This window comes from Mycobacterium sp. Soil_C_30 (assembly GCF_057656995.1).
In genome coordinates this window covers 1-56,462 of the sequence record NZ_JBDGJH010000022.1, presented here as the reverse complement: position 1 = coordinate 56,462, position 56,462 = coordinate 1, and the positions used below count along the sequence as shown (strand labels likewise).

The window sequence follows — 56,462 nt, the reverse complement described above, 5'->3', positions numbered from 1 at the left end:
CGCGGCGATGGTCACCCGGGCACACGGAGTGGCGGCGGGAATCGACATCGCGCTGCTGGTTCTCGATGAGGTACTCGGCGTCGACGGCTACCAGGTCCTGGGTCGGGCCGACGACGGGGACACCCTGGTTCCGGGTGACCCGCTGCTGACGGTCGAGTCCGAGACCCGCGGGCTGCTCACCGCCGAGCGCACCATGCTCAACCTGGTGTCCCACCTCTCGGGCATCGCCACCGCGACGGCGGAATGGGTTGCCGCCGTGGACGGTACGAACGCCCGGATCCGGGACACCCGCAAGACGCTGCCGGGTATGCGCGCGCTGCAGAAGTACGCCGTGCGCGTCGGTGGCGGTGTCAACCACCGGATGGGTCTGGGGGACGCCGCGCTGATCAAGGACAACCACGTCGCCGCAGCCGGATCGGTGGTCGCCGCGTTGCGCGCGGTCCGCACCGCCGCACCCGACCTGCCGTGCGAAGTCGAGGTCGACTCCCTCGACGAGCTCGACGCCGTGCTGGAGGAGGATGTGCAGCTGATCCTGCTCGACAACTTCGCGGTGTGGGAGACCCAGATCGCGGTGCAGCGCCGGGATTCCCGTGCTCCGCATGTCCAGTTGGAGTCCTCCGGCGGCCTGTCGCTGGACCGGGCGGCGGCCTATGCGAGCACCGGCGTCGACTACCTGGCGGTGGGCGCGCTCACACACTCGGTGCGGGTGCTCGACATCGGACTCGACTTCTAGGCAGCGGGCTCGAGCAGCACCGCGACACCGACGGGCTGGTTCGATTGTTCGGACCCGGATCAGCCCGCCTGGATGACGTCGAGGGCGGCATTCTGCTCCCGACGTGCCGCCTTCTTCCCCGCGCGTCCGCCACTTCTGCGGGCCTGTTTCTGGAATGCCCGCCGCGACCGCCGGGTCAACAGCGAGTCCAGCAGCGCCCGGTCGAACGGCAGATCGGGTCGCTGCTCGATCTGCGCGCGGACCCAGGCCCGTTCGGCGCGCAGCAGCAACAGCACCGGTACCAGGAAGATCACCAGGTTCAGCGCGACCTTGCCCAGCATCACCCCGACGGCCACGAGCCCCTCCTCGGGGCCCGGCGAATCCCAGATGAAGTGCATCAGCGAAGCGCAGAACATCAGCGCCACCGCGACCACCACCCGCCGGGGCAGGGACCAGCTGTCCCGGCCGGCGAACGTCGGCATCAGCAGCAGCACCCCCACCGTCGCCAACGCGGTGTACGCCCAGTGCGCGGGCACGGCGGTGAACACCCGCAGCACGAGGTTGCCGCCGGCGCCGGACAGGTCGGAGTCAAGGCTCGAGATCGCCTGCCGGGTCGCATAGACCAGGTCCTCGAAGATGTCGAAACCGAACCCGACGTACATGCCGAGCAGCAGCGCGTGGGAGATCCTGGTGAACACCGGCGCGGCCAGCACCAGGATCACCAACGCGCACAACGCCTTTGCCGCTTCCTCGATGATCGGTGCCGACAGCGCCGCCGACCATTGTGCGGCGACATCGGGGTCAAGCACCCGGGCCCAGACCCCGAACAGTGCGGTGTTGCCCGACATGGCCATGGTGACCGCCACCGTTGCGCCCATCGCGGCGCCGGCCACCAGCACCTGGGGGTAGGCGCGCACACTGCGGAACGGGTCGAACTTGTTCATCAGCCAGATCAGGAAGACGATGAAACCCAGCCACAGCGGGGCCAGGGCCACCTGCGCGTCGAGGGTGTCCTTGATGGCCGCACCGTTCTCGGCCAGTTGGATCACCGTGCCGACCACCAGCGCCACGATGAACAACCAGAAGACCGCCGATTCAGGCCGGTAGATCACCGGCACCCGCGCGCGGGCGGTGGTGGTGTGGCGTTCGACGGTCGCGGTCATGGGGTGCCTCCTGTCTCGGTCCGGGTCAGCGGGCCGACGAGGTCGGCGATGGGCGGTGCGGGATGGTCGCCGTCGCCGAGCGCGATCACCGAGATCACGACGTCGTCGTCGGTCAGATAGGCGCAGGTCCCGGTCAGTGTCTCGGTCACCACAACACAGGTGTCGCCGCTGAGGTCGCCGTCGGCGGATGTGATCTGCCCACCGTCGAGCGCCGACGGCATGCCCTGGACGCGGTTGGACCGCATCAGTCGCTGTGTCACCGCCTCGCGTTCGCGGTCGGCTCGGTCGTAGACCTCGACGATCACCACCGCGCCGTCGGTGCGCAGCACCGCCGAGTCGCCGTTGTCCTGCGTCTGCCACCCGTCCGGGGCGGTCACGACCACCCCGTGGCCTTCGGCGCTGACGATCTCGACGGTCTTGTCGCCGGAAGCGGCCTCGGCCCACTCGCGGTCCGGCAACGCCGCTTCGAGCAGCATGGGAATCAGCGGAACGGCCAGAAGGCCGGCAGCAAGCGCGAATGCCGCCGGCTTCTGTGTCATCTTCCGTTTACCGTGCGGTACATCGGTGTTGGTGATCAGCGACATCCGTACGTTCACTCCGATGCTCGAGGTCTGCGGTGCATAGCCGCAGCTAACCTTAAACGAGCAGAGTCATGCGGTCGCGGCGCGCCGGACGAAGGACAACACCACCGCAGCTGCGGCGAACAGTCCCGAGAACACCCGGTTGACGGCCCGTTGCTGGCGTGGCGTCGACAGGAACCCGAGGACCCGGGCGGCCAGCCCCGCGTACCCGCCCATCACCACCAGGTCGACCACCACCATGGTGGCGCCGATGACGAGGTATTGCGGCAGCAGCGGCGCCGACGGCACCACGAACTGGGGGAGCACTGCCAGCAGGAACACCAGTCCCTTCGGATTGGTGAGGTTCACCAGCGCGCCGCGGGTCATCAACGACAACGCTCCCGACGAACCCGCCGGGTTCATCTGCGCGCGCAGGTCGACACCGGCCGCCCGCCATTGCCGGACCGCCAGATAGATGAGATACGCCACACCGAGCCACTTGATGATGGTGAAGGCGAGCACGGAGTTGGCCAGCGCGGCGCCCAGACCGATGGCGACCAGCGCCAACTGCACCATGAGCCCGATCTCCAGCCCGATGATCGACCAGTAGCTGCGGCGCAGGCCATGGGTCAATCCGGTCGCCATCGACAGAATCGCCCCGGCGCCCGGCGACACGCTGATGGCGATCGCCGCGCCGAGAAACGCGAACCAGACTTCCCATTCCATGGCCGCAGTCTGGCAGCTGCCAACTCCGCAGCTCAATCAATTTTTAAACAGGAGCATCGATCAGGGACAATGACTGGTGATGGCCAGTTTCGAGATGTCCCGGATCGATTTGCGTAACCGCGCCCTGTCCGCGGCGCAATTGCGCGCGGCGTTACCCCGCGGCGGTGTCGACGTCGACGCAGTGGTGCCCAAGGTGCGCCCCATCGTCGACGAGGTGGCCGAGCACGGCGCCGACGCCGCGCTGCGATACGGCGAACAGTTCGACGGGGTCCGTCCCGACGCCGTCCGTGTCCCGGCGGACGCACTGCAGCAGGCGCTCAGCGAACTCGAACCGGACGTGCGCGTCGCCTTGCAGGTCGCCATCGACCGCACCCGGGCGGTGCATGCCGATCAGCGGCGCACCGACACCACCACCGAGCTCGCCCCGGGGGCCACCGTCACGGAGCGGTGGGTGCCCGTCGAGCGGGTCGGCCTCTACGTGCCCGGCGGCAATGCCGTCTACCCGTCCAGCGTGATCATGAACGTCGTGCCGGCCCAGACCGCCGGCGTCGACTCGCTGGTGATCGCCAGCCCGCCGCAGGCGCAGTTCGGAGGCCTGCCGCACCCGACCATCCTGGCGGCAGCCGCACTGCTCGGTGTCGACGAAGTCTGGGCGGTCGGGGGCGCTCAGGCGGTCGCGCTGCTGGCCTACGGCGGTACCGACACCGACGGGGCCGAACTGGCCCCGGTCGACATGATCACCGGTCCGGGCAACATCTACGTCACGGCCGCCAAGCGGATCTGCCGTTCACAGGTCGGTATCGACGCCGAGGCCGGCCCCACCGAGATCGCGATCCTGGCCGACCACACCGCCGACCCGGTGCACGTCGCCGCCGACCTGATCAGCCAGGCCGAACACGACGAGATGGCCGCCAGCGTGCTCGTCACCGACAGCAGCGACCTGGGCGTGGCTGTCGATGCCCAACTGGCCACCCAACTTCAGACCACCGTGCACCGGGACCGGGTGCTGGCCGCGCTCCTGGGTCGGCAGTCCGCGATCGTGCTGGTCGACGACATCGATACCGGTGTGCGGGTGGTCAACGCCTACGCCGCCGAGCACCTGGAGATCCAGACCGCCGATTCGCACGCGGTCGCCAATCAGATCCGTTCCGCCGGAGCGATTTTCGTGGGTGCCTGGTCGCCGGTCAGCCTGGGCGACTACTGCGCCGGCTCCAATCACGTGCTGCCCACCGCCGGCTGTGCCCGGCACTCGAGCGGGTTGTCGGTGCAGACCTTCCTGCGCGGTATCCACGTGGTCGACTACACCGAGGCCGCGCTGAAGGACGTGTCCGGGCACGTCATCACGCTCGCCGAAGCCGAGAATCTGCCCGCCCACGGAGAGGCCGTACGCCGGAGGTTCGAACGATGAGTGGACCCGGAGCGCAGATCAGTCTCGACGATCTGCCGCTGCGCGACGACCTGCGCGGAAAATCTCCGTACGGGGCCCCGCAATTGGTGGTGCCGGTGCGGCTGAACACGAACGAGAATCCGCACCCCCCGACGCAGGCGTTGATCGATGACGTGGCCCGGTCGGTGCGCGAGGCGGCCGCCGAGTTGCACCGCTATCCCGATCGGGACGCGGTAGCGCTGCGCGCCGACCTGGCGGCGTATCTGACCCAGCAGACCGGCGTCTCGCTGGGTGTCGAGAACCTCTGGGCCGCAAACGGATCCAACGAGATCCTGCAGCAGCTTCTGCAGGCTTTCGGCGGCCCGGGCCGCAAGGCCATCGGTTTCGTGCCGTCGTACTCGATGCACCCGATCATCTCCGACGGCACCCAGACCGAGTGGCTGCAGGCCGCCCGCTCCGAGGATTTCAGCCTCGATATCGACGTGGCGGTGGCTGCCGTCGAAAGCCGTTCGCCTGACGTGGTTTTCGTGGCCAGTCCGAACAACCCGTCCGGGCAGAGCGTGCCGCTGGAGGATCTGCGCCGCATCCTCGCCGTCATGAAAACCGGGGTGCTGATCGTCGACGAGGCGTACGGCGAGTTCTCCTCGCAGCCCAGCGCGGTGGCGCTGATCGACGAGTTCCCCACCAAGCTGGTGGTCAGCCGCACCATGAGCAAGGCGTTCGCCTTCGCCGGCGGCCGGCTGGGTTACCTGATCGCCGCCCCCGCGGTCATCGACGCGATGCTGCTGGTTCGGCTGCCGTATCACCTGTCGGTGGTCACCCAGGCCGCCGCACGCGCTGCGCTGCGCCATGCCGACGACACCCTGGGCAGCGTCGCGACGCTGATCGCCGAACGGCAGCGCGTCACAGAAGCGTTGACCAGCATGGGTTTCCGGGTCATCCCCAGCGACGCCAACTTCGTGCTGTTCGGTCAGTTCGCCGACGCGCCCGCCACCTGGAAGCGCTATCTGGACGCGGGAATCCTGATCCGCGACGTCGGCATCCCGGGCTACCTGCGCGCCACCACCGGACTCGCCGCAGAGAACGATGCGCTGCTGGCGGCCAGCGCCACCCTTGTCGCAGGAGAACTGACCCAGCCGCTAGGAGCATCATGACCCAGACCTTGACCGCCCGGCGCGCTCGTGTGCAGCGCACCACCCGCGAATCCGACATCGTGGTCGAACTCGACCTCGACGGCACCGGCCAGGTGCAGATCGACACCGGGGTGCCGTTCTTCGACCACATGCTGACCTCGCTCGGCAGTCACGCCAGCTTCGATCTCACCGTGCGGGCCACTGGTGACGTGCACATCGAGGCGCACCACGTCGTGGAGGACACCGCGATCGTGTTGGGGCAGGCGCTCGGTCAGGCGCTGGGGGAGAAGAAGGGCATCCGCCGCTTCGGTGACGCCTTCATCCCGATGGACGAGACGCTGGCGCATGCGGCCGTGGACGTCTCCGGGCGGCCGTACTGCGTGCACACCGGGGAACCGGAGTCCATGGTGGAGTTCACCATCGCCGGTTCGACCGTGCCGTACCACACGGTGATCAACCGTCACGTGTTCGAGTCGCTGGCGTTCAACGCGCGCATCGCCCTGCATGTGCGCACCATTTATGGCCGCGATCCCCACCACATCACCGAGGCGGAGTACAAGGCCGTCGCCCGTGCGCTTCGGGAAGCTGTCGAATACGACCCCCGGGTCACCGGCGTGCCCTCCACCAAAGGGACCCTGTGACCAAAAAAGTCGTGGTCCTCGACTACGGGTCGGGCAATCTGCGTTCGGCTCAGCGTGCGGCCGAACGTACCGGCGCTGACGTCGAGGTCACCGCTGACCCGGCCGCGGCCGCCGAGGCCGACGGCCTGCTGGTGCCCGGTGTCGGTGCCTTCGAAGCGTGCATGAGCGGTTTGCGTGCCATCGGCGGTGAGAAGATCATCGCCGACCGGTTGCAGCGGGGCCGCCCCGTGCTCGGGGTGTGTGTGGGAATGCAGATCCTGTTCGCCCGTGGCGTCGAGTTCGGGGTGGAGTCCGTGGGTTGCGGGCAATGGCCGGGTGCGGTGACGCACTTGGACGCACCTGTGGTCCCGCACATGGGCTGGAATGTCGTCGACGCGCCCGAGGACAGCGTGCTGTTCCGGGGAATCGACCCGCAGACCCGGTTCTACTTCGTCCATTCCTATGCCGCCCAGGAATGGACGGGTGATCCTGGCGCCAAGCTCACCTGGGCTCGGCATCACGTGCCGTTCCTGGCTGCCGTCGAGGACGGTCCGTTGTCGGCGACACAATTTCATCCGGAGAAAAGCGGTGACGCCGGTGCGGCACTGCTCACCAATTGGGTTGAGGGACTGTGACTTGTAAGTTGATTCTGCTGCCTGCCGTCGACGTGGTGGAAGGCAAGGCGGTCCGCCTGGTCCAGGGCCAGGCCGGCAGCGAGACCGAGTACGGCTCGGCGCTCGATGCCGCTCTGGGCTGGCAGCGCGACGGTGCCGAGTGGATCCACCTGGTGGACCTCGACGCCGCTTTCGGCCGCGGCTCCAACCGCGAACTGCTCGCAGAGGTGGTCGGCAAACTCGATGTCGACGTCGAACTCTCCGGCGGTATCCGCGACGACGACTCGTTGAAGGCGGCGCTGGCCACCGGCTGCCGGCGGGTCAACCTCGGCACCGCCGCACTGGAGAACCCGCAATGGTGCGCCAAGGTGATCGCCGAGCACGGCGACAAGGTGGCCGTGGGCCTCGACGTCAAGATCGACTCCGCTGCGGCCGGGGGCGACTACCGGCTGCGCGGACGCGGCTGGGAGACCGACGGCGGCGACCTGTGGCCGGTGTTGGAACGCCTTGACGCCGAGGGGTGTTCGCGGTTCGTGGTCACCGATGTCACCAAGGACGGCACGCTCAACGGACCCAACCTCGAGCTGCTGTCGGCGGTGGCCGCCAAGACCGACGCACCCGTGATCGCGTCGGGCGGAGTGTCCAGCCTGGACGACCTGCGCGCCATCGCCACCCTCACCGGTGAAGGTGTGGAGGGCGCGATCGTCGGAAAAGCGCTCTACGCGGGCCGCTTCACGCTGCCGGAGGCGCTGTCCGCGGTCAGCCGATGACCGGCTCGGTGGATTACGACGACCTGATCGCGACGGCCTCGAGCATCCTCGATGACGTCGTGGAGCCGTTCCTGGCGGGCCATCGTGCCGACTCGGCCGTCCGCAAGAAGGGCAACGACTTCGCCACCGAGGTCGATCTCGCCATCGAACGTCAGGTGGTCGAGGCGCTGACCACCCGTACCGGGATCGGGGTGCACGGCGAGGAATTCGGGGGCGCTCCCATCGATTCGCCCCTGGTGTGGGTGCTCGACCCGATCGACGGCACCTTCAACTACGCCGCCGGGTCGCCCATGGCCGCGGTCCTGCTGGGCCTGATGCGCGACGGTGAACCCGTCGCCGGGCTGACCTGGCTGCCGTTCACCGATCAGCGTTACACCGCGGTGGTGGGTGGACCGCTGTACGCCAACGGGGTGCCCCGTGCGCCGTTGGATTCCCCGACGCTGAAGGATTCGATCGTCGGGATCGGCACGTTCAACGTCGACTGGCGTGGACGCTATCCGGGGCGCTACCGGCTCGGCGTCCTGGAGAACATGAGCCGCGAATGCCACCGGTTGCGGATGCACGGCGCCACCGGTGTCGACCTCGCGTATGTCGCCGACGGAATTCTGGGTGGCGCGGTGACGTTCGGTGACCATGTGTGGGACTACGCCGCCGGGGTGGCACTGGTGCGGGCCGCAGGCGGCATCGTCACCGATCTGGCGGGGCGGCCGTGGACGGTCTCGTCGAGTTCGGCGCTGGCCGCCGCGCCGGGTGTGCACGAGCACATCCTCGAGATCGTGAAGTCGGTCGGCGACCCGGAGGACTATCGATGAACGTCCCGCAGAGCACGCTGGCGACCCGGGTCATCCCGTGCCTGGATGTCGATGCCGGCCGCGTCGTCAAAGGGGTCAACTTCGAAAACCTGCGTGACGCAGGCGATCCGGTGGAGCTGGCCGCGGTGTATGACGCCGAAGGCGCCGACGAGTTGACCTTCCTGGACGTCACCGCGTCGTCGTCGGGCCGGGCCACCATGCTCGAGGTCGTGCGGCGTACCGCCGAACAGGTCTTCATCCCGCTGACCGTGGGCGGCGGCGTGCGCTCGGTCGACGACGTCGACGTGCTGCTGCGCGCCGGTGCCGACAAGGTGTCGGTGAACACGGCGGCGATCGCCCGCCCCGAGCTGCTCGGCGAGCTGTCCCGCCAGTTCGGCTCCCAGTGCATCGTGCTGTCGGTGGACGCGCGAACTGCGCCTTCGGGCTCGGACGGCTCGGCGACCACACCGTCGGGGTGGGAGGTCACCACGCACGGCGGCCGGCGCGGCACCGGCATCGACGCGGTCGAATGGGCCAAACGCGGAGCCGAACTGGGTGTCGGCGAGATCCTGCTGAATTCGATGGACGCCGACGGCACCAAGGCCGGGTTCGACCTCGCGATGCTGCGGGCGGTGCGGGCCGCGGTGACGGTGCCGGTGATCGCCAGCGGCGGCGCGGGCGCGGTCGACCACTTCGCCCCCGCGGTGCACGCCGGCGCTGATGCGGTGTTGGCGGCCAGTGTTTTCCACTTCAAGGAACTCACCATCGGACAGGTGAAGGCGGCGATGGCCGCTGACGGGATATGCGTCAGATGAGCACACTGGATCCTGCGATCGCTGCCCGCTTGAAGCGCAACGCCGACGGGCTGTTCACCGCGGTGGTGCAGGAACGCGGTTCCGGCGACGTCCTGATGGTCGCGTGGATGGACGATGACGCCCTGGCGCGGACGCTGGCCACCCGCGAGGCCACCTACTTCTCCAGGTCCCGTGGGCAGCAGTGGATCAAGGGCGCCACGTCCGGTCACACGCAGCGGGTGGACTCGGTGCGGCTCGACTGCGACGGCGACTGCGTGCTGCTGGTGGTCGATCAGGTCGGGGGAGCCTGCCACACCGGTGATCACAGTTGTTTCGACGCCGACGTGCTGCTGCCCTCGGAGTAACCCGCATCGAGTGTCACTCAGGGGCGGAAAATCGGGCGAAAATCCGCCCTGGTGTGACACTCGGCCTAGACCCGATTCGCCCGTTCCCGCAGCACCTCCAACGCCTTGTCGGCGTGGGTGTCCATGCTGATCTCACTGGCGATCACCTCGAGCACCCGGCGGTCGGTGTCGATCACGAAGGTGGTCCGCTTCACCGGCATGAACTTGCCGAGTAGGCCTCGCTTCACCCCGAATGCGGTGGCCACGGCGCCGTCGGCATCCGAGAGCAGGGGATAGTCGAAGCGCTGCTGTTCAGCGAACTTCGCCTGCTTGTCCACCTCGTCGGTGCTGATGCCGACCCGTTGGGCTCCTACGGCGGCGAACTCGCCCGCGAGATCGCGGAAGTGGCAGGCCTCTTTGGTGCAGCCCGGTGTCATGGCCGCCGGGTAGAAGAACAGCACCACCGGGCCCTGGGCCAGGAAGTCGCTGAACCGGCGGTCGGCGCCGGTCTGATCAGGCAGAACGAAGTCGTCGATGAAGTCCCCGCGTTTCATGGAGGTCACGCTACGCCGCGGACGGGTCCGCGGGTCTGGGAGGATGACCCCGTGCCCACGAACGTCAATGTCACCGCCGTGACCACCACGCGGGAGGACTTCGCAGTCCTGGCCGCCGAGCACCGCGTCGTGCCGGTCACCCGTAAGGTGCTGGCCGACACCGAGACCCCGCTGTCGGCGTACCGGAAACTGTCCGCCAATCGTCCCGGCACCTTCCTGCTGGAGTCCGCGGAGAACGGCCGGTCGTGGTCGCGGTGGTCGTTCATCGGTGCGGGGGCGCCGTCGGCGCTCACGGTGCGCGACGGGGAGGCGGTCTGGCTGGGCGCGGTGCCCCAGGACGCACCCCGCGGCGGTGACCCGCTGACCGCGCTGAAGGAAACCCTCGAGCTGCTGGCGACCGCGACGTTGCCCGGGTTGCCGCCGCTCTCGGGCGGCATGGTGGGGTTCTTCGCCTACGACCTGGTGCGGCGGCTGGAGCGACTGCCCGAGCTGGCCGTCGACGACCTGCAGCTGCCCGACATGCTCATGCTGCTGGCCACCGATATCGCCGCGGTCGACCACCACGAAGGCACCATCACACTGATCGCCAACGCGGTGAACTGGAACGGCACCAACGAACGGGTGGACTGGGCCTACGACGACGCCGTTGCCCGGCTCGATGTGATGACCGAAGCGCTGAGCCAGCCGTTGCCGTCGACGGTGGCGACGTTCAGCCGGCCCGAGCCGGTGCACCGCGCTCAGCGCACCGTGCAGGAGTACACCGAGATCGTCGACAAACTCGTCGGTGACATCGAAGCCGGCGAAGCGTTCCAGGTGGTGCCGTCGCAGCGGTTCGAGATGGACACCGCCGTCGACCCGATCGACGTGTACCGGATGCTGCGGGTGTCCAACCCGAGTCCGTACATGTATCTGCTGCACGTTCCGAACGAGCAAGGTGAGACGGCGTTTTCGATCGTCGGCTCGAGCCCGGAAGCCCTCGTGACGGTCAAGGACGGGTGGGCGCAGACACATCCCATCGCGGGCACCCGCTGGCGCGGAGCCACCGAAGAGGAGGACGTGCTGCTGGAGAAGGAGCTGCTCTCCGACGAGAAGGAACGCGCCGAGCACCTGATGCTGGTCGACCTCGGCCGCAACGACCTGGGCCGCGTCTGCGTACCGGGGACCGTGCGCGTCGAGGACTACAGCCACATCGAGCGCTACAGCCACGTCATGCACCTGGTCTCCACCGTCACCGGCCTGCTGGCCGAGGGACGCACCGCACTCGACGCCGTCACCGCGTGTTTCCCGGCCGGCACGCTGTCGGGAGCGCCGAAAGTACGGGCCATGGAACTCATCGAAGAGGTCGAGAAGACGCGGCGCGGCCTCTACGGCGGGGTGCTCGGGTATCTGGACTTCGCCGGTAACGCTGATTTCGCCATCGCCATCAGGACAGCGCTGATGCGTGACGGCACGGCCTATGTCCAGGCCGGCGGCGGCGTCGTGGCCGACTCCAACGGCCCCTACGAGTACACCGAATCGGCCAACAAGGCCAAAGCCGTGCTCAACGCCGTGGCGGCCGCCGAAACGCTGAGGACTCCGTAGCGTGACCACCGACGAGGCACGCGAGCAGCGCGGGCGGCGGATGATCCGCATCGCCCAGCTGCTGTTGGTGCTGGCCGCGTTGGGGCTGTGGGTGGCCTCGCGGCTGCCCTGGGTGGAGGTCACCAGCTTCGACGGGCTGGGCCAGCCCAAGACCATCTCGTTGAACGGCGCCGCCTGGTCGACGGCGTTGCTGCCGCTGGCGTTGCTGCTGCTGGCTGCCGCGGTGGCGGTGCTGGCGGTACGCGGATGGCCGCTGCGCGCGCTCGCCATCCTGGTCGCCCTGGTCAGCGGGGTCACCGCGTATCTGGGCATCACTCAGTGGGTGGTGCGCGACGTCTCCGTACGCGGCGCCGACCTCGCGGAGGTGACGGTGGCGTCGCTGGTCGGCAGCCAGCGTCATCACTGGGGCGCTGTGCTGACGCTGATCGCGGCTGTGTGCACACTGCTGGCCGCCGTGCTCCTCATGCGCTCGGCCGGGGCAGGTAAGGGCACCACCACCAAGTACGTCGCTCCGGCCGCCCGCCGCGCCGCCGCCCGCGAAACCGCCGAGGACCAGCTGCCGGACCACTCCGACGGGGACGCCACCATGTCCGAGCGCATGATCTGGGATGCCCTGGACGAAGGTCGTGATCCGACAGCTGGCGCAGGCAGCTCCGCCGTGCCGCCGGATCCCGGTCCCGACAAGGAGGGCCGGTGAACATCCGAAGCCGTTCAGCGGCTACCCTTCAGGGACAACTTCGGGTCGTGGTCGGGTATCACCCGGTCCAGGTGGACAGCCACCTCACCACCCGGCGGGAGATCAGAAGGGACCGGCAGGGATGAGTTCGGCGACCGTCCTCGACTCAATCATCGAGGGAGTCCGCGCTGACGTTGCCGCCCGCGAGGCGATCATCAGCCTGGCTGAGGTCAAGGCCGCCGCCAACGCCGCGCCCCCGCCCCGCAATGTGATGGCAGCACTGCGTGAACCCGGTATCGGCGTGATCGCGGAGGTCAAGCGCGCCAGCCCGTCACGCGGTCCACTGGCCAACATCGCCGACCCGGCCGACCTGGCCCGCGCCTACCAGAGCGGCGGTGCCCGCGTCATCAGCGTGCTCACCGAGGAACGCCGGTTCCACGGATCGCTGGCGGACCTGGACGCGGTGCGCGCCGCCGTCACCATTCCGGTGCTGCGCAAGGACTTCGTGGTCGGGCCGTATCAGATTCATGAAGCCCGCGCGCACGGCGCCGACATGTTGCTGCTCATCGTGGCCGCACTGGAACAGCCGGCGCTGGAATCGATGCTCGAGCGCACCGAATCGCTGGGGATGACCGCCCTGGTGGAGGTGCACACCGAGGAAGAAGCCGACCGCGCACTGCAGGCCGGGGCCAAGGTCATCGGCGTCAACGCCCGCGACCTCAAGACCCTGGAAGTGGACCGGGACTGCTTCGCCCGTATCGCTCCCGGACTGCCCAGCGACGTGATCCGGGTTGCCGAATCCGGCGTGCGCGGTACCGCCGACCTGCTGGCCTACGCCGGTGCCGGAGCCGATGCAGTGCTTGTCGGCGAAGGCCTGGTCACCAGTGGGGACCCGCGTTCCGCGGTGGCCGATCTGGTGACCGCCGGAACACACCCGTCCTGCCCGAAACCCGCGCGCTAGCGTGCTGATGGCCCGCTCGCGCACCCACCGACTCTGATGGCTGACGTGTCCAATTCTGACTTGCCGCGCTCGAGCGCGGCCATCGCCGAGCCCACCATCCACGATCCCGATGCCCGCGGGCATTTCGGACGGTACGGCGGGCGACTGGTTCCCGAGGCGCTGATGGCGGTGATCGAAGAGGTCACCGCCGCCTACGAAAAGGCGCGCAGCGACCAGGAATTCCTCGACACCCTGGATCGGCTGCAGACGCACTACAGCGGACGTCCTTCGCCGCTGTACGAAGCGAAGCGACTGTCCGAGCATGCCGGTGGCGCTCGCCTGTTCCTCAAGCGAGAAGACCTGAACCACACGGGTTCTCACAAGATCAACAATGTGCTGGGTCAGGCGTTGCTGGCCAAGCAGATGGGCAAGACCCGGGTGATCGCCGAGACCGGCGCCGGCCAGCACGGGGTGGCCACCGCCACGGCGTGTGCGCTGTTGGATCTGGAATGCGTCATCTACATGGGAGCCGTCGACACGGCGCGGCAGGCGCTCAACGTCGCCCGCATGCGGTTGCTCGGCGCCGAAGTGGTGTCGGTGGAGTCAGGTTCACGAACCCTCAAAGACGCCATCAACGAGACCTTCCGGGACTGGGTGGCCCACGCCGACAACACCTATTACTGCTTCGGCACCGCCGCGGGGCCGCATCCGTTCCCGACGATGGTGCGCGACTTCCAACGGATCATCGGGCTCGAGGCGCGCGTGCAGATCCAGGCGCAGGCGGGCCGACTGCCCGATGCTGTCACCGCGTGCATCGGTGGGGGATCCAACGCCATCGGTGTCTTCCATGCGTTCATCGACGACCCCGGTGTGCGCCTGGTGGGCTATGAAGCCGCCGGCGATGGCGTCGAAACCGGAAGGCACGCAGCCACATTCACCGGCGGTTCACCCGGCGCGTTCCAGGGCTCGTTCTCCTACCTCCTGCAGGACGAAGACGGTCAGACCATCGAATCCCATTCCATTTCCGCAGGTTTGGACTATCCCGGGGTGGGACCCGAGCACGCGCTGCTCAAGGACCTCGGGCGCGCCGAGTACCGGCCGATCACCGACACCGAAGCCATGGATGCGTTCGGGCTGTTGTGCCGCACCGAGGGCATCATCCCCGCGATCGAATCCGCGCATGCGGTTGCGGGAGCGCTCAAGCTGGGTGTCGAGATGGGACCGGGTGCGGTGATCATCGTCAACCTGTCCGGGCGCGGGGACAAGGACGTCGCGACCGCGGCGAAGTGGTTCGGGTTGCTCGACGACGAGGCTGTGCAGTCATGAGCAAGTTGGGTCCGCTGTTCGAAGCCTGCCGCAAGGAAAACCGGGCCGCACTGATCGGATATCTGCCCACCGGTTATCCGGACGTCCAGACGTCGATCGACGCGATGACCGCGCTGGTGGACGCCGGCTGCGACCTCATCGAGGTGGGGATCGCGTACTCCGATCCCGGCATGGACGGCACGACCATCGCCGCCGCCACCAATGTCGCGCTGCAGCGCGGCGTGCGGGTGCGTGATGCGCTGCGCGCCGTCGAAGCCATCAGCAACCGGGGTGGCAGCGCGGTGGTGATGTCGTACTGGAACCCCGTGCTGCGCTACGGCGTCGACGCGTGGGCCCGCGACCTGGCCGCGGCCGGCGGCGCCGGCATGATCACCCCTGATCTGATCCCCGACGAGGCAGACGACTGGTTTGCCGCCTCGGATGCTCATCAGTTGGACCGCATCTTCCTGGTGGCGCCGTCGTCGACGCCGGAACGCCTGGCCGCCACCGTCGAGGCCTCCCGCGGATTCGTTTATGCCGCCTCCACCATGGGGGTCACCGGCGCGCGTGACGCGGTGTCCAACGCCGCGCCGGAACTGGTGGCCCGGGTCAAGGCGGTGTCGGACATCCCTGTCGGCGTCGGACTCGGTGTGCGCTCGCGGGAGCAGGCCGCCGAGATCGGTTCGTATGCGGACGGTGTCATCGTCGGTTCGGCGTTGGTGGCGGCGCTCGGTGAGGGCCCCGGCGGAGTGGCGTCGATGACCGCGCTGGCCAAAGAACTCGCAGCCGGTGTCCGGCAGAAAGTGACCGAGGTTCCTGGGTGAGCACGACGCTTCTGGCCGCCTTCCCCAGCCCGTCGCAGGGGGTGTGGCATCTGGGCCCGTTCCCACTTCGTGCTTATGCCCTGTTCATCATCATCGGCATCATCGCTGCGCTCGTCATCGGCGATCGCCGGTGGGAGGCCCGCGGCGGTGAGCGCGGAGTCATCTACGACATCGCCCTGTGGGCGGTGCCGTTCGGCCTGATCGGCGGCCGGCTCTATCACGTGCTCACCGACTGGCAGACCTATTTCGGCGCCGACGGGGCCGGTCCTGCTGCTGCCCTGCGGATCTGGGATGGCGGCCTGGGAATCTGGGGTGCGGTGGCACTCGGTGCGGTCGGCGCATGGATCGGCTGTAGGCGCCATGGCATTCCGCTGCCCGCCTTCGGTGACGCGATCGCCCCGGGCATCGTGCTGGCGCAGGCCATCGGACGCCTGGGTAACTACTTCAACCAGGAGCTCTACGGGCGCCCGACCGATGTGCCGTGGGGTCTGGAGATCTTCTACCGCCGCGACCCGTCCGGAATCATCGACGTGCACTCGCTCAACGGAGTGTCCACCGGTGACGTCGCCTATGTGGTTCATCCGACGTTCCTCTACGAGTTGTTGTGGAACCTGTTGGTTTTCGCGGCGCTGCTCTATGTGGATCGCCGGTTCAAGCTCGGGCACGGACGGCTGTTCGCGCTCTACGTGGCCGGCTATTGCATAGGTCGTTTCGGCGTCGAACTGCTGCGCGACGACTTCGCGACTCTCATCGCGGGTATCCGCATCAACTCGTTCACCGCGACCTTCGTGTTCATCGGCGCGATCGTCTACTTCATCCTGGCGCCCAAGGGACGGGAAGCGCCGGAGACGCTGCGCGGCACCGGTACTGATGCTGCGCCGCCGCGCGACGGCGAGGACCGCGAGCCGGCGGTCGGTGTCGAGAAGGAACTCGTCAAGGCCGCCGCCACCACAGGTGTCGTCGCTGCGGCCACTGTCGCGGTCAAGGAAGAAGCCCAGCCGGAGGCCACGAGCGCCGAAGGTCACCGAGACGATGACCCGGATGCCGTCGCGACCGATGCGGACGATGTCGAGTCCGACCCGGAGGACCAGGCCATCGTCGAAGCCGAGGCCACCGCGGACGGCGACCTGGTGATCGCGTCCGCGGCCCTGGCCGAGGATGCGCAACTGATCGACGAGGACCATGATCCCGTCGACGAAGAGGACCTGGACAGTCTCTGGGGCGAGGCCGATGACGAGGCCGAGGGACCGGTGTCGGAGCAGCAGGAGGAACTCGACGAGCCGGATGCGAAGGTTGCGGTCGATCAGCAGGCCGCTGCCGAGGAAGAGGCCGCCGAAGGCGAGGCGCTGATCGACGAGGCCGAGGTGGAGTCCGAAGCGGAACCCACCGCAGACGCCGAGCTGATCGACGAGGATCACGATCCCGTCAGCGCAGACGAGCTCGACGACATCACGGCCGAGGTGTCCGGCGCGCCGGTCTCCGAGCAGCAGGAGGAGCTCGACCAGCCGGACGGCAAGGCCGATGTTGATGAGCAGGCCGCTGCCGAGGAAGAGGCTGCCGAGGGTGAGGGCGCTGGGTCGTCATCAAATGATGACGACGCTGAGCTGATCATCGAGGAGGGCTTGGCGGATCTGTCGGAGGGTGACGCTGCGGTCGTGGAGCCGGTCTCTGAGCAGCAGGAGGAGCTCGACCCGTCGGACGCCAAGGCCGATGTTGATGAGCAGGCCGCCGTGGAGGAAGAGGCTGCCGAGGGCGAGCCCGCTGGGTCGTCATCAGATGATGACGACGCTGAGGGTGAGGTCGCGGAGCCGGTCTCTGAGCAGCAGGATGCACTCGATCAGCCGGACGCCAAGGCCGATGTCGATGAACAGGTCGAGGTCGATGACCAAGTCGGCGAGGAGCAGCCCGCTGAAAGCGAAGCGTCGGCCAGCGACTACACCGTTGTCACCACGCCCCCGGCCCCCGGGCAGGGACCGGTATCCCGGCTGGGTCGGCTGATCCGGCGCCGCCGCGGCTGACGGGGGCTACCAGCCCATCGACCCGGGGACTCCCTTGAAGGGCCCCACCACCGAGCGCGTGATCCAGCCTCCGTAGAAGCCGCCGGGCTGCGGTGTCACCGCCTCACCGTCGACCGTGCACCGGTCCACCGCGGCGGCCATCACCGCTACGGCCCCGGCGATCGCCTCGAATCCCGGGGTGGGCCGCAGGTACGTCCACGCCGCCCGTAACGCGGTCCGCGCGGGCGTCACCACGTCGAAGTAGCTGGCCTGCCCTTTCCATTCGCACCAGGACGAGCCCGCGGCGCCGCGCAGCACCCCGTCGTTGAACGCACTGGCCGGCAGGTAGAACGTCGGCGGATGGCTGGTTTCGAGCACCCGCCACGCGTGCTTGGTCGACGCGACGGTCTGGCCACCCAGTTCGATGGTGATGGTGGATTCGACGGCCTCGACTCGCGGTGGCCGCGGGTAGTCCCACACCGACTCCTGCCCGGGGCCGGGTACGTCGGGAACAGGTCGCATGCCTCCAGGTTAGGGAAAGCCAGAAAAGTGGTGGAGGAAAGCCCGAAAGGTGCGCGCGGACCGGCATTCGGGTGCGCATGATCTGGCATCCTTGGCGGTATGACGGACCCCCAGTTCGGTTCCAATCCCGGCTCCAACGCGTGGGAGGGCTCCACCCCGCCGCCGCAGTCCAGTTACCCGCCACCGCCGGCGGACTACGGGCAACCCGCTGGCCAGTACCCACCCCCGGGCGGCTACCCGGGTTCTTACTACGACCCCGCCGCCCCCTATGGCCGTCACCCGGTCACCGGTGAACCGTTCTCCGAGAAGTCCAAGATCGTCGCCGGGCTGCTGCAGTTGCTCGGCCTGTTCGGCCTGGTCGGCGTCGGCCGCATGTACATGGGCTATATCGGCCTGGGCGTGGCGCAGCTGATCGTGGGTCTGGTCACCTGCGGTATCGGCGCCGTCATCTGGGGCATCATCGACGCCATCCTGATCCTCACCGACAAGGTGCGCGACCCGCAGGGCCGTCCACTGCGTGATGGAACCTGACGCGCAGGCAGCAGCTTCTCGCCGCGCCCGTCTCGCCACGACGCTCGGCACGGGGGCGGTGCTGGCCGGAGGTCTGGCGTACATCGGTCTCCGCGACCCGCACCAGCCCGGGGCGCTGTTCCCGCCGTGCCCGTTCCATGCGCTGACGGGGTGGTACTGCCCGGGCTGTGGTGGCCTGCGGATGACCCACGATCTCCTGCACGGCGATCTCGGTGCCGCGGTGATCGATAACGTGTTCCTGTTGGTGGCCGTGCCCCTCGTCGCGTTGTGGGTGATGGTGCGACGGCGCCGTCGCCTGCGGGTCTGGCCCGTTCCGGCGGTCGCCGTTCTGGTCGCGGCGGCCGTGGTCTGGACCGTGGTGCGCAATGTCCCTGGCTTTCCGCTGGTCCCGACGCTTCTCGGCGGGTAGCTCGGCAACAGCGCTGTTACACTCGACAGTCGGTGGAGCAACCCCTGCGAGTGGGTGCGCCACCAGTGTCGGGCCGGTGCAGTCCCGGGTTTCACACATCAGACTGCGGCCAGTACTGAGATCTGAATGTCCCTCGTGGACGGAGGCGCTCACCTTCCCGCAGTTCCGACTGCGGAGGTGCATGGATGCTTTTCTCGGCAGTGCCGCAAGCACAGGGACTCTACGACCCCGAGCAGGAGCGCGACTCCTGTGGTGTCGCGATGGTCGCCGACATCAAGGGCCGACGGTCGCACTCGATCGTCGCCGACGGGTTGATCGCGCTGGAACACCTCGAACACCGGGGGGCGGCCGGCGCGGAACCCAACAGCGGTGACGGCGCCGGAATTCTGCTGCAGTTGCCGGTGGACTTGCTGCGCGAAATGGTCGATTTCGAACTGCCCGCCCCGGCCGCCGACGGAAGCAACACATTCGCCGCCGGCATCTGCTTCCTGCCGCAGGATCCGGTGGCGCGCACAGCGGCCCGGGCCCGTGTCGAGGAGATCGCGGCCGAGGAAGGCATCGAGGTTCTCGGCTGGCGCACTGTGCCCGTCGATCCCGCCGGCGCCGAGGTGGGGGATACCGCTTTGGGCTGTATGCCGCACATGGCACAACTGTTCGTCGCCGCTCCCGCCGACGCTGAGGGCCAACGGCTCTGCGGCCTCGATCTGGACCGGCGCGTCTACCCGCTGCGCAAGCGGGCCGGCCACATGACCTCGGAGATCAAGTCGACCGGCAGCGGCGTCTACTTCGTCTCACTGTCCAGCCGCACCATCACCTACAAAGGCATGCTCACCACGATGCAGCTGCCGAAGTACTTTCCGGATCTGCGCGACGAACGCTGTCGCAGTGCCATCGCGATCGTGCACAGCCGCTTCTCCACCAACACATTTCCGTCGTGGCCGCTGGCCCACCCGTTCCGCTTCGTGGCCCATAACGGTGAGATCAACACCGTCCGCGGCAACCGCAACCGTATGCACGCCCGCGAAGCCATGCTGGCCAGCTCGCTGATCGGCGGCGACCTCGCGCGGTTGTCACCGATCTGCACCCCGGAGTCCTCGGACTCGGCGTCGTTCGACCAGACGTTGGAACTGCTTCACCTGGGTGGGCGCAGCCTGCCGCACGCGGTGATGATGATGATTCCCGAGGCGTGGGAGAACAACGCCGACCTGAGCCCGCAGCGCCGCGCGTTCTGCCAGTTCCACGCCTCGATCATGGAGCCGTGGGACGGCCCGGCCTGCGTCACCTTCACCGACGGCACCGTTGTCGGTGCCGTGCTGGACCGCAACGGCCTTCGTCCGGGCCGGTGGTGGCGCACCATCGACGACCGCATCATCCTGGCCAGCGAAAGCGGTGTCCTGGACGTGCCGTCGGCCGAGGTGGTGGCCAAGGGCCGGCTCGAGCCGGGCAAGATGTTCCTGGTCGACACCGCGCAGGGCCGGATCATCTCCGATCAGGAGATCAAGGACGAACTGGCCGCGGCGCAACCGTATTCGGAGTGGCTGCATGCCGGGCTGCTCGATCTCAAGACGCTGCCCGACCGCAACCGCGTCCAACCCAATCACGAGTCGGTGGTGCGCCGGCAGATCGCCTTCGGTTACACCGAAGAAGACCTGCGGCTCATGCTCACTCCCATGGCGGCATCCGGCGGTGAGCCCCTGGGCTCCATGGGTACCGACACCCCGGCCGCTGTCCTCTCACAACGCTCGCGGCTGTTCTACGACTATTTCGTGGAACTCTTCGCGCAGGTGACCAATCCACCCCTGGATGCGATCCGCGAGGAGATCGTCACCTCGATGGCCCGGGTGATGGGACCCGAGCAGAACTTGCTGGAGCCGTCGGCGGCGTCGTGCCGGCAGATTCTGCTGTCGTGGCCGGTGCTCGACAACGACGAGCTCAACAAGGTCGTCCACATCAACGACGACAACGAGCATCCCGGGCTGAAGACCACGGTGTTGCGCGCCCTCTACGAGGTCGAGCGTGGTGGGGAAGGGCTGGCCGACGCGATCGAGGACCTGCGGCTGCGCGCCTGCGAAGCCATCACCAAAGGCGCCCGCACCCTTGTCATCTCCGACCGCGACTCCGACCACACCCGGGCGCCCATCCCGTCGCTGCTGGCGGTCTCGGCCGTGCACCACCACCTGGTGCGCACCAAGGAGCGCACCAAGGTGGCGCTGGTGGTCGAAAGCGGTGACGCCCGCGAGGTGCACCACATCGCGCTGCTGATCGGTTTCGGCGCCGCGGCGGTGAACCCGTATCTGGCCTTCGAGTCGATCGAGGACCTGATCCGCGAGGGTGAGCTCACCGGCATCGAGACAGCGGCCGCGGTACGCAACTACCTCAAGGCGCTCGGCAAGGGCGTCATGAAGGTGATGAGCAAGATGGGCATCTCGACTGTCGGCTCCTACACCGGCGCACAGGCTTTCGAGGCCATCGGCCTGGACCGCGGTGTCGTCGACGAGTACCTCACCGGCACCGTGAGCCAGCTCGGGGGTGTCGGCCTGGACGTTCTCGCCGAGGAGGTCAGGTTCCGCCACCGGCGGGCGTACCCGGAGAACCCGACCGAACGGGCGCACCGGCGCTTGTCGGTGGGTGGCGAGTACCAGTTCCGCCGCGACGGTGAGCTGCATCTGTTCACCCCGGAAACGGTCTTCCTGCTTCAGCATTCGACCCGCACCGGGCGCTATGAGGTGTTCGAGAAGTACTCCGAGGAGGTCGATCGGCTGGCTCGTGAAGGCGGCGCGCTGCGTGGATTGTTCACCTTCAAGAAGGGTCTACGCCCACCGGTTCCGCTGCACGAGGTCGAATCGGCCGACGAGATCTGTAAGCGGTTCAACACCGGGGCGATGAGTTACGGGTCCATCTCGGCCGAAGCCCACGAGACCATGGCCATCGCCATGAACAACCTGGGCGGGCGCTCGAACAGCGGCGAGGGCGGTGAAGATGTGGACCGGCTCTACGATCCGCGCCGGCGCAGTGCCGTCAAGCAGGTGGCCTCCGGGCGTTTCGGCGTCACCAGTGACTATCTGGTCAACGCCAGCGATATCCAGATCAAGATGGCTCAGGGCGCCAAACCGGGTGAGGGCGGCCAGCTTCCGGGCTACAAGGTGTACCCGAACATCGCCAAGACCCGGCACTCGACGCCGGGAGTCGGACTGATCTCCCCGCCGCCGCACCATGACATCTACTCCATCGAGGATCTGGCGCAGCTGATCCACGATCTCAAGAACGCCAATGACAAGGCCAGGATCCACGTGAAGCTGGTCAGTTCGGTGGGCGTCGGCACCGTCGCCACCGGGGTGTCGAAGGCGCACGCAGACGTGGTGCTGATCTCCGGGTACGACGGCGGTACCGGTGCGGCGCCTCTGACCTCACTCAAGCACGCCGGCGCGCCGTGGGAGATCGGCCTGGCCGACACCCAGCAGACCTTGGTGCTCAACGGCCTGCGTGACCGCATCACCGTGCAGTGCGACGGCGGTATGCGCACCGCCCGTGACGTCATCGTGGCGATGCTGCTGGGCGCCGAGGAGTTCGGTTTCGCCACGGCACCGCTGATCGTGTCGGGCTGCATCATGATGCGGGTCTGCCACCTCGACACCTGCCCGGTGGGTGTCGCCACGCAGAACCCCGAACTGCGGGCCCGGTTCAACGGCAAGCCGGAGTTCGTCGAGAACTACTTCCGCTTCATCGCCGAGGACATCCGGAAGTACCTCGCGGAGTTGGGTTTCCGCAGCATCGACGAAGCCGTGGGCCATGCCGAGGTGCTCGACACCGACGCCGGCGTGGCGCACTGGAAGAGCAAGGGGCTGGACCTGAGCCCCATCTTCGCGGTGCCCACCGACGCCCACGGTGCCACGTTGCCGCAGCGCCGACGCCTCCGCGATCAGGACCACGGCCTGGAGCATGCACTCGACCAGACGTTGGTGGCACTCGCCGAGGGCGCACTCGAAGACGCGCATCCGGTGACCCTCGAGCTGCCCGTGCGCAATGTCAACCGCACGGTCGGCACCCTGCTGGGTTCGGAGGTCACCCGCCGCTACGGTGCGGCCGGGCTACCGGAGGACACCATCACGGTCAAGCTGGCGGGTTCGGCCGGTCAGTCGCTGGGGGCGTTCCTGCCGCCAGGCGTCACCATCGATCTGGTCGGGGACGCCAACGACTATGTGGGCAAGGGACTCTCGGGCGGCAAGATCGTCGTCCGCCCGCCCGAGGACGTGTTGTTCCTGCCCGAGGACAACGTGATCGCCGGTAATACCCTGCTGTACGGGGCCACCTCCGGTGAGGTGTACCTGCGCGGGCGCGTCGGTGAGCGGTTCGCCGCCCGCAACTCCGGGGCGCTGGCCGTCACCGAAGGTGTGGGTGATCACGCGTGCGAGTACATGACCGGCGGTCGTGTGGTGGTGCTCGGCGCATGCGGCCGCAACATGGCGGCCGGGATGTCGGGTGGCATCGCCTATGTCCTGGGGCTGGATCCGGCCAAGGTCAACACCGCGATGGTGGAGTTGCAGGCGATGGACCCCGAAGATCTGCTCTGGCTGCGCGGTGTCATCGCCAAGCACGCCCAGTACACCGGAAGCACCGTGGCCACCTCGATACTGGCCGACTGGCCAAGGCGCAGTGCTCAATTCACCAAGATCATGCCCACCGACTACCAGCGGGTGCTGCAAGCCACCCGGATGGCCAAGGCCGAGGGGCGTGACGTCGATACCGCGATCATGGAGGCGACACGTGGCTGACCCACAGGGATTTCTTCAGGTGCCCAAGGTCGAGGCCACCAAACGGCCGGTCGACGAACGCGTGGGCGACTGGCGTGAGGTCTACGAGGCCCAGGATCCCCACCAGCGCGCTGCCGAGGTGAGTCAGCAGGCCCGCCGGTGCATGGACTGCGGCATCCCGTTCTGCCATTCGGGGACCGCCGGTTGCCCGCTGGGCAATCTGATCCCCGAATGGAACGACCTGGTGCGGCGGGGCCGCTGGGAAGCCGCCTCGGAACGGCTGCACGCCACCAACAACTTCCCGGAGTTCACCGGCCGGCTGTGCCCGGCGCCCTGTGAATCGGCGTGTGTGCTGTCGATATCCGAGCAGGACACCGGCGGCAGCGTGACCATCAAGCGCATCGAGCAGTCCATCGCCGACCAGGCCTGGATGGACGGCACCGTCGAACCGCAACCCGCGGCGATCGCCACCGGCCGCAGCGTCGCCGTCGTGGGGTCGGGCCCGGCGGGACTGGCTGCGGCACAACAACTCACCCGCGCCGGTCACAACGTCACGGTCTACGAGCGTGACGACCGTCTGGGTGGGCTGCTGCGGTACGGGATCCCGGAATACAAGCTGGAGAAGGCGACGCTGAACCAACGGCTGGCGCAGATGCGCGCCGAGGGCACCCGCTTCGTCACCGACTGTGAGGTCGGCGTCGATCTGTCCGTGGAGGAACTGCGGTCCCGGTTCGACGCGGTGGTGCTGGCCGTCGGCGCACTGCGCGGCCGGGACAACGACGTCGAAGGTCGTCATCTCGCGGGTGTGCACCTGGCGATGGAGCACCTGGTGCCGGCCAACCGGGAATGCGAAGGCGACGGGCCCTCGCCGATCTCAGCGGCCGGTAAACACGTCGTCATCATCGGCGGCGGCGACACCGGGGCCGACTGCCTCGGCACGGCCCACCGCCAGGGCGCGGCGTCGGTCACCCAGCTCGACTACAACCCCGAACCTCCGGAGTTGCGGGACGAGGAGCTGACACCGTGGCCGACGTGGCCGCTGATGCTGCGCACCAAGACCTCGCCGGCCCACGCCGAAGGCGGTCTGCGCCGCTACGAAGTGGCGGTGCAGCGTTTCGTCGGCGATGACGACGGCAACCTCCGGGCCATCGAGATCGCCGAGGTCCGGGTGACCCGCGACGCCGACGGTCGGCGCATCATCTCACCCGTCGGTGAGCCGTTGACGCTGCCCTGTGATCTGGCGTTGCTGGCGATCGGCTTCGACGGTGTCGAGCACATGCCGCTGCTCGACGGCCTCGGTCTGGAGCTCAACCGGCGTGGCGCGCTGCCGTGCGGGTCGGACTGGCAGACCACCGCACCCGGTGTGTTCGTCTGCGGTGACGCGCACCGGGGCGCGTCCCTGGTGGTCTGGGCGATCGCGGAGGGCCGCGCGGCCGCGCATGCGGTCGACGTGTTCCTGATGGGGGAGTCGGATCTGCCGGCGCCGGTCCGGCCGTCCGCGCTGCCGTTGGCGGTTGTGTAGCTACTGCCACGAGCCGGCGAATTCCGCGTTATCTGACTTCGGGAGGATGTCAGCAAAGTGACGAATGCGCCAACACATCTGTATCGGTCGAGATGGTTCCGGACTGCGACTATGCTGAGTCGTCGTGACTAGACGCGGCAAGATCGTTTGTACTCTCGGACCAGCTGTTGGAACAGACGAACAAGTCAGAGCTCTCGTCGAAGCGGGCATGGATGTCGCCCGGCTGAACTTCAGCCATGGCGAGCACAGCGACCACGAGGCCAACTACAAGCGGGTGCGCAACGCCTCCGATCTGTCCGGCCGGGCGGTGGGCATCCTCGCCGACCTCCAGGGCCCGAAGATCCGCCTCGGCCGGTTCAACACCGGCGCCACCCTGTGGGCCACCGGGGAGACGGTCCGGATCACCGTCGAGGACGTCCTCGGCGTGCACGACCGGGTGTCCACGACCTACAAACAGCTTGCCCACGACGCCTCACCGGGGGACCGGTTGCTGGTCGACGACGGCAACGTCGGCCTGACGGTCGAGAGCGTCGAAGGCGACGATGTCATCTGCAAGGTGACCGAGGGTGGTCGCGTCAGCAACAACAAGGGCCTGTCGCTGCCCGGTATGAACGTGTCGGTGCCCGCGCTGTCGGAGAAGGACATCGCGGACCTGGAATTCGCCCTCAAGCTGGGCGTCGACTTCATCGCGCTGTCCTTCGTGCGCTCACCCGCCGATATCGAGCTGGTGCACGAGGTGATGGACCGGGTGGGCCGCCGGGTGCCCGTCATCGCCAAGCTGGAGAAGCCGGAGGCCATCGACAACCTCGAGGCCATCGTGCTCGCCTTCGACGCCATCATGGTCGCCCGTGGTGACCTCGGTGTGGAGCTGCCGCTCGAAGAGGTCCCGCTGGTGCAGAAGCGCGCCATCCAGATGGCCCGCGAGAATGCCAAGCCGGTGATCGTGGCCACCCAGATGCTCGAGTCGATGATCGAGCACTCCCGGCCCACCCGTGCCGAGGCGTCCGACGTCGCCAACGCGGTGCTCGACGGCGCTGACGCGGTGATGTTGTCCGGTGAGACGTCAGTGGGCAAGTACCCGCTGGAAGCGGTGCGGACCATGGCCCGCATCGTCTCGGCGGTCGAAGAGAACTCGACCGCCGCCCCGCCGCTGACGCACGTTCCGCGTACCAAGCGCGGTGTGATCTCCTACGCCGCCCGCGATATCGGCGAGCGGCTCGACGCCAAGGCACTGGTGGCGTTCACCCAGTCCGGCGACACCGTGCGCCGCCTGGCCCGGCTGCACACGCCGCTGCCGTTGCTGGCGTTCACGGCGCTGCCGGAGATCCGCAGCCAGTTGGCGCTGACCTGGGGTACCGAGACGTTCATCGTGCCGCACATCCAGACCACGGACGGCATGATCCGTCAGGTGGACCAGTCGCTGCTGGCGCTCGGCCGGTACAAGCGGGGTGACCTGGTGGTCATCGTCGCCGGTGCTCCTCCGGGCACAGTAGGCTCGACCAACCTGATCCATGTGCACCGGATCGGCGAGGACGACCACGCGTAGCGATCAACAGGAGGTTCACGTGCCAGCCGGCTCCGACTTCGACGAGCTCCTGGCCGTGCTGGATCTCCGCGCCGCCGGCGACGACGCGTTCACCGGGCGGCACCCCAGCAAGAACCCGATCCGCACGTTCGGGGGCCAGATGATGGCGCAGGCATTCGTGGCGGCCAGCCGCACGGTGCCTCATCAGCTGCCCCCGAACGCGCTGTCGGCGCATTTCATCTCCGGAGGAGACCCGGAGAAAGATCTGGAATTCACCGTCGTGCGGCTGCGTGACGAACGGCGGTTCGCCAACCGGCGCGTCGACGTCACGCAGGACGGCCAGCTGCTGACGACTGCGTTCGTCTCGTTCCTGGCCGGGGGTCGCAGTCTGGAGCACAGCGCGGAGATGCCCGACGTGGCGCCGCCGCACGACCTCCCGAAGATCACCGAGCTACTGAAGGGCTACGAGGAAACGGTGCCGCTGTTCGTGGCGGCGCTCAAGCCCATCGAGTGGCGCTACACCAACGACCCGGCCTGGGTGATGCGTGACAAGGGCGGCCGGCTGCCCCACAACCGGGTGTGGATGAAGACCGAGAGGCCGATGCCCGAAGACCCGGTGCTGCACCACGCCGCACTCGTATATTCCTCGGACACAACGGTTCTCGACTCCATCATCACCACTCACGGGCTGTCGTGGGGTTTCGACCGGATCTTCGCCGTCACCATCAACCACTCGGTGTGGTTCCACCGCCCGGTGATGTTCGACGACTGGGTGCTGTACTCGACCACCTCGCCGGTGGCGTCGGATTCGCGCGGCCTGGGCACCGGGCACTTCTTCGATACCGACGGCAACATCGTCGCCACCGTGGTGCAGGAAGGCATCGTCAAGCATTTCCCCGGGAAGAACTGAACCCGGATCCGGCGACGGTGGCTAGGTGATGGGTTCGTCGCCCAGCACCGTGGTGCGCAGCATCTCGCGCGGTGAGTTCGGGTCATAGGGCGCGGCGCGGTGCAGCACGCCCTGGTTGTCCCACATGACGGTATCGCCCACCGACCAGCGATGGCTGTACACCTTGTCGTCGGAGGTGGCATGGTCCAGCAGCGCGCTCAGCAGTGCCCGGCCTTCGTCGACATCCATGCCCACCACGTAGTCCGCCGAGGCGCCCAGCACCAGCGATTTGCGGCCACTGCGGTGCGTCCACACCAGGGGATGTTCGTGGGTGCGCCGGGAACGCCACCGCGCCAACTGTTCCGGTGAGGGATCAGGGTGCACCCTGCGCTGCGAGGCCTCCAGAGAGTGCACCACCCGCAGGGCCGAGTAGCGCGCCTTGTCCTCGGCGGGCAGCGTGTCGTAGGCGGCGTAGGAGTTCGCGAACTCCGTCTCGCCGCCGTGTTGGGCCACCTGCAGCGCCGAGAGCACCGTGGCCTTCTGCGGGCACTCGTCACCCAACGGCGTGCAGCCGTCGATGTGCCAGTCGAAGGTTGCTTTCAAGTAGGCTGCCGAGGCGTTCTTGGACTTGTCGAGCGTGATGGGGTAGATGCCGGCCACCGGATGGTGACCGTCCGACGAGTGGTCGATCTGACCGAGGCGGCGGCAGAAGGCCACCTGCGCTTCGGGTTTCAGATGCAGCCCGCGGAACACCAGGACGCCGTTGTCCTCCAGCGCCGCGAGGATCGCGTCGGCGACCGAGTCGTCGTCGGTCAGCCGCGCGGGGTCGATGTCGGCCACTTCGGCGCCGACGGAGTGGGTGAGTTTGGTGAGGGTGAGCACACTCATGGTGGGCCTTTCAGGGAGTGGGTTCGCCGGTGCGGATCATCACGGCGTCGGCAGCGTCGACCGGAGCCGGCTGGTGCATGATCTCCACCGCCATCGCGACCATGATCAGCGAATAGATCAGCCGCAGCAGGTTGATCGCGTCGTCGGGCATGGTGTCCAGGTCGTACTTATCGCAGTAGTCGATGGCTTCCTCCAGGCGGGGGAAGAAGTCGTCGTAGAAGCGCTCCATCTCGGCCATGTTGCTGGCCAGCCGGGTGTTCCACCGCTCGGTCTCGGTGGCCAGGCACCAGGTTGTGGCGTGCCCCTCCAGTTCTGCGAATGCACTGGGCAGCAGGGTGTTCGGCATCAGAGTTCCGCCTGCTCGCGCCGGTAGGCGTCCACCCAGTCCACCGCCACCTTGTGCAGATGGCGGACCAGGATCTCCTGGTCGTTGAGCGGATAGTCGTCGACTATCCCGTACTCCAGCGCGGCCTGGGTGCCGCCGAGCATGCCGGCGTCCTGCAGTGCGAACTCCTTCAGCACCACCGCCGCAACCTCGTGTTCGATGCGTTCGCGCACGGTGCGGGCGGGGTGGAAGTATGTGTAGGCCTCGAAACGGTGGGTGTTGTGTGAGGTGGGCCAGTAGCGGTACAGCAGATACCAGCCGCCGTAGATCAGGATCTCGGTATTAGGGAAGATCTGGAAGTTGCTGATGCCCCAGGGTTCGATGCCGCCGGGGTTGAGCCCGCGGGGGAGTTCACCGATGTCCGGTGTCCGCCACGGCCCCACCAGACCGCTTCTGGTGGCGCGTTCGATCGGGTACATGTATTCCGGTGCCAGCAGCCACCGTCGGGTCCCCGCCGTCGAGACCAGGCGGTGAGGTCCGTCGAGCTGGAAGTGGCCGCAGGTGAAACCCGCTCCGGGCTTGCGGACTTCGGGCGGCACCTGCTGAGTGTGCAATGACGGTACGTGGTAGTACTCCTGGAAGGCGTCGGCGAAGATCTTCCAGTTGCTGTTGTTGTGCGCCATCCAGTCGTAGCGCTCGGTCAGCTTGCCGAAAGGGTAGCCGTCGAGTCCGGTGATCATGGGCCCCAGGAAATCCCGCAGCGTCTGCCGTGGCCGCGGGTCGAAGTTGAGGAACACGAAGCCGTTCCAGATGTCGCACTGCACCGTGGCCAGACCGTATGCGGCGTGGTCGAGGTCGAAGAAACTGCCCTCCGCAGGCACGTGGATCAGCGAACCGTCGAGTGCCCACCGCCAGCGGCAACGCCGGCACACCAGTTCTGCGCATTTGCCGGAGGTCTCGCGGTCGGGGAAGTCGTCCCACAGGAGCTTGTCGCCGCGGTGTCGGCAGATGTTGTAGAACGCCCGGACCGCGCCGTCCGCACCACGAATGAGGATCACCGACGACTCGGTGACCTCGATCTCCTTGGTGACGTAGTCACCGGGTGCCGGGATCTCCTCCACCCGGGCGACGTTCAGCCACGCGCGTTTGAAGACCGCCTCACGCTCCAGGGCGTAGAACTCCGGTGAGGTGGAGTCGGCGAACGAGACCGGGCCGGTGCCCAGTTCGGGATAGTGCTCGGTCCACGAGCCCTCGGGGGTTCTCAGGGAACGGGTCATGGGTACCTCCATGGTGAAATCGCAGACGCTGTCACATCACCGCACCTCCGTTGACGCCCAGCACCTGACCGGTGATGAAGCCTGCTTCGGGAGAGCAGAGAAAGCCGACGGCCGCGGCGATGTCCGCCCCGCTGCCCAACCGGCCGAGTGGGATGTTGGCCGCGATCTCCTCGTTGGACTTCAGGAATCCGGCGGCCTGCCCCTGGTGCTGCATGGGTGTCTCGATGCCCGACGGGGGGATGTTGTTCACGGTGATGCCGTGCCCGGCGAATTCGCGGGCCAGAGACTTCGTCAGCGTGATCACCGCGCCCTTGGACGCGGCGTAGTGTGCGGCGAACGGTGACCCGCGCTGGGCGCTCGACGACGAGATCATCACGATGCGGCCCCACTGCGCGGCCACCATGTCGGGTAGGGCCGTCTGGCAGCAGTGGAAGGTGCCGGTCAGGTTGACGTCGATCATGCGGGCCCAGGCGACGTCGCTGATCTCGAGGAACGGTGCGAAGCCGAATTGGCCTGCGCTGGTGACCAACACCGTCACCGGGCCGAGTTCGCTGCGGATCTTGGCGAAGGCGTGCTCCACGCTACCGCGGTCGGTGACGTCGGCCCCGACGCCCAGAGCAGTCCCACCGGCGGCCCGCACGTCGCTGGTCACCCGTTGCGCTGCCTGCTCGTCGAGGTCCAGTACGGCCACCTGCAGTCCGCGACGGGCGAGTTCGTGGCAGGTGGCCTCGCCCATCCCGGAGCCGCCGCCGGTCACCACCGCGACGGTGTTCCCCGTCATTCGTAGACCACCTTCACGGTGCGGCTGGTGGGCATGGCCTGGCAGGTGACCACCCAGCCGTCGGCCACTTCGTCGTCGTCGAGTGCGTCGTTGTTCAACATCCGTGCGCTGCCCTCGGTCACCTGCGCCATACACGTTCCGCAGGAACCTGTTTCGCACGAGGCGGGTGCGCGCAGTCCGGCCAATCGCGCCGTCTGCAACAGCGTGTTTCCGGCTCGGTAGTCGATGGTGACCGACGTGCGGTCCAGTTCGATGGTCACCTTTTCGGTGACCGAGTCGACGGTGCCGGAAGGGGTCACGGTGAAGCGTTCCAGCTTCACCCGGTCGGCTGGGACGCCCGCCGACCGCAGGGAGGTCTCCACAATGTCCATGAAGGGGCCGGGTCCGCAGACGTAGATGTCGGCGTCGGTCTCGCCGGCAAACGAGACCACGGTGTCGACGGTCAGGACGCCTCGTTCGTCGTCGAGGTGGTGCGTCAGATCGAAACGGCCGCCGTGCTTTTCGCACAGTTCGGTCAGGGCGTCAGCGAAGATGATCGAGTCCCGGCTGCGATTGGCGTAGAGCAACCGGCACGTGCGCGACGTGGTGGCCAGCGCACATCGCAGCAGCGAGAACACCGGCGTGATGCCGCTGCCGCCCGCGAAGGCCACGATGTCTCGCCCGGAGTCCTGCAGGACGAACCGGCCCTGCGGGGGTGCGGCTGGAATCAGGTCACCGGCGGTGGTGGTGTCGTTGATCCAGTTGGACACCACACCGTCGCGGTCGCGTTTGACGGTGATGCGCAGGTCCTCGCCCAGTCTGGGGGAGGACGACATGGAGTAGCACCGGCGGTGCTCCTGCCCGGCGATCCGAACCGACAGGGTGAGATATTGGCCCGCCTCATAGGCGAATTCACCGCTCTGGTCGAAGACCAGAGACACCGTGTCGGCGGTTTCGCGCACCACCTGCTTGACCCGCAACGGCACGAAACCATCATCGACCGCGTACGGGGCACTTCCGGAAGCTGGCATCCCAGCGAGAGTATCAACTACTTGTCATTGGTATCAAGTACTAGAGATACATCGCCTCAGGTTTCGATGTGGTCGTCGAAAAGCTCGTGTCCGGTTCCCTTTTCGACCACGCGGCCCAGCAGATCGCGCAGTGTCTGCTGCTCCTCGGCGGTCAGCACGCCGAACACCTGCTCGTGCGCGGCGATCGCATCGTTGACCACCGCGGCGGCCAGGTCGCGGCCGTCGTCGGTCAGGAAGGCCTGCAGGATGCGTGCGTGCTGCGGATCCTGTTTACGCTCGATCAGTCCACGTCGCTCCAGCGCAGTGAGGGCGGTCTGGACGCCCTGGGGGCTGACCAGCAACCGCCGGGCGAGTTCGGCGCCGGACAGACCCGGTTCATTGGCCAGCTGACGCAGCACCCCGATCTGGGCGGTGCTCACGCCGTACTCGGCGACCGCTTCGTTCACCGTGGTCAGTGAGAAGTAGAACGCCTGCTTGAGCAGCCACAGGATGTTGTCGGTCAGTTCCATGCCCGCCTCCGTCGTCGGGCTCGACGTTAGCGCATGTCAGCGCCGACCTGAGCGCTCTGCCTGACCACCTCGCCGTCCTTCATCACGAACCGGACGTCGGAGGTGACGGTGATGTCGTGCGACGGGTCTCCGGGTACAGCGATGAGGTCGGCCAGATAGCCCGGGGCGATCCTGCCCAGCTCGTCGTCGGCGTCGATCAGCTCGGCGGCCACCACGGTGGCCGCGCGCAGGGCCTGCATGGGCGTCATACCGCGATCGACCAGCGCGGCGAGTTCTTTGGCGTTCTGGCCGTGCGGTATCGCGGGCGCGTCGGTTCCGCAGGCGATCCGGACCCCGGCGGCGATGGCCTTGGGCAGCATCGCCCTGGCGCGGGGAAACACCTCCTCGGCTTTGCGGCGCAGTTCGGGAGCGATCCGGTCCACGGCCATCGCGTCCGTGAGGTAGGTGGTCGACACCAGGAAGGTGCCGTGGTCGACCATCATCTGCAGGGTGTCGTCACTGGCCAGAAAGCCGTGCTCGATGCAGTCGATGCCGGCGCGGATACAGGCCTGGATGGCGGTGTCACCCACGGCGTGGGCGGCCACCCGCACCCCGGCCCGGTGTGCCTCGTCGGCGATGGCGGCGAACTCGGCGTCGGAATACTGTTGCGCACCAGGTGAAGTGCTGTGAGACATCACGCCCCCGGACGCCGACACCTTGATCAGCTTGGCCCCGTGCCTGATCTGATAACGCACGCAGGCGATCACGTCGGGAACACCGTTGGCGATCCCTTCGGCCACCGACAGGGGCATCACCCCGGGCGCCAGCCGCTGGAACACCGTCGGATCGAGGTGGCCGCCGTAGGGGGTGACGGCGTGGCCCGCCGGGTAGATGCGCGGACCGGTATGCCAGCCCTGGTCGATGGCACGCTGCAGGGCGACATCGAGCAGATAGCCACCCGTCTTCACCATCAGGCCCAGGTTGCGGACCGTCGTGAAGCCCGCCTCCAGCGTGGTGCGCGCATTGACCGCACCGCGCAGGGTGCGATAGGCGGGGTCATCCTGGACGCCGTGCAGGGGAGTGGGCAGGCCTTCCGGTCCGCCGGGCCCACCGATGAGCAGGTTGAGCTCCATGTCCATCAGCCCGGGCAGCAGCGTGACGTCGCCCAGGTCGAGTATCTCTGCCGAGTCGGGTTGCGGCTCAGTGGGATTGACCGCAGCGATGCGCCGGCCGTCGATCACCACCACCGCGGGTGTGTGCACGGCGCCGGTCACCACGTCGGCCCAGCGCGCGGCCCGCAGGACCAGCGTCACGGGCCCGGCTCGGACACACAGTCCAGACTGGTCGCACCGGAATCCGGGACGCGGGGCTGCTTCCAGCACTCGACCGGGAACGACACGGTGATCATCGAGTACAGCAGGTGCATGAGATTGACCGCATCGTCGGGCATGTCGTCGAGGGGGAACTTGTCGCAGTAGGCGATCGCATCCTCGGCGCGGGCGGTGATCGCATCGTAGAAGGCCTGCATATCGGTCATGGAACTGCGCAGGCGGCGCTCGTAGCGCAGTGCCTCACTGGCCAGGCACCAGTCGGCCCACGGTTCCAGATCGGCGAAGGCGGCCGGCAGCACGGCGGTCATCTCAGACTCCTTGCCGCTGGTAGTCCGCGATCCACGAGGCGGTTTCCCTGTGCAGGTGCCGCAGCAGGATCTCCTGGTCGTTGAGCACGAAGTCCTCCACCACGCGAGTGCCGATCATGGTCTGGGTGGCCTCGAGTGTGTTGGCGTCCTGCAGGCCGTACTCCTTGAACGACGCCGCGGCCAGTTCCTGCGCCACGCGTTCGCGTGCGGTGCGGGCCTTCGGGAAGTACAGGCTGCCCTCGAAGGTGTGTGTGGTGGGTGAGGTGGGCCAGTAGTGGTACGTCAGATACCAGCCCTGACCCCAGAACAGGATGACGAAGTTGGGGAACAGCTGGAACGAATCCAGGCCCCAGGGGTTGCATTTGGCGGGGTTCAGGCCCACCGGCATCGGTCCCAGGTCGGGGCTGTCCCAGGGGCCGAACAACCCGCTCTGGCAGATGTCCTCGATGGGTTTGCGCATCTCCTCGGCCATCTCCCAGGCGCGCACGCCGGAGGTGCTGACCAACCGGTGTGGGCCGTCCAACTGGTAGTGCGGTGCCTCGAACCCGGCCTCTGCGGCGGCCTTCGAGTAGGCGGTCGGCGACTGGTTCGCGTGCAGTACCGGGGCGTGGTAGAACTCCTGGAACGCGTCCATGTAGAGCTTCCAGTTGGCGTTCACCTCGGAGCGGTAGTGCCAGCGAGAGGTCAAGGTGGCGAACGGATAACCCTCCAGTGCCAACACCATCGGGCCGAGGAACTCGCGCAGTGTCTGCTCAGGCTGTGGGGCGAAGTTGACGAAGATGAATCCTTCCCATGTCTCGCAGTGCACCTGCACCAGCCCGTAGCGGCTCTTGTCCAGGTCGAAGAACTCCTCCTCCTGCTGCACGAAGGTCAGATTGCCGTCCAGGTCGTAGCGCCAGGCGTGGTACTTACAGGTGAATTGCCGGCACACGCCTTTGGTTTCTTCGTGCGGCATGTCGTTCCACACCAGTTTGTTGCCCCGGTGCCGGCAGATGTTGTGGTAGGCCTTGATCTCGCCGGCGGTGGTGCGGGTGACGATGATCGACGTGTTGGCGGCTTTCAGTTCCTTGGTGAAGTAGCTGCCTTTGCGCGGGAGTTGTTCTGCGCGGCCGACATTGAGCCAGGCCCGCTTGAAGATCGCGGCGCGCTCCAGCTCGTAGATCTCCGGGCTCACCGAATCCTCGTAGGACACCGGGCCGGTGCCGAGTTCGGGGTAGTGCTGTGTCCAGCTGCCTTCCGGCGGCTTGGGGAAGCGGGGCATCGGAACTCCTATCGCGGTGCGCCGACGGCACCGAGGGGGCTGATGAGCCGACCGTAACCGTTGCTCGACCTAATGACAAGTAGTTGATACTGTGGGGGCGGCCTAGGCGGAAGGATCCGCAGTGGATCAACATCTCGGTGTGCGTATCGGTCTCGGTGAGCAGTGGTCGCCCGACGGTGACGGCAGCGTAGAGATGGTGTCGCCGCACAGCGGCCGGGTCATCGGTCGTCTCACGGTGGCGCGGCCCGCCGACGTGGACACAGCTGTCAGAGCCGCACGGCTGCAGTTCGATTCGGGTCCCTGGCCGCGGATGACACCCGCCGAACGGATCACGGTGATCCGCCGGCTGGCGGAGATCTACCGCGAGCGCCAGGATGCGATGGCCGAGTTGATCTGCGCGCAGATCGGTGCGCCCATCACCTTCGCCCGCCGGGCCCAGGTGGGGCTGCCGGCCCTGATGATGCCGGCATTCTGTGACATCGCCGAGTCCTTCCCCTGGCAGGAGACCCGCCGCGGTTTCTTCGGCGCCGAGCTGACGGTCCGGCACGAACCGGTGGGTGTCGTCGCCGCGATCGTGCCGTGGAACATGCCGCAGTTCCTCATCGTCACCAAACTCGTCCCGGCCCTGCTGGCCGGTTGCACGGTGGTGCTCAAACCCGCCCCGGAGACCCCGCTGGATGCGCTGCTGCTCGCCGAGTTGCTCGGCGAGGCGGGCCTGCCGCCCGGAGTGCTCACCGTGGTGCCCGGTGACGCCGCCTGCGGCGCCGCCCTGGTGGGCCATCCTGGGATCGACAAGGTGTCTTTCACCGGCTCCACCGCAGCCGGGCGGGCCGTGGCCACGGCCTGTGCGACACGCCTGACCAGGGCCAGCCTGGAACTCGGCGGCAAGTCGGCGGCCGTCGTGCTCGACGACGCCGACCCTGCGGTGGTCGCGGCGGCGGTCCGCTCCGCCAGCCTGTCCAACAGCGGCCAGATCTGTAATGCGTTGACGCGCATCGTGGTACCGGCGCGTCGCGAAGCGGCCTTCGTCGACGCGCTGGTCGGTGAGATGTCCGCCATCGTCATCGGCGACCCCGAGGACCCGGCCACGCAGATGGGGCCGCTGGTGTCCGAACGCCAGCAGCAACGGGTGCGCGGCTACATCGAGCAGGGTCGGCAGGAGGGCGCCCGGCTGGTGGTGGGCGGCACCGGCCTGCCAGACGGTATCGACGCCGGCTTCTACGTGCAGCCCACGCTGTTCGCGGGCGCCGACAACTCGATGCGCATCGCGAGGGAGGAGATCTTCGGCCCGGTACTGACGGTCATCCCGTACCGCGACGAGGATGAGGCGGTCCGCATCGCCGACGACTCCGACTACGGGCTAGCGGGGTCGGTGTTCACCGCGGACGTCGAGCGCGGGCTGTCCGTCGCGGCCCGGGTACGCACCGGAACCTTCGGGGTGAACCAGGGGTACACCATGGATCCCTTCGCGCCGTTCGGCGGATTCAAACACAGCGGCTACGGCCGGGAACTGGGCCGAGAGGGCCTGCAAGGGTACCTCGAACCGAAATCCGTCGCCGTGAAGTCCCACAACTGATCTCGACGAAAGGAATGACGATGACAGCCACCATCGGTAACCGAACTCCTGCGCAGGAGCGTATCGCGGTCAGGTGTGTCGACTCCGACGTGCACCCCGTGCCCCGGCGCGGGGAGCTGGGGCAGTACATCCCGGAACCGTGGCGCAGCAGATACTTCGGCACCCACGACATCGGCGACCAGATCTATTACGATGCACCGGATTACGCGCATGCCTACGCCATGCGCACGGACACCTTCCCCGCCGACGGCGAATTCCCGGGTAGCGACCCCGATCTGGCCTTTCGGCAACTGATCATGGAGGCCGGTGCCGACCTCGCCATCCTGGAACCGGCGGCCTACCCGGCGCGAATGCCGGAACCCAACCACGCCATGAACTGCGCGCTCAACGACTGGCAGGCCAATCACTGGCTCGACGCCCACAACAACTGGCACCAGCGGTGGCGGGGCTCGATCTGCGTCGCCATCGAGGCGCCCGAGGCCGCCGCCGGCGAGATCGAGCGCTGGGCCGGTCACCCGTACATGGCGCAGATCCTGATCAAGGCCGAACCCCGCCCGTCCTGGGGTGACCCGAAATACGATCCGGTGTGGGCCGCGGCCACCAAGCACGACATCACCGTCAGCTGCCATCTGTCGCGCAGCCATCACGACGAGCTCCCGATGCCGCCGGTGGGAATGCCGAGCTACAACCACGATTTCATGGTCACGTATTCGCTGCTGGCCGCGAATCAGGTGATGAGCCTGGTCTTCGACGGCGTGTTCGACAGGTTCCCCACGCTGCGAATCGTGTTCGTGGAGCACGCTTTCACCTGGATCCTGCCGTTGATGTGGCGCATGGACGCCATCTACGAGAAGCGAAGGTCCCGGCTGGACATCAAACGCAAGCCCAGCGAGTACGTCAAAGACCACATCAAGTTCACCACGCAGCCGCTGGACTATCCGGAGGACAAGACCGAGCTCAGCCGGGCACTGCAGTGGATGGAGTGCGACAAGATCCTGATGTTCTCCTCCGATTACCCACACTGGACGTTCGACGACCCGCGGTGGCTGGTCAAGCACCTGCCGGAACACGCCCGCGAGAACGTGATGTTCCGCAACGCGCTGGCCACCTACAAGCTGCCCGACACCGTGCCGGTACTGGAGGGACAGGTGCGCGTCTTTTAACTCGGGTTGCGGCGGCCACGGTCGGCGGGGACGAACGGGAACGCCATGCCACGGTGTCCGCATCACGGCAGTGACGTTGAGCGGGGCCATCTGGCCAGCGCCGGGGTCGTGGAAGAGGGCTCGAGCCGATTCAGGATCAGCTTCAACGGCGGCCAGACCGCGCGCCCACGCCGGGTCACCGCGTACGCGGTCATGATCAGCGCGGGCTCGGGCAGCGGCAGTACCTGGATGCCGTGGCGGGCGGGCCGATCCACTGGCAACAGTGCGATCCCGTAACCGGCGGCGATCAGGTCCTCCACCAGATCCAGGGTGTCGATCTGGTGGGCGATCCGCGGGGTGAACCCGGCCAGTGCGGCCAGGGTTCGGACGGCGATCTCGTCAGCTGTGTTGCGGGAGTTGACGATCCACGGCCGGTCCGCATAGGCGTTGAGGTCGGCGGACGGATTCGGCTCGCCGGCGGGCAGGGCCAGACCCCATGGCGCCGACCAGAGCGGCATCGACTCGAGGATCGCGTTCGGTGTCGCGGGTGCCAGGTTGTAGTCGTAGGTGACGGCCAGGTCCAGTTCGTCGTCCATCAGCAGCCGGAAGGCCTCCAGAGGCTCGTACTCGTTGATCACCACCTCGACGTCGGGGTGGGTTGCGCTCAGGGCGCTGAGGACGGGCATCAGCGAAACGCGGATTCCGGTGGCGAAGCCGCCGACGCGCACGGTCCCCGCGGGTTCGGCGTCGGGATCGAGGTCCAGGCGCGCTGATTCGACGGCGGCCAGAATGGTGACGGCGTGCTCGGCCAGCCGCCGCCCGGCCGGGGTGAGCCGGACCCGGCGGCCGTCGGGTTCGGTGAGTTCGGTTCCGACCTCTTTGGCCAGTGCTGAGAGTTGTTGTGAGACCGACGAGGTGGTCAGGTTGTGGCTGTCGGCAACGGCCCGCATGGAGCCCTGCTGCGCCAATGCCAACAGGAGCGCGAGTCGCCGTGGGTCCATTCCGAGATTGTTCACGATCATTGAACGGTATGTCCACAAATATCACGTGGACGTGAACGGTTCGGTTGTTCTTGAATTGGCGGCGTGAACCACGGGCAGGCACGCGACGGCACCCTCATGGCGCTGGCCGCCATGCTTTTTGTGCAACTCGGCCTCGCGGTGTCGGTCATGTTGATCGACCGGGTGGGCACAGAAGGCGCGGCGTGGCTGCGCCTGGCCTGGGCGGGTGTCCTGATGGTGCTGATCGTGCGCCCACGCCGCAGCGCATTCACCCGCCGCTCGTTTTTCTACTGCGTGGTGCTCGGCATCGTGACGGCCCTGATGACGCTGCTGTTCATGGCCGCCATCTCGCGTATCCCGCTGGGGACCGCCAGCGCGCTGGAATTCCTCGGCCCGCTCGGGGTGGCGGTGGCCACCGCCGGCGGCGGCCGCCGGATGCTGTGGCCCGCCCTGGCGACGGTGGGGGTCCTCCTGCTGACGCAGCCGTGGTCAGGCAGTGTCGATCTTCTCGGTGTCGTGTTCGCGCTCAGTGCCGCCCTGTGCTGGGCGAGCTACATCCTGCTGACGCAGCGCGTCGGCGATGACGTCGCCGGCGCCAACGGGCTGGCGGTCTCCATGCCCACCGCGGGTCTGGTCGCGTCGCTGATCGCGGGACCGGTGGCCTTCGACCGAATCACCCCCGATCTGGTGCTCATCGGGCTCGGATTGGCGGTGCTGCTGCCCGTCATCCCGTTCACGCTCGAGTTCCTCGCGCTTCGCCGCCTCACCACATCGGCCTTCGGAACGCTGATGAGTCTGGAACCGGCGTTCGCGCTCGGCATCGGCTTCGTCATCCTGCACCAGGTGCCGGGACCGGCGGCGGTCATCGGAATCGCTTTTGTGGTCACCGCGGGAATCGGCGCCGCACGCGCGGGCGCGCGGCCCGCCGACGTCGCTGTCGATCTGACACGCTGACCGCCAGCACCGGCCTGACATCCGCTGTCATTGCTCGCGCATCGGCTCCCGCTCGTCGAAGCTCACTTCGACGCGTTGGAATCCCTTGGCCTGCTGCGCCTTCGCCTGACCCTCGTACATCTTGCGGTCGGCTTCGGTGAGGTCGACGTCATCGGTGAACGGGGTGAGCAGAGCGCGCGGATGCAGCTTGTCCACCCGCACCACATTGACCTCGGCGCAGACCAGCAGCACGGTCGAAACCAGGTAGAGAAACGCGATGAGCCCGAGCACCACGGCGAACACGCTGTTGGTGACGCTGGCCGAGGCCACGACGTGCTGTACGTAGGTCGCACCGAACCACTGCAACAGCTGCCAGATCACCGCGGCGCTGAGCGCGCCCGGTAGCACTTCCTTCACGGTCAGCGGCCGCGTCGTCGTGACCCGGAACGCCACCACACACACGGTGGTGTTCACCGCCAGACCCGCGACCACCACACCCGCTGCGCCCAGCGCGCCCAGGAACTGGCCCAGCGCCACCAGGCCGGTGGTGGCCACCAGCGCACTGCCGAGGACCAGGAGTAACAGCAGGCTGCGCAGCCGCGACCGCAGCGGGTCGGGGCGCAGGTTCTTCGGCACGGCCCAGATGGTCTCCATCGCGTTCTGCAGGGCCTGCCCCACGTTCAGGCCGCCGTACAGGGCCACGACGATGCCGATCACCACACCCGCGGTCCCGCCACTGAGCCGGCTCGGTTCAGTGAGCTGATCACCGATCAACGGAAACTGGGCCAACGCCGAGTCGTAGATGTCCTCGCGCCACTCCGGGCGGCCGGCCAGCACCACACCGAGGACCGTGGTCAGCAGCAAGAGCAGCGGGAACAGTGAGATGAATGCGTAGTAGGTCAGCAGGGCGGCCAGATATCCGGCCTGGTCGTCGACGTACTTATACACCACAGCGATCACGAAACCGGCAGCTGGGCTGCGTTGTTGCAGCCTGTCCAGCCAACCCAGCATGACGACCTCCGTGGTGCGCGCCCACCCTGGGCGCAGTGTGCTGCTGCATACCCGCTGCCTATGGGCCCGAACCGCCGCTGTGAGTGAGAGGTCAGCCCCACTCGTGGTTCATCGCGCGCGACTCGACGGTGCCGTACTCGGGGCGCTCGGCCGGGCGGCGGCTTCGCGACAGCGCGATCAACACGGTGGCCAGCGCCGCGGTCACCGCGCCCGCGACGAAGATCGTGATGTAGGCGCTCTCAGGTGGCTGGCCGGTGCTCGTCACGGTATGGCCGAGCAGAACCGCGACGATGGCGGCGGCCACCGAACTGCCGACGGTGCGGGCAATGGCGTTGAGCCCGGTCGCGATGCCGGTCTCGGCGGGGTCGGCTTCACTGACCACCAAGGCGGGCAGCGCCCCGTAGGCCAGGCTGATGTAGGCGTTGGTGAAGATGCCTGCCACGATCACCTGCCACGGCTGATCATGTGCGACCGCCAGGGCGGTGAACCCGACGATGCCCGTGGCGGCGCCGCAGACCAGAACCGGCCGGGCACCGAATCGGTCGATGAACCGTCCGCTGATCATCGCCGTCACCAGACCCGCGAACGCACCGGGCAGCAGGTAGACGATGCTGGAGTACAGCACGCTGGCGGAAAACCCGTAGCCGGCGGCCTCGCGGGGTGCCTGCACGAACGCGGTCAGCCCGAGGAAGCCGAAGTACAAGCCCATGCCCACGAACACGGTGGCGAGGTTGGTCAGCAGCATCGCCCGCCGCGTCAGCAGCGGTATCGACACCAGCGGGTAGGCGCGGCCACGCTCCCACCACCACCACAAGACCAGCACCACGACACCGCCGGCCGAGGTCGCGATCGTCGCCGGTGAGGCCCAGCCCCAGCTGTTGCCCTGGGTGATGGCCAGCAGCACCGCGCTCAGCCCGAGCGCCAGGCCGAGGGCGCCCAGCCAGTCGATCGAACCCTGCCCGTGTCGCCGGCGCGACGGGACCACCAACACCACGATGAGCATCACCAGCAGTGAGAACCCGGTGGTCAGCCAGAACACCCGGTGGTAGTTCGCGTCGCCGGCCACGAGTAGTCCGGTGGCCACCAGACCCATACCGCCGCCGAAGCCCAGGATGGCCGACAGCACGGCCAGCGCCCGGACCACCTGCTCCTCCACCAGTTCCTCACGCAGCACCGCCACGCAGATGGGATAGAGCGAGTAGGACACTCCTTGCAGCGCCCGGGCGGCGATCAGCACCGCTAGTGAGCTGGTGGTCGCGGCCAGCACCGATCCCGACAGCACCACCGCCAGCACGCACAGCAGTACGTATTTCTTGTTGTACAGATCGGCCAGCCGGCTCAGCAGCGGGGTGGCCGCGGCGGCGGCCAGCAGGTTGGCCGTGACCGTCCAGCTGACGGCCACAGTGGAGGCTTGCAGTTGATCGGCGATCAGCCCGAGCACCGGAACCACCGCGGTCTGCAGAACCGCGACGGTCAGAGCCACAATGCTCAAGGAGGCGATCAGGAGCCGGGGGGAGGGTCCGGCCTTGAGCAACATGTCTCCTCTGAGGTTTCGTTGGTCTGGACAATTCGACCTGAAAAATATATCGACTAACGAATCATCTCGGCTCGGTGGGCGAGCCGGCCTGTCACTGGCCGTAGGTGTACCTGAGGTTGGCGTTGATCAGCTCGCCCAGACGGTGCTGCATGTGGTCCGCGAACTCGACGTCAGGCTCCGGCTCCTCCACGAGGAGAATCCAACGCAGGTCGGTTCCGCCATCGGCTGCGGTGAGCTCGAAACGCACGGACGCATCGGGGCGCCGGCTCCACAGCGTCGACCAGACCACGTAGTCCGGTCGTCGTGCGTCCAGGACGGTCGGTTCGATCTCATCGTCGCGAAGCTGCAGCCACGGACGCGCAGGCTGGCGGTGAGGGTCACAGAGATCGTCGAAAACCGCCCACGGTGGTGCGGGTTGGTTGCGTCGACGGGACCTGAGTTCCACTTGTCATGCCTACCGCAGTCTTGCCAGCCCGTAGGGTATGCCCGTGGACTTGCTGCTCGGTATCGACATGGGCACCGGAAGCTCCAAGGGTGTTCTCGTCGACGCGGCCGGTACGGTGCTCGCATCCGAGACCATTGCGCATGCGATGGAGTTGCCGCGGCCCGGGTGGGCCGAAGTGGACGCCGAGGCGATGTGGTGGGGCGAGGTCTGCACCATCAGCCAGGCGCTGCTGGCCCGGGTACCTGCGGGTGCGCATGTCGCGGCGATGTGCGTCAGCGGGGTGGGGCCGTGCCTGGTGCTGTGCGACGCCGAGCTACGGCCGTTGCGGCGTGCCATCCTCTATGGTGTCGACTCGCGGGCCGAGGCCGAAATCGATTTACTGACAGACGAATTCGGCGCCGACGCGATTCTGGAGCGCGCCGGAACACTGCTGTCGAGCCAGGCGGTGGGGCCCAAGATCGAGTGGGTCCGGCGGAACGAGCCGGAGGTGTTCGAGCAGGCCACCGGGTGGTACGGCTCCAACTCCTACATCGCGGCGAAACTCACCGGCGAATACGTGATGGACCATCACACCGCCAGTCAGTGTGATCCGCTGTATTCGACGCGGACGTTCGAGTGGAATGCCGAATGGGCACAACGCATCTGCGGGCGACTTCCGTTACCGCGGCTGGTGTGGCCCAGCGAGGTGGTCGGCACGGTGCACGCGCACGCGGCTGCAGCCACCGGGGTGCCGGTCGGGACGCCGGTGGTGGCCGGCACCGTGGACGCCTTCGCCGAGGCCTTTTCCGTCGGGGTGCGCAACCCGGGCGATCAGATGCTGATGTACGGCTCGACGATGTTCCTGGTCCAGATCATCGACGACTACCACGCCGATCCGGCGCTGTGGACGACTGCGGGCATCGAACCCGGTACCCACGCCCTGGCGGCCGGAACCGCGACCGCGGGCAGTCTGGTGAACTGGTTGCAGACCACCACCGGGGGGGCGCCGTTCGACACGCTGATGGCCGAGGCGCAGGCTGTGCCGCCCGGCAGCGAAGGGCTGCTGGTATTGCCGTATTTGGCAGGGGAGCGGACACCCGTTTTCGACGCCCGCGCCCGCGGGGTATTCGCCGGTCTGACGCTGCGGCACGGACGCGGGCACCTGTTTCGTGCTGCCTATGAAGGCATATCGTTCGGGATCAGGCAGATCCTGGAGAAGTTCGACGACGCGCACACCGCCACCCGCGTCGTCGCTGTCGGCGGGGGACTGCGCAGTCCGATCTGGGCGCAGACGCTCACCGACGTCACCGGCCGCGCGCAGCTGATACCCGAACAGGCCATCGGTGCCAGTTACGGCGACGCACTGCTTGCGGCCATCGGCGCGGGAGTGGTTGCGCCGGATACCGATTGGGCGCGCATCGCGCACGAGATCACGCCGGACCCGGGCAATGTCGCACTCTATGACGACCTCTACGAAACCTGGCGCGAGTTGTACCCCGCGACCAAGAAGCAGGTGCACCGGTTGGCTGCCAACGGCCAGCCCTCGAGAGTCTGACACCCAGCCTCTCTCTCGCGCCCAAACGTCGGTTTGGGCCCGGAAGTGCGAAAGAGATCCGGCATTTCGTCGGTCTCGGCGGCGGTGGGGCCCTCGGCACCGTGATCATCGACGCCGGTTGAGTCACTTTGGGCGGTCGAAAAGGTTTGCTTTCAGCCCCAGTCCACAACTCTGGTTGCAATCTCGGCGGCCACGCGGTTGAGGCAGAAACCAGTCAACGATCCTGGCGAAATCCGTTGTCTGGATACCGCCCCAACTCGCAGTCCGGTATTGTGAAATCCCCTGCGCCACTTGAGTATCAGGTGTCACAAAACGCGGATTCTTGTCGGACCCTGGCTCCAGCTTCAATGGTATGGGTATTTCAGCGATCGCCGACAAGGAGGCGATGCTGGCTGCCCAAGCCCAGATCGAAGAACTGACCGCGCAGATGAACGGCTTGTCGATAGATGCGTTCACGCCAATGGAGTTGTTGGAGCTGCAGCAGCGCCGCGAAACCGTCGCCTGGATGCAGCCAGTGCTCGATCACACGGTGTATCAGCGCCTGACCTCGGAGTGCACGCCGAAGCAGTTGGGCTCCACCAGCTTCAAGAAGGCCCTCGCAGCGCGGTTGCGGATCAGTGAAGCCGACGCCGCCCGCCGCCTCAACAACGCTCAATTGCTCGGTCCGCGGACCGCACTGACTGGGGAACCGTTGGAGCCAGCGCTGCCGAACATCGCGGCCGCCCAAGTCAAAGGAACCATCGGGCCCGAGCATGTGGCCGCGGTGAAGAAGTTCTTCAAGAAACTGCCCGCGTGTGTGGACTTCTCCGGCCGCGAAGCCGCCGAAGCCGACCTGGCCCGCCACGCCTCGAACCTGAACGTCGACGGGTTCAATCAGGTCGCCGACCGGTTGAGGTACCTGCTCAGCCAGGACGGCGAGTACACCGACGTCGACCGTCAAGCCAGCCGATACTTCACCATCGGCAAGCAAGACGTCGACGGCAACGTCCCGGTACGCGGCAGGCTCACCCCGGAATGCGCCGCCACCCTGGAAGCGGTACAGGCCAAACTGGCTGCACCGGGCATGTGCAACCCCGCCGACGACACACCCCAGGTCGACGGCGAACCCGATGCCGACAAAGCCCGCACCGACACTCGCACTCAGGGTCAACGCAATCACGATGCCCTGGTGGCGATGGGCCGCGCCATCCTGGCCTCCGGGGAACTCGGCCAGCACAACGGCTTGCCCGTCATCGTCATCGTCAAAGCCAACCTCACCGATATCGAAAAGGGTGTTGGGCACGGCCTGACCGCCGGCGGCACCTTGATCCCAATGCCCGATGTCATCCGGATGGCCTCCCACGCCTTCCACTACCTGGCCCTGTTCGACGGCAATGGCATTCCCCTGCACCTTGGCCGCGCGCGGCGCACCGCCTCACGGGGGCAGCGGATCATGCTGCTCGCGCAACACGGGGGTTGCACCATGCCCGGCTGCACCGCGAGCGGCTACCGCTGCCAAGCCCATCACGCCAACCAGGACTGGAAAGACGGCGGCGACACGAACATCGAAGACCTCACCCTGGCGTGCGGGCAGGATAACCGGATGGTCGAAACCACCGGGTGGACCACCAGGAATCGCCCCGAAGATGGGGTCACGGAGTGGATTCCGCCTCCGGAGCTGGACTGCGGGCAATCCCGCGTGAATGTGTATCACCACCCAGACCGGATCCTCGCCCCCGACGATCCGTAACCCGAGGGTGACGCTAAAGCCGGCCGCAGTAACCACGAGCGGCCGGCTCTAAGCCGTCCTCAGGCCTCGTCGTGGCCGACGCGCTCCAGCACAGCTTCGGCGGTGGCCGGATCGGTGACCAGTTGATTGAAATACCCGCCGCGGGCGCCGGCGATGATCGATTCGACCTTGTCCGCGCCCACGGCCACACCGATGGTCACCGGGATGTGGCGTAAGGCTTCGAGTTCGACGGCGATCAGTCGGTCCCCGCCTTCGAACGGCACTTCCCGGCCTTCGCGGTCGTAGAACCGGGAGCACACGTCACCGACGGCGTCGCGCAGCGAGTTCGACCGGGTGGGAACGAATTGCGGGATGTCCGAGCGCAGCAGCGGCGGCGCGCCGATTCCCATCAGCGCGCAGCGGGCATGGGGCCACAGGTGCAGTACCCGCTGAATACTCGGGTCCTTCAGCAGCGACGGGTAGAGATCCGGGCCGGGCAGCGCCGGCGCGAAGAGGTAGTTGGCGCGTCCGCCGACACGGTTGGCCACCAGCCGGGTGATCTCGTTGGTCTGGTACCACTCGTCGGGCTGGTCGTTGCCGCCGACGGTGGGTGCCACCAGCACACCGGGTAGCGGCACGAGGTCGAACTGCGCCACCTCGTACACGGTCCGCCCCGAGGAGACCAACAGGATGTCGCCGGGCAACAGGCCCGCGGCGGTGAGCGCACGACCGACCGCCGGGGCGAGCACGCTGCCCATCACATCCAGAACGGTTCGCCCTGGCCCAGGGTTGGGCACGGGCAGGCTGAGGAACACCGTCGTCAGCGCGAGCGCCCTGGATAGCCGGTCGGCGAGGTCGCCCGAGGAGATCTCGGCGGGCGGCACCACCTCGATGCGCACGATCCCGCGCCGTTTGGCCTCGGCCAGAAGGCGACTCACCGTGGCGCGGCTACAGCCGAGCTGCGCGGCCACGTCGGCTTGGGTGGCGTCCTCGGTGTAGTAGAGCTTCGCTGCCGAGTAGAGCAACGCCGCCGGGAAGTGGCCGGATTCGCCGTCAGACACCGAGAGGTCGGCGTTTGGCGCGATACCGGCTGGGTTGGATGAGTGTGCAGGTCGGGGCACCAGAAGAGTATGACATTGAACACCTGTTCGCGATCTGCGTTCGGTGAACATCCGTTCTGGACAAATATGCAGCGGGTCGCATACTGTGACTCCACCCACACCGCACGAGGCGGTGTGAGCAGACAAGAACACCTCTCGCAGGCCGATACCTCGATGCGCTCAGGAGCTAGCTGATGACCGATCGAATCCCCGAAAAGATGCAGGCAGTCGTCTGTCACGGGCCCAACGACTATCGCCTCGAGGAGGTCGCGGTACCCCAGCGTCGACCGGGTGAGGCGCTGATCCGCGTCGAAGCCGTCGGCATCTGTGCCAGCGACCTGAAGTGCTACCACGGCGCCGCCAAGTTCTGGGGCGACGAGAACCGCCCCGCCTGGGCCGAGACCATGGTCATTCCGGGACACGAATTCGTCGGGCGCGTCGTCGAACTCGACGACGAAGCCGCCAAGCGCTGGAACATCGCCGTGGGCGACCGGGTGACGTCCGAGCAGATCGTGCCGTGCTGGGAGTGCCGGTTCTGCAAGCGCGGTCAGTACCACATGTGCCAACCGCACGATCTCTACGGTTTCAAGCGCCGCACGCCCGGGGCGATGGCCAGCTACATGACCTATCCCGTAGAAGCTCTGGTACACAAGATCTCCGGTGAGATTCCGCCCGCCCATGCGGCATTCGTCGAGCCGCTGTCGTGTGCGCTGCACGCGGTCGAGCGGGCCCAACTGACCTTCGAAGACACCGTCGTGGTGGCCGGCTGTGGGCCCATCGGACTCGGCATGATCGCCGGCGCGAAGGCCAAGAACGTGGCGCGGGTGATCGCCCTCGACATGGCGCCCGAGAAGTTGAAGCTGGCCAAGAAATGCGGCGCCGATCTGGCCATCAACATCGCCGAAGAGGACGCCGAGAAGATCGTCAAAGACCTCACCGAGGGTTACGGCGCCGACGTGTACCTCGAGGGCACCGGCCATCCCGCTGCGGTGGCACAAGGACTCAACCTGCTGCGTAAGTGCGGCCGCTACGTCGAATACAGCGTGTTCGGCAGTGACGTCACCGTCGACTGGAGCATCATCAGCGACGACAAGGAACTCGACGTGTTGGGCGCCCACCTCGGTGCGTACTGCTGGCCGGCCGCCATCAAGATGCTCGAGTCCGGCGTACTGCCGATGGACGAGATCTGCACGCATCAGCTGCCGTTGAGCGAATTCCAAAAGGGCCTCGATCTGGTGGGCAGCGGCAAGGAATCCGTCAAAGTCTCCCTGATCCCGGCCTGAGCGAAGGGCAATCGAGCATGCGTAAACAGTCCCGACCGGGCTTTCAGGGCCCGCAGATGTCGCGGCGAAACATGTTGGCGGCCATGGGCCTTGCCGGCGCCGCCGCAGCCAGCGTGCCGCTGCTGTCGGCGTGCGGTGTCGGCGGCAACCCGCCCGCACCCAACGGCGCCGCCGATGTCACTGGCGGCTTCGACTGGAAGAAGGCGTCGGGGCAGACCATCAACATCCTGCAGACCCCGCACCCGTACCAGCTGTCGTATCAGCCGCTGCTGGCCGAGTTCACCGAGCTCACCGGCATCAATGTCAACGTCGACCTGGTACCCGAGGCCGACTACTTCACCAAACTGAACACCGAGTTGGCCGGTGGCTCCGGTAAACACGACGCGTTCATGCTCGGCGCGTACTTCATCTGGCAGTACGGCCCGCCCGGGTGGGTCGAAGACCTCAAGCCGTGGCTGGAGAACTCGTCGGCCACCAGCGCCGAGTACGACTTCGAGGACATCTTCGAAGGTCTGCGCACCTCGACCCGCTGGGACTTCACCCTGGGTAACCCGCTGGGCACCGGCGGCCAGTGGGCGATCCCGTGGGGCTTCGAGAACAACGTCGTCGCCTACAACAAGCGCATCTTCGACGAGAAGGGCATCACCAAGCTGCCCGACAACTTCGATGACTTCATCCAGCTCGCCGTGGACCTGACCGACCGGTCGGCCAACCAGTACGGGTTGTCGACCCGAGGGTCGAAGTCCTGGGCCACCATTCACCCCGGCTTCATGACGCAGTACGTGCGCCAGGGTGCGGTGGACTACACCTGGAACGGCCGGGAACTGGTGGCCGAGATGGGCAGCGACGCGGCGGTCGAGTTCACCGAGAAGTGGATCGACCTCCAGCACCGGGCCGGGCCGACATCGTGGACCACCTACGACTATCCCAATGCCACCGGCGATCTCGGTGACGGCAAGGCCATGATGGTGTTCGACGCCGACAGCGCCACCTATCCGAAGAACAAGCCGGGCGCCAGCAAGGAAGCCGGCAACATCGCCTGGTACGCCGGACCGGCCGGGCCCGACGGCAACTACAAGACCAACCTGTGGACCTGGAGTTGGGCCATGAGCGCCAACTCCCGCAACAAGCTGCCCGCCTGGCTGTTCATCCAGTGGGCCACCGGTAAGGACGCGATGAACAAGGCCGTCGAGGGCGGCACCTACGCCGACCCGGTGCGCCAGTCGGTGTTCGACACCACCTTCAAGCGCGTCGCGGCCGACCAGTACGGCTACCTCGAAGCATTCGAGACCGTCATCGGGGAATCCAAGATCCAGTTCACGCCGCAGAAGAAGTTCTTCGACACCACCCAGAACTGGGCGGTGGCACTGCAGGACATCTACGGCGGCGATGACGCCAGGTCCCGCCTGGCCAGCCTGGCCAAGACCAACACCTCCAAGGTCAACCTCTAGGAGCCGTGGCATCCATGACAACTCAGACTCCCAAGGCACCGGCCAGTTCGCCGGAGCAGTCTGCCGCCGCCCGCGGTCACAAACTGCCCGAGGTACCGACCTGGCGGCGCAAGCTGCGGCCGTATCTGCTCTCGGTGCCGGCCGTGCTCATCGTGATCGGCATTCTGTATCCGTTCGTGGTCGGCGCCTACTACGCCTTCCTCAATTACGCCGCGGTCAACCCTGATCCGCACTTCATCTGGTTCGACAACTTCGCCTCCGTGCTGGGCGATCAGGTGTTCTGGAAGAGCGTCCAGGTCACCGCCACGTTCGCGGTGCTCGCCACCTTCATCGAGACGGTGCTGGGCGTAGGCCTGGCGCTGCTGCTCAACCGCTCGTCGATCATCGGCAAGATCTTCGAGAAGGTGTTGATCCTGCCGCTGATGATCGCCCCGGTGATCGCGGGTGTCATCTGGAAGCTGATGTTCAACCCTCAGTTCGGCATCCTCAATCACGTTCTGGCACTGGGCAACACCTTCGACTGGCTATCGGCCGGCAACGCGCTGTTCTCGGTGATCCTGGTCGACATCTGGATCTTCACCCCGTTCGTGGCGATCCTGGTCCTGGCCGGTATCCGCTCGCTGCCCCGGGAGCCGTTCGAGGCCTCCGAGGTCGACGGTGCCAACTGGTTCTACATGTTCCGCAAGCTGATGCTGCCGATGCTGTGGCCCTACATCCTGGTGGCCGTCATCTTCCGGTTCATGGACAACCTGAAGGTTTTCGACCACATCTACGTGCTGACGGCGGGCGGTCCGGGTGTGGCCACCCGCACGCTGCAGATCGGTGCCTTCGAGGACTCGATCATCAACCTCGATTACTCCCGGGGCAGCACCTACATGCTGCTGCTGTGGATCATCGTGTTCATCACGGCGCGCTACCTGGTGAGCGTGCTCGGCAAGGCGCAGCGTCGTGCTGCCGGAGCGGAGTCGTAAGTCATGGCACTGTCGAGAAGCGAGTTGCTGCCCGGGCAGAAGCGCTGGTCCATCGGGGCGGTGGCCGCAGACGTCGGGCTGGTGTTCTGGTTCATCTTCTCGCTGTTCCCGATCTTCTGGATGCTGATGCTGGCCCTGAAGAACGCCGAACAGCAGACCACCACCTATTTCTCCTTCAGCCCCACGTGGTCGAACTTCGCCACCGTCCTGTCTGACCGGGGCACCGAGATGACCAGCGTGGACTTCAAAGCCGCGCTGCTGACCAGCCTGCTGAACTGCGGTGGCGCAGTGATCGTCTCCCTCGTCATCGGCATTCCGGCCGCCTACGCCGCCGGCCGCTGGCAGTACAAGGGATCCAACGACCTGATGTTCCAGATGCTGTCGTTCCGGTTCGCCCCGGAACTGATGGTCATCGTGCCGTTGTTCGTCATCTACAACCAGATCGGGCTGTTCGACACCAAGGTCGGCATGATCTGGGTGCTGCAGCTGGTCACCATGCCGCTGGTGGTGTGGATCCTGCGGTCGTACTTCCAGGACCTGCCCGAAGACCTCGAGCAGGCGGCGCTCCTGGACGGCTACACGCGCACAAGGGCTTTCATCATGGTGGCGCTGCCGATCGTGCGACCGGGCATCGCTGCCGCGGCGTTGCTGGCGTTCATCTTCGCGTGGAACAACTACGTGTTCCCCCTGATTCTGGCCGACAGCAACGCCGGCACGGTCACCGTCGCCATCACCAAGTTCCTCGGCGGCGGCGGACAGGCGTACTACAACCTCACGGCCGCGGCAGCGCTCATCGCCGCATTGCCACCACTCATCCTCGCCCTGACCATCCAGCGATACCTGGTGCGGGGCCTGTCGTTCGGGGCGGTGAAAGCCTGATGGCAACCATATCTGTCAAGGACCTGCACAAGTCATACGGGAAAACCCGAGCTGTCGACGGGATCAGCGTCGACATCGCCGACGGCGAGTTCTTCGTCATCCTCGGGCCCAGCGGCGCCGGTAAGACCACCACGCTGAAGTCCATTGCCGGGCTGGTGGACGTCGACTCGGGGTCGGTGTCCATCGCCGGAGTGGACGTGACCATGGTGGAGCCGTACCACCGCAATGTGGCCATGGCGTTCGAGAGTTACGCGCTCTACCCGCAGAAGACGGTCAGCCAGAACCTGGCGTCGCCGCTGAAATCGGGCCGGACCGGAAAGTACACCGACGCACAGCAGACCGAGCGTATCGATCAGGTGACCAAGACCCTGGGCATCAACCATCTGCTGAAGCGCTTCCCGAGGGAGCTGTCCAACGGGCAACGGCAGCGGGTGGCACTGGGCCGGGTGCTGGTGCGCCCCGCTGATGTGTACCTGCTCGACGAACCGTTGAGCCACCTGGACGCCAAACTGCGCGCCCAGATGCGTGCTGAACTCAAACAGCTTGGTGCCATGAGTAATACAACGACGATCTACGTCACCCACGACTACCAGGAAGCGCTCGCGCTGGGCGACCGGATCGGGGTCATGCGTGCGGGGCAACTGGTCCAGATCGGCACGCCCGACGAGATCTGGCGCAGCCCGGCAGACACGTTCGTCGCCAAGGCCCTGGGCCAGCCGGAGATCAACATCCTCGACGGGGTGGTCGACGACGGCCGGATAAGGCTGGGAACCGGCTCGGGTAAGGATCTAGCTGTCGCCATCCCGGCCGATGCCGACGTCAATCGCGGAGACCGGGTGCGAGTCGGGTTGCGGCCCTCCGATATTCACGTCACCAGTGGTGAAGGCTCATTGCACGGCCGGGTGATCCTGGCCGAGCGGCTGGGCCGCAACATCGAGCTCACCGTCGACGTCGACGGCGCGCAGCTGATCGTGCTCACCTCGGGACGCCACGGCGTCGGGGAGGGCGACAACGTGACGATGAAGATCGCCGACAGCGACGTGCACGTCTTCGGTACCGGCGACGGTGACACCGCCCGGTTGACCCACACCCACCGATCGAGCCTGGAGGCCGCACAGTGACCGCCACCGCGGAGAGAACCAGCACGGCGCAGAGCCTCACCCTCAGTGACCTCGTGAAGACCTACGCCACCCGGGGCCGCGACAAGGTGACCGCGGTCAAGGGCATCAACCTCGACATCGAGCCGGGTGAACTCGTCGCCCTGTTGGGCCCGTCGGGCTGCGGCAAGACCACCACGCTGCGGATGATCGCGGGTCTTGAGACGGTGACCAGCGGCTCGATCAAGATCGGCGACCGCGAGATCTCACAACTGCCGGCCGCCAAACGCGGGATCGGGGTGGGGTTCGAGAGTTATGCGCTCTACCCGCCGATGTCCATCCGCGACAATCTGCTCTACGGCCTCAAAGCCCGCAAGGTCAAAGGCGCCGACCAGATGGTGGCCTCGATCTGCGACCGGCTGGAGATGAACGAGCTTCTCGAACTCCGTCCCGCGGGGCTCTCGAGTGGACAGAAGCAGCGCGTCGCCCTGGCGCGGGCACTGGTGCGCAACCCACCGGTGCTGCTGTTGGATGAGCCACTCAGTCACTTGGATGCCTCTGCGCGGCAACGGGTTCGCCGCGAACTCAAGGTGCTGCAACGCGAATTCGGTTACACCACCATCGTCGTGACCCACGATCAGGTGGAGGCGTTGTCGCTGGCCGACCGCCTCGCGGTGATGGACGCCGGCATCGTCCAGCAGTTCGGAACCCCCGATGAGGTGTTCGACGACCCGGCCAACCTGTTCGTCGCCACGTTCGTCGGCGAGCCCCAGATCAACGTGCTGCGGGGCACCGCGCACGTCGACGGCGGGCGGGTGCGGGTGCGCATCGGTGAGGCCGGGGGATACCTGGACACCGGCGTGAAGAATGTCGCCGACGGCACCCGCGTGACGGTGGGCATCCGGCCACAGGATTGTGCGCTGAACACCGCCGAGGAGCCCGGTGGGGCCGGCATCACAGCCACGGTGGCGTACTTCGAGCACCTTCTCGAGTTCGGACTGGCGACCAGTACGGTTGCGGGTATGGAAGAGGGAATCGTCGTTCAGACTCCCGCGCAGGAAAGCTATGAGCCTGAACAGCGCGTGAGCGTCACTGCACCGGCCGAGCGGGTGTACCTGTTCGACGCAGACAGTGGAGACCGGCTGCGATGACCAAACTCTTCAACGATCCCGCCCGGTTCACCGAGGACATGCTCGTCGGCTTCCTCGACGCCAACTCTCGATACGTCGCCGGGGTGCCCGGCGGTGTGGTGCGCGCCAACAAGACTGCGCCCGGCAAGGTCGCGGTGGTCATCGGCGGCGGCTCCGGGCACTACCCGGCATTCTGCGGCACCGTGGGACCCGGTTTCGCCGACGGCGCCGTGGTGGGCAACATCTTCACCTCACCGTCGGCCGAGGAGGCCGCCTCGGTGGCCCGCGCCGCGCACAGCGATGCCGGTGTGCTGTTGACCACCGGCAACTACGCCGGCGACGTGATGAACTTCGGGCTGGCCGTCACGCAGCTGCGCAATGAGGGCATCGAGGCCGAATACTTCGCCGTCACCGACGACGTGGCCAGCGCACCCAAGGGCGAGGAAGCCAAAAGGCGCGGTATCGCAGGCGATTTCACCGTGTTCAAGTGCGCCAGCGCCGCCGCCGAGGACGGTCTGGACCTGGTCGGTGTGGTGCGGGTCGCCAAGGCCGCCAACGACGCCACCCGCACCCTCGGCGTCGCGTTCGACGGCTGCACCATGCCCGGCGCCGACCACCCGCTGTTCACCGTGCCCGAAGGGCACATGGGCCTGGGTCTGGGCATCCACGGTGAGCCCGGCGTGGCCGACGAGCCCATGCCCACCGCGGCAGAGCTGGCCAAGACGCTGGTGGACGGCGTCATCGGCGACTACCCGGAGAACTCGTCCAAGCGCATCGCGGTGATCCTCAACGGCCTGGGCCGTACCAAGTACGAAGAGCTGTTCGTCGTGTGGGGTGCCGCCTCACAACTGTTGCGCGACAAGGGTTTCGAGATCGTCGAGCCCGAAGTCGGCGAGCTCGTCACCAGCCTGGACATGGCCGGATGCTCGCTGACGGTGATGTGGCTCGACGACGAACTCGAGAAGTACTGGACCGCGCCCGCCGACAGCCCGGCCTACCGTAAAGGTGCCGCGACGGCGCAGGTGGGGGAGCGGCGCACCGATGCCGCCGCCGACGCCGCCGCCGAGGCGCCGGTGCTCTCCGAGCTCTCCGACGAGGACGGCCGTCGCGGAGGTCAGCTCGTCGCCCGCGCCATCAACGACATCGCCGACATGTTGGCCGCTGCCGAGGACGAGTTGGGCCGTATCGACGCGGTGGCCGGCGACGGCGACCACGGCCGGGGCATGGTCAAGGGTTCGTCGGCGGCCCGCACCGCGGCGCAGCGCGCGGCGGCCGACGGCGGCGGCACCGGCTCGGTGCTGGCCGCCGCGGGCAAGGAGTGGGCCGCCAAGGCCGGTGGCACCTCGGGTGTGCTGTGGGGCGCCATGCTCTCGGCGCTCGGGGCCCGGCTGGGCGATACCGGTCGACCCGAATCGGCAACGGTGGCAGCCGGAATGCGCGACGGCTACGACGCGTTGATCACACTCGGTGGTGCACAGCCGGGCGACAAGACGATGCTCGATGCACTGCTTCCGTTCGTGGAGGAACTGGAGCGACGAGTCGGTGACGGCGAACAGTGGCAGGATGCGTGGCGCGCCGCCGCGCAGGTGGCCACCGATGCCGCCAAAGCCACCGCCGACCTGCGGCCCAAGGTCGGGCGCGCCCGACCCCTGGCCGAACGCAGTATCGGCACCCCCGACGCTGGCGCCACCTCACTGGCGATGTGCGCAAACACCGTCGCCGACACCCTGAAAGCAAGAGGAGACAAGTAATGCCGTCCAATCTGCGGATCGTCGTCGGATCCGACGACGCCGGTTACGAGTACAAGGAAGCTTTCAAGGGTGACCTTCGTAGCGACGAGCGGGTGGCCGAGGTGACGGACGTCGGTGTCGGCACCGATGAGGACACCGCCTACCCGCACATCGCGGTCGCGGCGGCCCGCCTGGTCGCCGAGGGCAAGGCTGATCGTGCACTTCTGGTGTGCGGCACCGGTCTTGGGGTGGCGATCAGCGCCAACAAGGTGCCCGGAATCCGCGCCGTGACCGCCCATGACAGCTTCTCGGTGGAGCGCTCGGTGCTGTCGAACAACGCGCAGGTGCTCTGCGTGGGCCAGCGCGTGATCGGCCTGGAGCTGGGCCGCCGGCTGGTCCGCGAGTGGCTCGACTACGAGTTCGACCCGAACAGCAAGTCCGCCGATAAGGTCGACGCGATCTGCGGCTACGAATCCGACACCGCTACCGCCACAAAGTAATACCGTCGCCACAAAGTAAATACCGTCGCCACAAAGTACTAGCGCGACCGAGCATTGCTCCTATGTCAAGCGGCGACTGCCTGGAGGGGTTTGTCGTGGGTGTGGTTGAGGTGTTTGTCGGCGTG

The 56,462-nt window shown here is 67.1% G+C and carries 53 protein-coding genes (1 of these 53 running past the window's edge); 34 read left to right on the top strand and 19 right to left on the bottom strand.

What is annotated here, in order from left to right:
* Positions 1–733, top strand: partial view of a carboxylating nicotinate-nucleotide diphosphorylase gene (nadC, locus tag AC3A6P_RS29325; RefSeq protein ID WP_487695882.1) — the 3' portion only. The gene continues 125 nt to the left of window position 1, outside the view; 733 of the gene's 858 nt are visible here — the last part of the coding sequence; the start codon falls outside the window, past its left edge; its stop codon occupies positions 731–733.
* Between the two features lie 59 nt (positions 734–792).
* Here nadC and AC3A6P_RS29320 read toward each other — a convergent pair whose 3' ends face one another.
* From AC3A6P_RS29320 to rhtB, 3 genes are all read right to left on the bottom strand, one after another.
* Positions 793–1,875, bottom strand: a complete 1,083-nt coding sequence (locus tag AC3A6P_RS29320; protein ID WP_487695881.1) for a PrsW family intramembrane metalloprotease — start codon at positions 1,873–1,875, stop codon at positions 793–795.
* Positions 1,872–2,459, bottom strand: coding sequence for a hypothetical protein (locus tag AC3A6P_RS29315; RefSeq protein WP_487695880.1), 588 nt, complete (start codon positions 2,457–2,459; stop codon positions 1,872–1,874). The genes AC3A6P_RS29320 and AC3A6P_RS29315 overlap by 4 nt, the downstream gene beginning before the upstream one ends.
* Positions 2,460–2,525: 66 nt before the next feature.
* On the bottom strand, positions 2,526–3,161 hold the full coding sequence (rhtB, locus tag AC3A6P_RS29310) for a homoserine/homoserine lactone efflux protein (protein WP_487695879.1): 636 nt from the start codon (positions 3,159–3,161) through the stop codon (positions 2,526–2,528).
* 79 nt (positions 3,162–3,240) lie between these two features.
* Between rhtB and hisD the strand changes: the two genes are divergently transcribed.
* Genes hisD through hisI form a run of 8 tightly spaced genes read left to right on the top strand, consistent with a single transcriptional unit; the run spans position 3,241 to position 9,635 of the window.
* A complete protein-coding gene (gene hisD, locus AC3A6P_RS29305) occupies positions 3,241–4,569 on the top strand; it encodes a histidinol dehydrogenase (RefSeq protein WP_487695878.1) in 1,329 nt (442 codons plus the stop codon).
* A complete protein-coding gene (locus AC3A6P_RS29300; RefSeq protein ID WP_487695877.1) occupies positions 4,566–5,702 on the top strand; it encodes a histidinol-phosphate transaminase in 1,137 nt (378 codons plus the stop codon). The genes hisD and AC3A6P_RS29300 overlap by 4 nt, the downstream gene beginning before the upstream one ends.
* Complete coding sequence (gene hisB, locus AC3A6P_RS29295; RefSeq protein WP_487695876.1) at positions 5,699–6,322, top strand: imidazoleglycerol-phosphate dehydratase HisB; 624 nt, start codon at positions 5,699–5,701, stop codon at positions 6,320–6,322. The genes AC3A6P_RS29300 and hisB overlap by 4 nt, the downstream gene beginning before the upstream one ends.
* Positions 6,319–6,936 (top strand): imidazole glycerol phosphate synthase subunit HisH, encoded by a 618-nt coding sequence (gene hisH, locus AC3A6P_RS29290; protein WP_487695874.1) that lies wholly within the window; start codon positions 6,319–6,321, stop codon positions 6,934–6,936. Before hisB ends, hisH begins: the two co-directional genes overlap by 4 nt.
* The gene (priA, locus tag AC3A6P_RS29285) at positions 6,933–7,685 is read left to right on the top strand and encodes a bifunctional 1-(5-phosphoribosyl)-5-((5-phosphoribosylamino)methylideneamino)imidazole-4-carboxamide isomerase/phosphoribosylanthranilate isomerase PriA (RefSeq protein WP_487695872.1); all 753 of its coding nucleotides are present in this window, start codon (positions 6,933–6,935) and stop codon (positions 7,683–7,685) included. Before hisH ends, priA begins: the two co-directional genes overlap by 4 nt.
* On the top strand, positions 7,682–8,497 hold the full coding sequence (locus AC3A6P_RS29280; protein ID WP_487695870.1) for an inositol monophosphatase family protein: 816 nt from the start codon (positions 7,682–7,684) through the stop codon (positions 8,495–8,497). The genes priA and AC3A6P_RS29280 overlap by 4 nt, the downstream gene beginning before the upstream one ends.
* Positions 8,494–9,291, top strand: a complete 798-nt coding sequence (gene hisF, locus AC3A6P_RS29275) for an imidazole glycerol phosphate synthase subunit HisF (RefSeq protein ID WP_487695868.1) — start codon at positions 8,494–8,496, stop codon at positions 9,289–9,291. Before AC3A6P_RS29280 ends, hisF begins: the two co-directional genes overlap by 4 nt.
* Complete coding sequence (gene hisI / locus AC3A6P_RS29270; protein WP_487695867.1) at positions 9,288–9,635, top strand: phosphoribosyl-AMP cyclohydrolase; 348 nt, start codon at positions 9,288–9,290, stop codon at positions 9,633–9,635. The genes hisF and hisI overlap by 4 nt, the downstream gene beginning before the upstream one ends.
* 65 nt (positions 9,636–9,700) lie before the next feature.
* On the opposite strand, the gene AC3A6P_RS29265 is transcribed toward hisI, so the two are convergent.
* Positions 9,701–10,168 (bottom strand): peroxiredoxin, encoded by a 468-nt coding sequence (locus AC3A6P_RS29265; protein ID WP_487695865.1) that lies wholly within the window; start codon positions 10,166–10,168, stop codon positions 9,701–9,703.
* Positions 10,169–10,219: 51 nt separating this feature from the next.
* On the opposite strand from AC3A6P_RS29265, the gene AC3A6P_RS29260 reads away from it, so the two are divergent.
* The 6 genes from AC3A6P_RS29260 to lgt all read left to right on the top strand — a co-directional run bounded on the left by AC3A6P_RS29260 (position 10,220) and on the right by lgt (position 17,512).
* Complete coding sequence (locus AC3A6P_RS29260) at positions 10,220–11,749, top strand: anthranilate synthase component I (protein ID WP_487695863.1); 1,530 nt, start codon at positions 10,220–10,222, stop codon at positions 11,747–11,749.
* A gap of 40 nt (positions 11,750–11,789) precedes the next feature.
* A complete protein-coding gene (locus tag AC3A6P_RS29255; protein ID WP_487695947.1) occupies positions 11,790–12,446 on the top strand; it encodes a TIGR02234 family membrane protein in 657 nt (218 codons plus the stop codon).
* Positions 12,447–12,567: 121 nt separating this feature from the next.
* Entirely contained in the window at positions 12,568–13,386 is an 819-nt protein-coding gene (trpC, locus tag AC3A6P_RS29250; protein ID WP_487695861.1) for an indole-3-glycerol phosphate synthase TrpC, read from the top strand.
* Between the two features lie 36 nt (positions 13,387–13,422).
* The gene (trpB, locus tag AC3A6P_RS29245) at positions 13,423–14,691 is read left to right on the top strand and encodes a tryptophan synthase subunit beta (RefSeq protein ID WP_487695859.1); all 1,269 of its coding nucleotides are present in this window, start codon (positions 13,423–13,425) and stop codon (positions 14,689–14,691) included.
* Complete coding sequence (trpA, locus tag AC3A6P_RS29240; RefSeq protein WP_487695857.1) at positions 14,688–15,494, top strand: tryptophan synthase subunit alpha; 807 nt, start codon at positions 14,688–14,690, stop codon at positions 15,492–15,494. Before trpB ends, trpA begins: the two co-directional genes overlap by 4 nt.
* Positions 15,491–17,512: a prolipoprotein diacylglyceryl transferase gene (gene lgt, locus AC3A6P_RS29235; protein ID WP_487695856.1), complete on the top strand. Its 2,022-nt coding sequence runs from the start codon at positions 15,491–15,493 to the stop codon at positions 17,510–17,512. The genes trpA and lgt overlap by 4 nt, the downstream gene beginning before the upstream one ends.
* A gap of 6 nt (positions 17,513–17,518) precedes the next feature.
* On the opposite strand, the gene AC3A6P_RS29230 is transcribed toward lgt, so the two are convergent.
* Complete coding sequence (locus AC3A6P_RS29230) at positions 17,519–18,013, bottom strand: DUF427 domain-containing protein (RefSeq protein ID WP_487695854.1); 495 nt, start codon at positions 18,011–18,013, stop codon at positions 17,519–17,521.
* 99 nt (positions 18,014–18,112) lie between these two features.
* Between AC3A6P_RS29230 and AC3A6P_RS29225 the strand changes: the two genes are divergently transcribed.
* From AC3A6P_RS29225 to AC3A6P_RS29200, 6 genes are all read left to right on the top strand, one after another.
* Complete coding sequence (locus AC3A6P_RS29225; RefSeq protein ID WP_487695852.1) at positions 18,113–18,544, top strand: NINE protein; 432 nt, start codon at positions 18,113–18,115, stop codon at positions 18,542–18,544.
* On the top strand, positions 18,534–18,953 hold the full coding sequence (locus AC3A6P_RS29220; protein WP_487695946.1) for a DUF2752 domain-containing protein: 420 nt from the start codon (positions 18,534–18,536) through the stop codon (positions 18,951–18,953). Before AC3A6P_RS29225 ends, AC3A6P_RS29220 begins: the two co-directional genes overlap by 11 nt.
* A 185-nt stretch (positions 18,954–19,138) precedes the next feature.
* Positions 19,139–23,725 (top strand): glutamate synthase large subunit, encoded by a 4,587-nt coding sequence (gltB, locus tag AC3A6P_RS29215; RefSeq protein ID WP_487695850.1) that lies wholly within the window; start codon positions 19,139–19,141, stop codon positions 23,723–23,725.
* Entirely contained in the window at positions 23,718–25,226 is a 1,509-nt protein-coding gene (locus tag AC3A6P_RS29210; protein ID WP_487695849.1) for a glutamate synthase subunit beta, read from the top strand. The genes gltB and AC3A6P_RS29210 overlap by 8 nt, the downstream gene beginning before the upstream one ends.
* A gap of 124 nt (positions 25,227–25,350) precedes the next feature.
* A complete protein-coding gene (gene pyk / locus AC3A6P_RS29205) occupies positions 25,351–26,772 on the top strand; it encodes a pyruvate kinase (protein ID WP_487695847.1) in 1,422 nt (473 codons plus the stop codon).
* 19 nt (positions 26,773–26,791) lie between these two features.
* Entirely contained in the window at positions 26,792–27,661 is an 870-nt protein-coding gene (locus AC3A6P_RS29200; protein ID WP_487695846.1) for an acyl-CoA thioesterase domain-containing protein, read from the top strand.
* 21 nt (positions 27,662–27,682) lie between these two features.
* On the opposite strand, the gene AC3A6P_RS29195 is transcribed toward AC3A6P_RS29200, so the two are convergent.
* The 9 genes from AC3A6P_RS29195 to AC3A6P_RS29155 are packed head-to-tail and all read right to left on the bottom strand — an operon-like array spanning position 27,683 to position 35,309.
* Positions 27,683–28,528 carry a TauD/TfdA dioxygenase family protein gene (locus tag AC3A6P_RS29195; RefSeq protein ID WP_487695844.1) on the bottom strand — a complete coding sequence of 282 codons (846 nt, stop codon included), beginning with the start codon at positions 28,526–28,528 and terminating at the stop codon, positions 27,683–27,685.
* A 10-nt stretch (positions 28,529–28,538) separates the two neighbouring features.
* Positions 28,539–28,874, bottom strand: coding sequence for a hypothetical protein (locus AC3A6P_RS29190; protein ID WP_487695842.1), 336 nt, complete (start codon positions 28,872–28,874; stop codon positions 28,539–28,541).
* Positions 28,874–30,130 carry an aromatic ring-hydroxylating oxygenase subunit alpha gene (locus tag AC3A6P_RS29185; protein WP_487695841.1) on the bottom strand — a complete coding sequence of 419 codons (1,257 nt, stop codon included), beginning with the start codon at positions 30,128–30,130 and terminating at the stop codon, positions 28,874–28,876. Before AC3A6P_RS29185 ends, AC3A6P_RS29190 begins: the two co-directional genes overlap by 1 nt.
* A gap of 31 nt (positions 30,131–30,161) precedes the next feature.
* A complete protein-coding gene (locus tag AC3A6P_RS29180; RefSeq protein ID WP_487695839.1) occupies positions 30,162–30,911 on the bottom strand; it encodes an SDR family NAD(P)-dependent oxidoreductase in 750 nt (249 codons plus the stop codon).
* The gene (locus AC3A6P_RS29175; protein WP_487695838.1) at positions 30,908–31,921 is read right to left on the bottom strand and encodes a 2Fe-2S iron-sulfur cluster-binding protein; all 1,014 of its coding nucleotides are present in this window, start codon (positions 31,919–31,921) and stop codon (positions 30,908–30,910) included. Before AC3A6P_RS29175 ends, AC3A6P_RS29180 begins: the two co-directional genes overlap by 4 nt.
* A gap of 56 nt (positions 31,922–31,977) precedes the next feature.
* Positions 31,978–32,430 (bottom strand): MarR family winged helix-turn-helix transcriptional regulator, encoded by a 453-nt coding sequence (locus AC3A6P_RS29170; RefSeq protein ID WP_487695836.1) that lies wholly within the window; start codon positions 32,428–32,430, stop codon positions 31,978–31,980.
* 26 nt (positions 32,431–32,456) lie between these two features.
* Positions 32,457–33,722: a metal-dependent hydrolase family protein gene (locus AC3A6P_RS29165; RefSeq protein ID WP_487695834.1), complete on the bottom strand. Its 1,266-nt coding sequence runs from the start codon at positions 33,720–33,722 to the stop codon at positions 32,457–32,459.
* The gene (locus tag AC3A6P_RS29160) at positions 33,719–34,048 is read right to left on the bottom strand and encodes a hypothetical protein (protein ID WP_487695832.1); all 330 of its coding nucleotides are present in this window, start codon (positions 34,046–34,048) and stop codon (positions 33,719–33,721) included. The genes AC3A6P_RS29165 and AC3A6P_RS29160 overlap by 4 nt, the downstream gene beginning before the upstream one ends.
* A gap of 1 nt (position 34,049) precedes the next feature.
* Positions 34,050–35,309, bottom strand: a complete 1,260-nt coding sequence (locus AC3A6P_RS29155; RefSeq protein WP_487695830.1) for an aromatic ring-hydroxylating oxygenase subunit alpha — start codon at positions 35,307–35,309, stop codon at positions 34,050–34,052.
* A gap of 121 nt (positions 35,310–35,430) precedes the next feature.
* Between AC3A6P_RS29155 and AC3A6P_RS29150 the strand changes: the two genes are divergently transcribed.
* Both AC3A6P_RS29150 and AC3A6P_RS29145 read left to right on the top strand, forming a co-directional pair.
* Complete coding sequence (locus tag AC3A6P_RS29150) at positions 35,431–36,885, top strand: aldehyde dehydrogenase (protein ID WP_487695828.1); 1,455 nt, start codon at positions 35,431–35,433, stop codon at positions 36,883–36,885.
* 20 nt (positions 36,886–36,905) lie between these two features.
* Complete coding sequence (locus tag AC3A6P_RS29145; RefSeq protein ID WP_487695827.1) at positions 36,906–38,048, top strand: amidohydrolase family protein; 1,143 nt, start codon at positions 36,906–36,908, stop codon at positions 38,046–38,048.
* A gap of 62 nt (positions 38,049–38,110) precedes the next feature.
* Here AC3A6P_RS29145 and AC3A6P_RS29140 read toward each other — a convergent pair whose 3' ends face one another.
* Positions 38,111–39,028: a LysR family transcriptional regulator gene (locus tag AC3A6P_RS29140; protein ID WP_487695945.1), complete on the bottom strand. Its 918-nt coding sequence runs from the start codon at positions 39,026–39,028 to the stop codon at positions 38,111–38,113.
* A gap of 117 nt (positions 39,029–39,145) precedes the next feature.
* Between AC3A6P_RS29140 and AC3A6P_RS29135 the strand changes: the two genes are divergently transcribed.
* Entirely contained in the window at positions 39,146–39,982 is an 837-nt protein-coding gene (locus AC3A6P_RS29135) for an EamA family transporter (protein ID WP_487695944.1), read from the top strand.
* Between the two features lie 27 nt (positions 39,983–40,009).
* Here AC3A6P_RS29135 and AC3A6P_RS29130 read toward each other — a convergent pair whose 3' ends face one another.
* From AC3A6P_RS29130 to AC3A6P_RS29120, 3 genes are all read right to left on the bottom strand, one after another.
* Positions 40,010–40,972 (bottom strand): YihY/virulence factor BrkB family protein, encoded by a 963-nt coding sequence (locus AC3A6P_RS29130; protein WP_487695825.1) that lies wholly within the window; start codon positions 40,970–40,972, stop codon positions 40,010–40,012.
* Between the two features lie 91 nt (positions 40,973–41,063).
* Entirely contained in the window at positions 41,064–42,509 is a 1,446-nt protein-coding gene (locus AC3A6P_RS29125; RefSeq protein ID WP_487695824.1) for an MFS transporter, read from the bottom strand.
* A gap of 91 nt (positions 42,510–42,600) precedes the next feature.
* Positions 42,601–42,954: a hypothetical protein gene (locus AC3A6P_RS29120; RefSeq protein ID WP_487695822.1), complete on the bottom strand. Its 354-nt coding sequence runs from the start codon at positions 42,952–42,954 to the stop codon at positions 42,601–42,603.
* A 43-nt stretch (positions 42,955–42,997) separates the two neighbouring features.
* Here AC3A6P_RS29120 and AC3A6P_RS29115 point away from each other — a divergent pair, with 43 nt between their 5' ends.
* Both AC3A6P_RS29115 and AC3A6P_RS29110 read left to right on the top strand, forming a co-directional pair.
* Positions 42,998–44,488 carry an FGGY-family carbohydrate kinase gene (locus tag AC3A6P_RS29115; protein WP_487695820.1) on the top strand — a complete coding sequence of 497 codons (1,491 nt, stop codon included), beginning with the start codon at positions 42,998–43,000 and terminating at the stop codon, positions 44,486–44,488.
* A gap of 352 nt (positions 44,489–44,840) precedes the next feature.
* Positions 44,841–46,217: an HNH endonuclease signature motif containing protein gene (locus tag AC3A6P_RS29110; RefSeq protein WP_487695818.1), complete on the top strand. Its 1,377-nt coding sequence runs from the start codon at positions 44,841–44,843 to the stop codon at positions 46,215–46,217.
* A gap of 59 nt (positions 46,218–46,276) precedes the next feature.
* On the opposite strand, the gene AC3A6P_RS29105 is transcribed toward AC3A6P_RS29110, so the two are convergent.
* Positions 46,277–47,317 (bottom strand): sugar-binding transcriptional regulator, encoded by a 1,041-nt coding sequence (locus AC3A6P_RS29105; protein ID WP_487695816.1) that lies wholly within the window; start codon positions 47,315–47,317, stop codon positions 46,277–46,279.
* A gap of 173 nt (positions 47,318–47,490) precedes the next feature.
* Here AC3A6P_RS29105 and eltD point away from each other — a divergent pair, with 173 nt between their 5' ends.
* The 8 genes from eltD (at position 47,491) to AC3A6P_RS29065 (ending at position 56,337) form a co-directional block, all read left to right on the top strand.
* Entirely contained in the window at positions 47,491–48,579 is a 1,089-nt protein-coding gene (gene eltD, locus AC3A6P_RS29100) for an erythritol/L-threitol dehyrogenase (protein WP_487695814.1), read from the top strand.
* Positions 48,580–48,650: 71 nt separating this feature from the next.
* Positions 48,651–50,030, top strand: a complete 1,380-nt coding sequence (locus AC3A6P_RS29095) for an extracellular solute-binding protein (protein WP_487695943.1) — start codon at positions 48,651–48,653, stop codon at positions 50,028–50,030.
* A 14-nt stretch (positions 50,031–50,044) separates the two neighbouring features.
* Complete coding sequence (locus AC3A6P_RS29090) at positions 50,045–51,001, top strand: carbohydrate ABC transporter permease (RefSeq protein WP_487695812.1); 957 nt, start codon at positions 50,045–50,047, stop codon at positions 50,999–51,001.
* A 3-nt stretch (positions 51,002–51,004) separates the two neighbouring features.
* Positions 51,005–51,880, top strand: a complete 876-nt coding sequence (locus AC3A6P_RS29085) for a carbohydrate ABC transporter permease (RefSeq protein ID WP_487695810.1) — start codon at positions 51,005–51,007, stop codon at positions 51,878–51,880.
* Positions 51,880–53,001, top strand: coding sequence for an ABC transporter ATP-binding protein (locus tag AC3A6P_RS29080; RefSeq protein ID WP_487695809.1), 1,122 nt, complete (start codon positions 51,880–51,882; stop codon positions 52,999–53,001). The genes AC3A6P_RS29085 and AC3A6P_RS29080 overlap by 1 nt, the downstream gene beginning before the upstream one ends.
* A complete protein-coding gene (locus AC3A6P_RS29075) occupies positions 52,998–54,128 on the top strand; it encodes an ABC transporter ATP-binding protein (RefSeq protein WP_487695807.1) in 1,131 nt (376 codons plus the stop codon). Before AC3A6P_RS29080 ends, AC3A6P_RS29075 begins: the two co-directional genes overlap by 4 nt.
* On the top strand, positions 54,125–55,858 hold the full coding sequence (gene derK / locus AC3A6P_RS29070; RefSeq protein ID WP_487695806.1) for a D-erythrulose 4-kinase: 1,734 nt from the start codon (positions 54,125–54,127) through the stop codon (positions 55,856–55,858). The genes AC3A6P_RS29075 and derK overlap by 4 nt, the downstream gene beginning before the upstream one ends.
* Positions 55,858–56,337: a ribose-5-phosphate isomerase gene (locus AC3A6P_RS29065; protein WP_487695805.1), complete on the top strand. Its 480-nt coding sequence runs from the start codon at positions 55,858–55,860 to the stop codon at positions 56,335–56,337. The genes derK and AC3A6P_RS29065 overlap by 1 nt, the downstream gene beginning before the upstream one ends.
* Positions 56,338–56,462: the final 125 nt, after the last annotated feature.

What these genes read in the sequence shown, in the direction of transcription:
- hisI (WP_487695867.1), top strand. Translation starts at nt 9,288, where the DNA reads ATGAGCACACTGGATCCTGCGATCGCTGCCCGCTTGAAGCGCAACGCC.
- AC3A6P_RS29160 (WP_487695832.1), bottom strand. Translation starts at nt 34,048, where the DNA reads ATGACCGCCGTGCTGCCGGCCGCCTTCGCCGATCTGGAACCGTGGGCC.
- AC3A6P_RS29265 (WP_487695865.1), bottom strand. Translation starts at nt 10,168, where the DNA reads ATGAAACGCGGGGACTTCATCGACGACTTCGTTCTGCCTGATCAGACC.
- AC3A6P_RS29320 (WP_487695881.1), bottom strand. Translation starts at nt 1,875, where the DNA reads ATGACCGCGACCGTCGAACGCCACACCACCACCGCCCGCGCGCGGGTG.
- AC3A6P_RS29190 (WP_487695842.1), bottom strand. Translation starts at nt 28,874, where the DNA reads ATGCCGAACACCCTGCTGCCCAGTGCATTCGCAGAACTGGAGGGGCAC.
- rhtB (WP_487695879.1), bottom strand. Translation starts at nt 3,161, where the DNA reads ATGGAATGGGAAGTCTGGTTCGCGTTTCTCGGCGCGGCGATCGCCATC.
- hisF (WP_487695868.1), top strand. Translation starts at nt 8,494, where the DNA reads ATGAACGTCCCGCAGAGCACGCTGGCGACCCGGGTCATCCCGTGCCTG.
- hisB (WP_487695876.1), top strand. Translation starts at nt 5,699, where the DNA reads ATGACCCAGACCTTGACCGCCCGGCGCGCTCGTGTGCAGCGCACCACC.
- AC3A6P_RS29170 (WP_487695836.1), bottom strand. Translation starts at nt 32,430, where the DNA reads ATGGAACTGACCGACAACATCCTGTGGCTGCTCAAGCAGGCGTTCTAC.
- eltD (WP_487695814.1), top strand. Translation starts at nt 47,491, where the DNA reads ATGACCGATCGAATCCCCGAAAAGATGCAGGCAGTCGTCTGTCACGGG.
- AC3A6P_RS29125 (WP_487695824.1), bottom strand. Translation starts at nt 42,509, where the DNA reads ATGTTGCTCAAGGCCGGACCCTCCCCCCGGCTCCTGATCGCCTCCTTG.
- AC3A6P_RS29090 (WP_487695812.1), top strand. Translation starts at nt 50,045, where the DNA reads ATGACAACTCAGACTCCCAAGGCACCGGCCAGTTCGCCGGAGCAGTCT.
- AC3A6P_RS29300 (WP_487695877.1), top strand. Translation starts at nt 4,566, where the DNA reads ATGAGTGGACCCGGAGCGCAGATCAGTCTCGACGATCTGCCGCTGCGC.
- AC3A6P_RS29095 (WP_487695943.1), top strand. Translation starts at nt 48,651, where the DNA reads ATGTTGGCGGCCATGGGCCTTGCCGGCGCCGCCGCAGCCAGCGTGCCG.
- AC3A6P_RS29220 (WP_487695946.1), top strand. Translation starts at nt 18,534, where the DNA reads ATGGAACCTGACGCGCAGGCAGCAGCTTCTCGCCGCGCCCGTCTCGCC.
- AC3A6P_RS29280 (WP_487695870.1), top strand. Translation starts at nt 7,682, where the DNA reads ATGACCGGCTCGGTGGATTACGACGACCTGATCGCGACGGCCTCGAGC.
- AC3A6P_RS29155 (WP_487695830.1), bottom strand. Translation starts at nt 35,309, where the DNA reads ATGCCCCGCTTCCCCAAGCCGCCGGAAGGCAGCTGGACACAGCACTAC.
- AC3A6P_RS29080 (WP_487695809.1), top strand. Translation starts at nt 51,880, where the DNA reads ATGGCAACCATATCTGTCAAGGACCTGCACAAGTCATACGGGAAAACC.
- AC3A6P_RS29140 (WP_487695945.1), bottom strand. Translation starts at nt 39,028, where the DNA reads ATGGACCCACGGCGACTCGCGCTCCTGTTGGCATTGGCGCAGCAGGGC.
- trpC (WP_487695861.1), top strand. Translation starts at nt 12,568, where the DNA reads ATGAGTTCGGCGACCGTCCTCGACTCAATCATCGAGGGAGTCCGCGCT.
- AC3A6P_RS29230 (WP_487695854.1), bottom strand. Translation starts at nt 18,013, where the DNA reads ATGCGACCTGTTCCCGACGTACCCGGCCCCGGGCAGGAGTCGGTGTGG.
- AC3A6P_RS29135 (WP_487695944.1), top strand. Translation starts at nt 39,146, where the DNA reads ATGGCGCTGGCCGCCATGCTTTTTGTGCAACTCGGCCTCGCGGTGTCG.
- derK (WP_487695806.1), top strand. Translation starts at nt 54,125, where the DNA reads ATGACCAAACTCTTCAACGATCCCGCCCGGTTCACCGAGGACATGCTC.
- AC3A6P_RS29225 (WP_487695852.1), top strand. Translation starts at nt 18,113, where the DNA reads ATGACGGACCCCCAGTTCGGTTCCAATCCCGGCTCCAACGCGTGGGAG.
- AC3A6P_RS29130 (WP_487695825.1), bottom strand. Translation starts at nt 40,972, where the DNA reads ATGCTGGGTTGGCTGGACAGGCTGCAACAACGCAGCCCAGCTGCCGGT.
- AC3A6P_RS29145 (WP_487695827.1), top strand. Translation starts at nt 36,906, where the DNA reads ATGACAGCCACCATCGGTAACCGAACTCCTGCGCAGGAGCGTATCGCG.
- AC3A6P_RS29065 (WP_487695805.1), top strand. Translation starts at nt 55,858, where the DNA reads ATGCCGTCCAATCTGCGGATCGTCGTCGGATCCGACGACGCCGGTTAC.
- AC3A6P_RS29315 (WP_487695880.1), bottom strand. Translation starts at nt 2,459, where the DNA reads ATGTCGCTGATCACCAACACCGATGTACCGCACGGTAAACGGAAGATG.
- AC3A6P_RS29195 (WP_487695844.1), bottom strand. Translation starts at nt 28,528, where the DNA reads ATGAGTGTGCTCACCCTCACCAAACTCACCCACTCCGTCGGCGCCGAA.
- AC3A6P_RS29110 (WP_487695818.1), top strand. Translation starts at nt 44,841, where the DNA reads ATGGGTATTTCAGCGATCGCCGACAAGGAGGCGATGCTGGCTGCCCAA.
- AC3A6P_RS29085 (WP_487695810.1), top strand. Translation starts at nt 51,005, where the DNA reads ATGGCACTGTCGAGAAGCGAGTTGCTGCCCGGGCAGAAGCGCTGGTCC.
- trpA (WP_487695857.1), top strand. Translation starts at nt 14,688, where the DNA reads ATGAGCAAGTTGGGTCCGCTGTTCGAAGCCTGCCGCAAGGAAAACCGG.
- hisD (WP_487695878.1), top strand. Translation starts at nt 3,241, where the DNA reads ATGGCCAGTTTCGAGATGTCCCGGATCGATTTGCGTAACCGCGCCCTG.
- gltB (WP_487695850.1), top strand. Translation starts at nt 19,139, where the DNA reads ATGCTTTTCTCGGCAGTGCCGCAAGCACAGGGACTCTACGACCCCGAG.
- AC3A6P_RS29180 (WP_487695839.1), bottom strand. Translation starts at nt 30,911, where the DNA reads ATGACGGGGAACACCGTCGCGGTGGTGACCGGCGGCGGCTCCGGGATG.
- AC3A6P_RS29175 (WP_487695838.1), bottom strand. Translation starts at nt 31,921, where the DNA reads ATGCCAGCTTCCGGAAGTGCCCCGTACGCGGTCGATGATGGTTTCGTG.
- AC3A6P_RS29185 (WP_487695841.1), bottom strand. Translation starts at nt 30,130, where the DNA reads ATGACCCGTTCCCTGAGAACCCCCGAGGGCTCGTGGACCGAGCACTAT.
- AC3A6P_RS29255 (WP_487695947.1), top strand. Translation starts at nt 11,790, where the DNA reads ATGATCCGCATCGCCCAGCTGCTGTTGGTGCTGGCCGCGTTGGGGCTG.
- trpB (WP_487695859.1), top strand. Translation starts at nt 13,423, where the DNA reads ATGGCTGACGTGTCCAATTCTGACTTGCCGCGCTCGAGCGCGGCCATC.